This window comes from Algoriphagus lutimaris, assembly GCF_017051705.1.
GTDB classification, from domain to species: domain Bacteria; phylum Bacteroidota; class Bacteroidia; order Cytophagales; family Cyclobacteriaceae; genus Algoriphagus; species Algoriphagus lutimaris.
The window spans coordinates 1,553,813-1,611,483 of the sequence record NZ_JAFIDJ010000001.1; the positions used below are offsets into that span (position 1 = coordinate 1,553,813).

47 protein-coding genes (2 of these 47 running past the window's edge) are annotated in these 57,671 nt (G+C 38.6%); 31 read left to right on the plus strand and 16 right to left on the minus strand.

All coding sequences use genetic code 11. From position 1 onward, the window contains the following. A protein-coding gene (locus tag JYB62_RS06335; RefSeq protein WP_205644574.1) for a leucyl aminopeptidase family protein crosses the window boundary here: on the plus strand, nt 1–523 show its 3' portion. It extends 914 nt beyond the left edge of the window; the window shows 523 of its 1,437 coding nt (coding positions 915–1,437); its start codon lies beyond the left edge, outside the window; its stop codon occupies nt 521–523. On the opposite strand, the gene JYB62_RS06340 is transcribed toward JYB62_RS06335, so the two are convergent. The 3 genes from JYB62_RS06340 to JYB62_RS06350 form a co-directional block, all read right to left on the minus strand. Next, nucleotides 520–1,287, minus strand: coding sequence for a TIGR02757 family protein (locus JYB62_RS06340; protein ID WP_205644575.1), 768 nt, complete (start codon nt 1,285–1,287; stop codon nt 520–522). The genes JYB62_RS06335 and JYB62_RS06340 overlap by 4 nt on opposite strands. Beyond that, a complete protein-coding gene (locus tag JYB62_RS06345; RefSeq protein WP_205644576.1) occupies nt 1,287–1,841 on the minus strand; it encodes a hypothetical protein in 555 nt (184 codons plus the stop codon). The genes JYB62_RS06340 and JYB62_RS06345 overlap by 1 nt, the downstream gene beginning before the upstream one ends. 117 nt (nt 1,842–1,958) lie before the next feature. Next, a complete protein-coding gene (locus JYB62_RS06350) occupies nt 1,959–3,134 on the minus strand; it encodes a LysM peptidoglycan-binding domain-containing protein (protein WP_205644577.1) in 1,176 nt (391 codons plus the stop codon). Between the two features lie 206 nt (nt 3,135–3,340). Here JYB62_RS06350 and JYB62_RS06355 point away from each other — a divergent pair, with 206 nt between their 5' ends. The 11 genes from JYB62_RS06355 (at nt 3,341) to JYB62_RS06405 (ending at nt 14,401) form a co-directional block, all read left to right on the plus strand. Further along, complete coding sequence (locus JYB62_RS06355; protein WP_205644578.1) at nt 3,341–4,690, plus strand: NfeD family protein; 1,350 nt, start codon at nt 3,341–3,343, stop codon at nt 4,688–4,690. A 28-nt stretch (nt 4,691–4,718) separates the two neighbouring features. Next, a complete protein-coding gene (locus JYB62_RS06360; protein ID WP_205644579.1) occupies nt 4,719–5,096 on the plus strand; it encodes a globin domain-containing protein in 378 nt (125 codons plus the stop codon). Further along, the gene (locus JYB62_RS06365; RefSeq protein WP_205644580.1) at nt 5,089–5,820 is read left to right on the plus strand and encodes a lysophospholipid acyltransferase family protein; all 732 of its coding nucleotides are present in this window, start codon (nt 5,089–5,091) and stop codon (nt 5,818–5,820) included. The genes JYB62_RS06360 and JYB62_RS06365 overlap by 8 nt, the downstream gene beginning before the upstream one ends. Continuing rightward, the gene (gatC, locus tag JYB62_RS06370) at nt 5,817–6,104 is read left to right on the plus strand and encodes an Asp-tRNA(Asn)/Glu-tRNA(Gln) amidotransferase subunit GatC (protein WP_074223690.1); all 288 of its coding nucleotides are present in this window, start codon (nt 5,817–5,819) and stop codon (nt 6,102–6,104) included. The genes JYB62_RS06365 and gatC overlap by 4 nt, the downstream gene beginning before the upstream one ends. Then, nucleotides 6,104–8,884, plus strand: a complete 2,781-nt coding sequence (locus JYB62_RS06375) for a tetratricopeptide repeat protein (protein WP_205644581.1) — start codon at nt 6,104–6,106, stop codon at nt 8,882–8,884. The genes gatC and JYB62_RS06375 overlap by 1 nt, the downstream gene beginning before the upstream one ends. An 86-nt stretch (nt 8,885–8,970) precedes the next feature. Continuing rightward, nucleotides 8,971–9,687 carry an ABC transporter ATP-binding protein gene (locus JYB62_RS06380; RefSeq protein ID WP_205644582.1) on the plus strand — a complete coding sequence of 239 codons (717 nt, stop codon included), beginning with the start codon at nt 8,971–8,973 and terminating at the stop codon, nt 9,685–9,687. Nucleotides 9,688–9,744: 57 nt separating this feature from the next. Then, nucleotides 9,745–10,293 carry a cob(I)yrinic acid a,c-diamide adenosyltransferase gene (locus JYB62_RS06385; protein ID WP_205644583.1) on the plus strand — a complete coding sequence of 183 codons (549 nt, stop codon included), beginning with the start codon at nt 9,745–9,747 and terminating at the stop codon, nt 10,291–10,293. 43 nt (nt 10,294–10,336) lie between these two features. Beyond that, complete coding sequence (locus JYB62_RS06390) at nt 10,337–11,404, plus strand: branched-chain amino acid aminotransferase (RefSeq protein ID WP_205644584.1); 1,068 nt, start codon at nt 10,337–10,339, stop codon at nt 11,402–11,404. A 91-nt stretch (nt 11,405–11,495) separates the two neighbouring features. Beyond that, nucleotides 11,496–12,002: a hypothetical protein gene (locus tag JYB62_RS06395; protein WP_205644585.1), complete on the plus strand. Its 507-nt coding sequence runs from the start codon at nt 11,496–11,498 to the stop codon at nt 12,000–12,002. Between the two features lie 67 nt (nt 12,003–12,069). After that, a protein-coding gene (gene prfB, locus JYB62_RS06400) for a peptide chain release factor 2 (RefSeq protein WP_205644586.1) occupies nt 12,070–13,171 on the plus strand; the annotation gives its coding sequence in 2 pieces (ribosomal slippage) (nt 12,070–12,129 and nt 12,131–13,171; 1,101 coding nt in all). 48 nt (nt 13,172–13,219) lie between these two features. Further along, complete coding sequence (locus JYB62_RS06405) at nt 13,220–14,401, plus strand: MFS transporter (RefSeq protein WP_205644587.1); 1,182 nt, start codon at nt 13,220–13,222, stop codon at nt 14,399–14,401. Between the two features lie 17 nt (nt 14,402–14,418). Here JYB62_RS06405 and JYB62_RS06410 read toward each other — a convergent pair whose 3' ends face one another. The 5 genes from JYB62_RS06410 to JYB62_RS06430 all read right to left on the minus strand — a co-directional run bounded on the left by JYB62_RS06410 (nt 14,419) and on the right by JYB62_RS06430 (nt 19,693). Next, complete coding sequence (locus JYB62_RS06410) at nt 14,419–15,771, minus strand: M24 family metallopeptidase (RefSeq protein ID WP_205644588.1); 1,353 nt, start codon at nt 15,769–15,771, stop codon at nt 14,419–14,421. Nucleotides 15,772–15,839: 68 nt separating this feature from the next. Then, the gene (locus JYB62_RS06415; RefSeq protein WP_205644589.1) at nt 15,840–17,198 is read right to left on the minus strand and encodes an MATE family efflux transporter; all 1,359 of its coding nucleotides are present in this window, start codon (nt 17,196–17,198) and stop codon (nt 15,840–15,842) included. Between the two features lie 3 nt (nt 17,199–17,201). Next, on the minus strand, nt 17,202–17,744 hold the full coding sequence (locus JYB62_RS06420; RefSeq protein WP_205644590.1) for an NUDIX domain-containing protein: 543 nt from the start codon (nt 17,742–17,744) through the stop codon (nt 17,202–17,204). A gap of 57 nt (nt 17,745–17,801) precedes the next feature. After that, nucleotides 17,802–18,284 (minus strand): Lrp/AsnC family transcriptional regulator, encoded by a 483-nt coding sequence (locus JYB62_RS06425; protein ID WP_074223680.1) that lies wholly within the window; start codon nt 18,282–18,284, stop codon nt 17,802–17,804. Nucleotides 18,285–18,493: 209 nt separating this feature from the next. Then, the gene (locus JYB62_RS06430; RefSeq protein ID WP_205644591.1) at nt 18,494–19,693 is read right to left on the minus strand and encodes a tetratricopeptide repeat protein; all 1,200 of its coding nucleotides are present in this window, start codon (nt 19,691–19,693) and stop codon (nt 18,494–18,496) included. A gap of 75 nt (nt 19,694–19,768) precedes the next feature. Here JYB62_RS06430 and JYB62_RS06435 point away from each other — a divergent pair, with 75 nt between their 5' ends. Continuing rightward, a complete protein-coding gene (locus JYB62_RS06435) occupies nt 19,769–20,419 on the plus strand; it encodes a sulfate ABC transporter permease (RefSeq protein WP_205644592.1) in 651 nt (216 codons plus the stop codon). 189 nt (nt 20,420–20,608) lie between these two features. Here JYB62_RS06435 and JYB62_RS06440 read toward each other — a convergent pair whose 3' ends face one another. Together JYB62_RS06440 and JYB62_RS06445 are read right to left on the minus strand one after the other, a co-directional pair. After that, entirely contained in the window at nt 20,609–20,944 is a 336-nt protein-coding gene (locus tag JYB62_RS06440; RefSeq protein WP_205644593.1) for a rhodanese-like domain-containing protein, read from the minus strand. Nucleotides 20,945–21,015: 71 nt separating this feature from the next. Beyond that, complete coding sequence (locus JYB62_RS06445) at nt 21,016–21,822, minus strand: sulfite exporter TauE/SafE family protein (protein ID WP_205644594.1); 807 nt, start codon at nt 21,820–21,822, stop codon at nt 21,016–21,018. A 210-nt stretch (nt 21,823–22,032) separates the two neighbouring features. Between JYB62_RS06445 and JYB62_RS06450 the strand changes: the two genes are divergently transcribed. Continuing rightward, nucleotides 22,033–22,836 carry a universal stress protein gene (locus JYB62_RS06450; protein ID WP_205644595.1) on the plus strand — a complete coding sequence of 268 codons (804 nt, stop codon included), beginning with the start codon at nt 22,033–22,035 and terminating at the stop codon, nt 22,834–22,836. On the opposite strand, the gene JYB62_RS06455 is transcribed toward JYB62_RS06450, so the two are convergent. The 3 genes from JYB62_RS06455 to JYB62_RS06465 all read right to left on the minus strand — a co-directional run bounded on the left by JYB62_RS06455 (nt 22,837) and on the right by JYB62_RS06465 (nt 33,077). Then, complete coding sequence (locus JYB62_RS06455; protein ID WP_205644596.1) at nt 22,837–23,493, minus strand: Crp/Fnr family transcriptional regulator; 657 nt, start codon at nt 23,491–23,493, stop codon at nt 22,837–22,839. It abuts the gene before it with no gap. Between the two features lie 136 nt (nt 23,494–23,629). Further along, nucleotides 23,630–27,751, minus strand: a complete 4,122-nt coding sequence (locus JYB62_RS06460; protein ID WP_205644597.1) for a hypothetical protein — start codon at nt 27,749–27,751, stop codon at nt 23,630–23,632. Nucleotides 27,752–27,773: 22 nt separating this feature from the next. Next, nucleotides 27,774–33,077: a hypothetical protein gene (locus JYB62_RS06465; protein WP_205644598.1), complete on the minus strand. Its 5,304-nt coding sequence runs from the start codon at nt 33,075–33,077 to the stop codon at nt 27,774–27,776. A gap of 261 nt (nt 33,078–33,338) precedes the next feature. Between JYB62_RS06465 and JYB62_RS06470 the strand changes: the two genes are divergently transcribed. The 10 genes from JYB62_RS06470 to JYB62_RS06520 all read left to right on the plus strand — a co-directional run bounded on the left by JYB62_RS06470 (nt 33,339) and on the right by JYB62_RS06520 (nt 44,848). Then, nucleotides 33,339–34,601 (plus strand): NAD(P)/FAD-dependent oxidoreductase, encoded by a 1,263-nt coding sequence (locus JYB62_RS06470; protein WP_205644599.1) that lies wholly within the window; start codon nt 33,339–33,341, stop codon nt 34,599–34,601. A 134-nt stretch (nt 34,602–34,735) separates the two neighbouring features. After that, nucleotides 34,736–37,150: a TonB-dependent receptor gene (locus JYB62_RS06475; protein WP_205644600.1), complete on the plus strand. Its 2,415-nt coding sequence runs from the start codon at nt 34,736–34,738 to the stop codon at nt 37,148–37,150. A 64-nt stretch (nt 37,151–37,214) separates the two neighbouring features. Next, entirely contained in the window at nt 37,215–37,844 is a 630-nt protein-coding gene (locus JYB62_RS06480) for a hypothetical protein (protein ID WP_205644601.1), read from the plus strand. Between the two features lie 100 nt (nt 37,845–37,944). Continuing rightward, nucleotides 37,945–38,172: a FeoA family protein gene (locus tag JYB62_RS06485; protein ID WP_205644602.1), complete on the plus strand. Its 228-nt coding sequence runs from the start codon at nt 37,945–37,947 to the stop codon at nt 38,170–38,172. A 5-nt stretch (nt 38,173–38,177) separates the two neighbouring features. Then, a complete protein-coding gene (gene feoB, locus JYB62_RS06490) occupies nt 38,178–40,304 on the plus strand; it encodes a ferrous iron transport protein B (RefSeq protein ID WP_205644603.1) in 2,127 nt (708 codons plus the stop codon). Between the two features lie 169 nt (nt 40,305–40,473). Next, nucleotides 40,474–41,955 (plus strand): lipopolysaccharide biosynthesis protein, encoded by a 1,482-nt coding sequence (locus JYB62_RS06500; protein WP_205644604.1) that lies wholly within the window; start codon nt 40,474–40,476, stop codon nt 41,953–41,955. Between the two features lie 448 nt (nt 41,956–42,403). Then, on the plus strand, nt 42,404–43,330 hold the full coding sequence (locus JYB62_RS06505) for a universal stress protein (RefSeq protein ID WP_205644605.1): 927 nt from the start codon (nt 42,404–42,406) through the stop codon (nt 43,328–43,330). A 142-nt stretch (nt 43,331–43,472) separates the two neighbouring features. Then, on the plus strand, nt 43,473–44,021 hold the full coding sequence (locus JYB62_RS06510) for an RNA polymerase sigma factor (RefSeq protein ID WP_205644606.1): 549 nt from the start codon (nt 43,473–43,475) through the stop codon (nt 44,019–44,021). Between the two features lie 33 nt (nt 44,022–44,054). Next, on the plus strand, nt 44,055–44,411 hold the full coding sequence (locus JYB62_RS06515; RefSeq protein WP_205644607.1) for a hypothetical protein: 357 nt from the start codon (nt 44,055–44,057) through the stop codon (nt 44,409–44,411). A gap of 2 nt (nt 44,412–44,413) precedes the next feature. After that, the gene (locus JYB62_RS06520) at nt 44,414–44,848 is read left to right on the plus strand and encodes a Spy/CpxP family protein refolding chaperone (RefSeq protein ID WP_205644608.1); all 435 of its coding nucleotides are present in this window, start codon (nt 44,414–44,416) and stop codon (nt 44,846–44,848) included. Nucleotides 44,849–44,905: 57 nt separating this feature from the next. Here JYB62_RS06520 and mscL read toward each other — a convergent pair whose 3' ends face one another. Then, nucleotides 44,906–45,334 carry a large-conductance mechanosensitive channel protein MscL gene (gene mscL, locus JYB62_RS06525; RefSeq protein WP_205644609.1) on the minus strand — a complete coding sequence of 143 codons (429 nt, stop codon included), beginning with the start codon at nt 45,332–45,334 and terminating at the stop codon, nt 44,906–44,908. A 184-nt stretch (nt 45,335–45,518) separates the two neighbouring features. Between mscL and JYB62_RS06530 the strand changes: the two genes are divergently transcribed. The 3 genes from JYB62_RS06530 to pfkA all read left to right on the plus strand — a co-directional run bounded on the left by JYB62_RS06530 (nt 45,519) and on the right by pfkA (nt 49,051). Beyond that, complete coding sequence (locus JYB62_RS06530; RefSeq protein WP_205644610.1) at nt 45,519–47,564, plus strand: S9 family peptidase; 2,046 nt, start codon at nt 45,519–45,521, stop codon at nt 47,562–47,564. A gap of 125 nt (nt 47,565–47,689) precedes the next feature. Continuing rightward, the gene (locus JYB62_RS06535) at nt 47,690–48,052 is read left to right on the plus strand and encodes a methylglyoxal synthase (RefSeq protein WP_205644611.1); all 363 of its coding nucleotides are present in this window, start codon (nt 47,690–47,692) and stop codon (nt 48,050–48,052) included. A 12-nt stretch (nt 48,053–48,064) separates the two neighbouring features. Further along, nucleotides 48,065–49,051 carry a 6-phosphofructokinase gene (pfkA, locus tag JYB62_RS06540; protein ID WP_205644612.1) on the plus strand — a complete coding sequence of 329 codons (987 nt, stop codon included), beginning with the start codon at nt 48,065–48,067 and terminating at the stop codon, nt 49,049–49,051. A 29-nt stretch (nt 49,052–49,080) separates the two neighbouring features. Here pfkA and JYB62_RS06545 read toward each other — a convergent pair whose 3' ends face one another. Further along, a complete protein-coding gene (locus JYB62_RS06545; protein ID WP_243431450.1) occupies nt 49,081–50,601 on the minus strand; it encodes an alpha-amylase family glycosyl hydrolase in 1,521 nt (506 codons plus the stop codon). Nucleotides 50,602–50,689: 88 nt separating this feature from the next. Further along, the gene (gene fbaA, locus JYB62_RS06550) at nt 50,690–51,751 is read right to left on the minus strand and encodes a class II fructose-bisphosphate aldolase (RefSeq protein ID WP_205644614.1); all 1,062 of its coding nucleotides are present in this window, start codon (nt 51,749–51,751) and stop codon (nt 50,690–50,692) included. A gap of 346 nt (nt 51,752–52,097) precedes the next feature. On the opposite strand from fbaA, the gene JYB62_RS06555 reads away from it, so the two are divergent. The 4 genes from JYB62_RS06555 to JYB62_RS06570 all read left to right on the plus strand — a co-directional run. After that, the gene (locus JYB62_RS06555; protein ID WP_205644615.1) at nt 52,098–53,132 is read left to right on the plus strand and encodes a LacI family DNA-binding transcriptional regulator; all 1,035 of its coding nucleotides are present in this window, start codon (nt 52,098–52,100) and stop codon (nt 53,130–53,132) included. Nucleotides 53,133–53,320: 188 nt separating this feature from the next. Next, the gene (locus tag JYB62_RS06560; RefSeq protein ID WP_205644616.1) at nt 53,321–55,747 is read left to right on the plus strand and encodes a glycoside hydrolase family 31 protein; all 2,427 of its coding nucleotides are present in this window, start codon (nt 53,321–53,323) and stop codon (nt 55,745–55,747) included. Between the two features lie 32 nt (nt 55,748–55,779). Next, nucleotides 55,780–57,099 carry an MFS transporter gene (locus JYB62_RS06565; protein WP_243431451.1) on the plus strand — a complete coding sequence of 440 codons (1,320 nt, stop codon included), beginning with the start codon at nt 55,780–55,782 and terminating at the stop codon, nt 57,097–57,099. 76 nt (nt 57,100–57,175) lie between these two features. After that, on the plus strand, nt 57,176–57,671 hold the 5' portion of the coding sequence (locus JYB62_RS06570) for a type 2 periplasmic-binding domain-containing protein (RefSeq protein WP_205644617.1). The gene runs 377 nt beyond the window's last position; 496 of the gene's 873 nt are visible here — the first part of the coding sequence; its start codon is at nt 57,176–57,178; its stop codon lies off the right edge, out of view.

Below are 57,671 nucleotides of genomic sequence, written 5' to 3' on the forward strand. Positions count from 1 at the left end.
AATCATTGGTTCTCACTCAGGTTTAAGTATTGAAGTTATAGATACAGACGCAGAAGGAAGACTGATCCTAGCTGATGGTTTGTCCTACCTGGTATCAACTTATCAACCGGACCACTTATTGGATTTAGCAACCTTGACAGGAAGCGCTTTAGGAACCTTTGGTTATGAATGTGGAGCTCTTTTTTCAAATAATGAAGGATTTTCATCCCTCCTTCAAGAATCTGGAATGAGAAGCGGAGAAAAAGTTTGGCCACTTCCTATCTGGGACTCATACCGATCTGAGATGGATAGTGAGATGGCGGACATTAAAAATTACCATGGCAAACCTTATGCAGGAGCTATTACGGCTGCAAAATTTCTGGAAGCCTTTATTCATGAACATCCTTCTTGGGCACATATAGATATCCCTGGCGTTTCATTTAAAGATTCAGAATTTGCAAAAACCAAAACAGGCACTGCGTTTGGGATGGGGTTGATTGTCGATTTTGTAGAAAAAAAGATCAAGGATTACTCAAAGCCTTAAAACTTCTCTTCTATTCCTAAACCAAATAGTGCAAAATCATATTTGACAGGATCATTTGCATCAAATTCCCTCAATCGTTCGGTAAGTTCTAAAGCAGTCAACCAATCGGTTTGTTTTCTGGTAATCAACCCTAACTTCCTTCCTACTCTATCGACATGGAGGTCACAGGGGCATATCAGTTGGGAAGGCTGAATCTGGTTCCAAATTCCGAAATCTACTCCTAAGCTATCCTTACGAACCATCCAGCGCAAAAACATATTGATCCTTTTACATGCAGCTTTCCTAGCTGGGGTAGCAATATGCTTTCTTGTTCTTTGTGGAGCATCGGGCAGATGAAAGAAAAATTCATGGAAGGATCTCAGGACAGATTCCATAGCATGATCTCCGTTATGCCAACCTAATAAAAACGCCTCCTCCAAGGAGCGATGATTCTTATAAAACCAACTTAAAAAATGAATGAAATACAAGGTATCAATATCATTGAAAGTACGGTGTTTAAAGCTTAAAAATGGCTTCAGATCCTGTTCTTCATGATTGATTAAAAAATCATGAGGAGCATGGTCCATCATTTGAAATAACTCTCTGCACTTATTAATAATTGTTTTCCGCTGGCCCCAAGCCAAAATAGCAGCAAAAAAAGCGGTAATCTCTATGTCTTCTTTCTTGGAGTAGTGATGAGGAATCGACACTGGATCATTTACAATAAAACCTGGCTGGTTATATTGAGCTACTTTTTCATCTAAGAATTCCTTCAGGTTTTGCATCAAAGTGCCACTTTCACTTCTCCTCCCTGCGTTCCATCAAACCATTTGAAGGAAAGTTCATTGTCTACCTTTTCGGAAACATGCCAATCAAAACACTTAATATTAGTCAATGGCTTTAAACTATCTTCATCAGGGTTATAAAGGCAGATATCAAAATCCGGTAAATCTTTAGATTCCGTACTATTCCACTTTTCAAGAAGAAAGCCCTCTTCCAGAATTCTTACTTTATTACCAAAAACATAATCACTCAAAACTGTAGGAACTCCATCTTTCCTTCTCAATTTAAAACCTGAGGGTCCAAACATAATTTGTTTGCAGAGTTTAGCCTCCAATAAATCATTAGAAAATGGTAGGGTTTCCCATTCCACCTCTTTCAATACCACTTTGGATCCTTCAGGCTTCAAGCGGGTAAGGAATCTTGAGAGTAAAGAAAATAAATATGTTAAGCCAATAAAAAGCAGACCAAAGCTTGCCAAAATCGGGTACGAAATGACAAAAATGACATTCCAGATAAAGCGAAAGATATGGTGGAAAATGAGTTGAGCCTTATTCATTAGCCACAAAATTAGCCCTCTATATAGTATTATCAAAAAATATACATCAAATGAGGAAAATTAAAAACCCCGGCAAGGCCAGGGTTCATTGATAAATTCTTTTCCTAAAAGAATTTTTTAGTACATGACCTCTACCGGGAATCTCGGATTCACGGCTTTAAGTTGATCATAAGCTGCTTGAGATAGTTTGATTACAAGTTTGCTATTATCTCCAGTCTCAGGAAGCGTTCCTACCACTCTTGCAAAAATAGTGACGTCATTTTCTTCATTTTTGATTCTCATGATCGTCCCAACTGGAGCCGTTCTATGAAGAACCAAATATTTTTTATGACCTCCAGTACCTTCGATCAATTCAGCTTGTCCTGTTTCCTTAATATTTTTAAACCCTCCAGAAGCATTATCTGGATTGGCAGGAATGTTCATTTCATCTGCATCGGTGACCACCCTTGGTGTTCCGACAATTGGCACTGTAGAAGGGCCTACTTCCCCTCTTCCCACTTTCAAAGTTTGCCCCACCCTTACATTATTGGAGGTTAAGGCATTCCAAGTAATCAAATCTTCTACTCTTGCTTGGTATTGATTGGCAATTGAAAATAAAGTTTCACCAGATTTAACTTCGTGGGAAACCCATTCTCCTGGTGCGATTGGAACAGCATTATCTGCAGCTTTATTTTCTACCACTTCTTTTTCTTCATTTTTTTCAGGAGCAGGTGCCGGCTTTTCCGTTTTCTTTTCGACCACTTCTGGCTTTTCAACCTCTTCTTTTTTGACCGGAACAGAAGTAGTCACTACTGCAACTTCTGTTTTCGGGCTTTCCTGAACAACTGGTTCGGCTTTGGGTTGAGCTGCTGCAATTGGCTTCTTAATGATGAGCCCCTGGCCCACACTTAAGTCATTTCCTTTCAACTCATTCCATTGCATCACCTCACTTACGGTCACTCCATACTTTTTTGAAATAGAGAAAAGTGTCTCACCAGGTACTACTTTGTGAATGCTTGCTCCATCAGGAATTTCGGATTTAGCAATAAAAGGAACCCGAATCGTCTGACCTATCTTCAGTCCTTGCTTAAGAACCGCATTGGACTCAATAATTTCACTTACCGGAGCTGCATATCGTCTACTAATTCCGAAAAGAGTTTCTTTAGGCTCTACAGCATGAAGGATATAGGTCTTATCACCAACTCTCTCCACTCCTACTGAATCAATACTTGTCATTTCTGAAGCAATAGAAGTACTTGATATCAATAAAAAACCTGAGAATATGGCTAAATGGAATTTAGATCCGAAAATCATAATACGTGTTGGGATTGAATAATTGAAGTATTCTAAATACAAGATTAATTTCGATTTGAAGTATGAACAAGAATTATGCTAGAAAACAATAATCCTTTGATTAATCTTGAGAATTCAAAGATGAGATTTTTTAAACCAAAGAAGGTAAAAACGGCAGTTTCCGATGCCTTTTCGTATATTTTCCTATCAATTGCGTACAAATCTATATGAAGACCATAATAAGACATCTTTTTACCTTTCTCGTGTTTTTCCCTGTGCTCTTGAAAGCTCAAGACCAAGCCATCCATACCGTATTTACATTTAAAATCGATGAAGATATTGACCCTGCCATGAATCGGAAAGTGAAGCTGGCACTAGAGCAAGCTAAAGAAGAGTCCGCAGACCTCATCATCATTGAAATGGATACCTATGGAGGGGCAGTTAATGATGCCGATGATATCAGAACTATGATTCTGGAATCCTCCATTCCTATTTATGTTTTTATAAACAAGGATGCTGCTTCGGCTGGAGCTCTGATCTCCATTGCTAGTGATAAAATATTTATGGCGCCAGGAGGAAGTATTGGAGCAGCCACCGTAGTAAATGGCATGGATGGAGCGGCTGCGCCTGACAAATACCAATCTTATATGCGGTCTATGATGAGAAGTACGGCAGAAGCCAAAGGACGTGATCCAAAAATTGCGGAAGCTATGGTAGATGAAAACATAGAAATTGAAGGGATAAGTGAGGCCGGCTCAGTGATTACTTTTTCAGTTTCTGAAGCTAAAAAATATGGGTTTTGTGATGGAGAGTATATTTCAATGGATCAACTGATCCAAGATCAAAACCTTTCAGATGCCAACCTCATTTCCTACCAAACGGACTTCACTGAAAAAATCATCGCTTTTTTTCTAAGCCCAGCCGTGAGTGGCTTCTTAATTCTAATTATCATAGGAGGAATCTATTTTGAATTACAAACACCAGGGGTAGGCTTTCCTTTAGTAGCATCCCTGATCGCTGTTGTATTATATTTTACTCCCTATTATTTAAATGGCTTAGCTGACAATTGGGAAATCATTGTGTTTGTTGCAGGAATTATTCTATTGGCTCTAGAGCTATTTGTAATTCCTGGATTTGGGATTTTTGGGATTCTCGGTATCACCTGTATACTATCAGGATTGGTATTGGGCATGCTCCCCAATGAAAACTTTGACTTTGAGTTTGTCCCAGCCTCTGAATTATTTGCGGCCTTACTTACTGTGATCCTAGCTGCCATTGCCTCTGTTGGAATCGTTTTTTGGCTGACGCCGAAAGTCAATGAATGGAAAGCCTTCAGTGCCATTTCCCTCGCTGGAACACAGCAAAAGCGGGATGGATACACTTCCAGTTTCTATTCTGATAGTTTACAAGGGCAAAAAGGAATTGTTCATTCTAGGCTGAGACCTAGTGGAAGAGTAGAAATTGGTGGCGAAATTTACGATGCTTATTCCAGGGGAGAATTTATCGATAAGGGAGAACCCATCATTGTCATTTCGACGGAAGGAACTTCTCTGAAAGTCAAAAAATCAGAGGCTTAAACTTTTTGGAATTCCTTAAGTTTGCAGCATGAACCCATTTCAGTCTGTTTATGAAGAGATAGGAGAAGAAAAAATCCGTTATCTCTCCCACTTATTTTATCTAGAAGTTAAAAAAAATGAAGCATTAAGAAGCCTGTACCCTGAAAAGGATCTGGCTCCTGCAGAAGAACGTCTATTTTTATTTTTACTTCAGGTTTTCGGAGGACCTCAGACATACTCCGAACAAAGAGGGCACCCAAGATTGAGGATGAGGCATCTTAATTGGAAAATCGATAGCAAAATGAGAAACCACTGGCTCAATGCCATGATGACAGCGATAGATCAACTGGATCTTGATCCTAATGTAAAAGAGTTGATGTTAGGATACTTTATCAAAGTGGCCAACCATATGATCAATCATGAATAAGATTTTGAAAGGAGTTTATTCAGGGTACGCAGGGCTTATTTTTATTTTAAGCTTTATTCTGATTTTCCCATTTATACTGATCTGCATTTGGATTCCTGGTTTCAAAAAATTTGGAAGAAAGATCAATCGATATTGGGCTAGAGTATATTTCACTTTGATTTTCCTACCCGTAAAAATTGAAAATCGAGCCAAACAAAAAAGTGGTCAACCATACATTTATATCGCCAACCATTTCAGCTACTTAGACATTCCCATGATGGGGTTTATTCCAGGAGATGTCCAGTTTGTAGGTAAAGCCTCTATCAGAAAAGCACCTTTGTTTGGTTATTATTTCAAAAAGCTGCACATCGCAGTGGATCGAGAAAGACTGAGAAGCAGAGCGGAAACCATGAGAAGATCCATAGCTGCTATTGAACAAGGAAGCGGATTGATTATTTTCCCAGAAGGAGGCATTTATACCAAAAACCCTCCACAAATGATCCCTTTCAAAATCGGGGCATTTAAAATTTCCATATCCAAACAAATCCCCATTATCCCGGTCACTTTATCTTATAATCATATAATTTTGCCTGATGACGGTAAGTTATTACTAAATTGGAGGCCAGCAAAAATGGTGATGCATGAAGTGATCTTGCCTACGGAGGAAGACACCGAAGAAACCTTGAAACAAAAATGTTTTGATGTCATTCAGAATCAATTGAATTTAGATGCCGAAAACTTATGAGAATCGATAAAACCACCATCAAAAAAATCTCCCATTTAGCCAGATTGGAATTTGATGAAAACAGTGCTGAAAAAATGTCTCGGGACATGAGTCAGATTTTGGACTGGGTAGAACAGTTGAATGAAATAAACACGGACAATATAGAACCTTTAACCACTATGTCTTCAGAAGTAAATGATATGAGAGAAGATGTCAGTGGTACACATTTAAATCATGAAGCTGCTTTAAAAAATGCTCCAAAAAGAGATGCAGAATACTTTAGAGTTCCGAAAGTATTAGAATAATGAGTCTAAAAAATTCAAATCAAGGCTATCAAATTCCCAGTCTACTTGCCCTCCTACTTCTGATAGCTGGAGGGCTTTTTGCACTTTATTACTTGGTATTGGACCCCATGCCTTATGAGGTGATAGAAAGTGCGACATTTTTGGACAGGATTGCCGTGCCATTTGATTGGGTTCAAATAGGGCCGCTTGCCTACCCTATCAACATTGACAACTTTTTGATTTTTCAGGAATTTCATTCCTTACCCATGGCAATTAATCCAATGGAGTCCTATTTCTTTTTTGGATTGGTCTTTCTAATAGCCTCCTCTTTTTTAACCATGCTCTCGGGATTCAATAAAATGGCAATTGTAGCTGGAGGGATCGGTTGGATCGTATTGGTTACACTTTGTAATTTCAATGGGTTAAATATCGGGGGAGCAAGCGCCAACTTTCCCTTGATTATTGTTTTAATAGGATCTTTAGGGCCTGTGATTTTTTTTCATATCTGGGGTCAAAATCTATCATTACTCCTTAAATGGTTTATAACTACAATAAGTTTTGCACTAGCAATTTTCATTTTAGTAAGACTTAGTCCCATCACCCAACCAATCCTATTTATTTCAGAGTATTCAACAGTTATGGCCTTGGGTTTATGTATTGCCTGGATATTTTGGAATGGACATAGTTTTGTTTCAGGAATCTATATTCTTTTGGCAAGAACGAATAAGGACTTAGGCATGAAAATCTCCTACCAAATGGGGATTATTTCTATAGGATATCTTGCCACACTTTTTCTATTGTTTATGGAGATGACAGGAGATTTAGTCACTCCATTTTTCGGATTTTCTCCCCTATATCTATTAATTCCGGTTGGAGCATTGGGATGGGTATCTTTCAATTCAAAAATCAACCAAATACCGAATTTGGCTGCAGATGGAAAAACCCTAAAAATACTCCATCTCTTAGGTTTTGGACTGACTTTATGGCTTTGCTGGAAACTTATTATAAGCGGAAATCAACCGGGCGAAGAACTAGTAAAGCATTTATTTCTATATAGCCAAATAGGGTTTACGCTATTCTTTATCGTTTATCTTTTCAGTAACTTTTTGTCCATCATGGATTCTGGAAAGGCCATTGATGAAATTCTTTATAAACCGTATTCGCTCCCCTATTATCATCTTCGGATTGGGGGCTTAATGGCAATCTTGGTGCTGACCATCTATGCAGAAGGGATCATCTCGGTTCAGCTGAATGCCCTGACGAATAATATAATGGGAGATTATTATTACCAATCAGGTCAACAGCTGGAAGCAAGTATTCTCTATGAAAACTCCTGGGCTAAATACAGAAAAAACAACAAGGCAAAACACTTAACGGCACAGCTCCTGTTTGAATTGAACCAACCTACCTTGGCGAAGCAACATTTGGAAGAGAGTTTTGCAGAATATCCCCAAGTAGATAATATCATCCTTTTAAGTAATCGATTACATCGGGAAGACAAACTGTTTGAATCGATCTTTTACTTGGAAAAGGGGCTGGATATGTTTCCTTCCAATCCTTATTTAGCCAATAATCTCGCGCTTTTCTATGTCAAGATAAACCAGGAAGAAAAAGCCGTACAAACACTGGAGGAACATGCTCAAAACCATCCTACCCTGCTATCTAATTTATCGGCTTTGCGGACAAAGTTGGGCTTCAAAGGTGAATTAAAAGAAACCCCAGAAGATTTAATTGGGCAAATCAATCAATTGGCATTGAACAATTCCTCCGCCAACTTATCCAGTAACGAATTAAAAAGTGCCATCAAATCCGGTTTGGAGAAAGAACAAAGCCCCATGCTCCTCCACGCAGGTTGGAGAAATTTACTTTCAGATAGAGACCGATCCGCCCCAAGCCAGGAACTGAATTTTTTGGATAGTCTCAGTAAACAGCCACAAATGGTGGATTATTTAATGGATATCCAGGAAACAGCCGTCATCAGAAGTTTAGGCGCAGGAAGAGTATCTGAAGCAGTAAAAAATCTGAATGGGTTAGCATTTAGAAACCCAGGGTCTGCGGGTTATTATTTAAATTTCTCTTCACAAGTATTAGCCCAAAACCTTGATTTTAGAAAAGCTGCTAGAGAGTTGATTGTGGCTGAAGAAAAAGGTTTCAAGGCATTTCAACCTCACCATTTGGCGATTTTACAACTCTCGGGATACAATGGGAATGCAGAAGAAATCAAAAATAAGTATCAAGTTCTTTCGCCTGATTTTTTTTCAGAATCAGCCGGGATCAGCAAACAATATTTTGACTTGATTAAGAAATTTCATGAATCATTACCTGAACGTTTATTTTTTGAATGGCAATCGTTCCCGGATTCTGAGTTAAAATTAGATTTATCTATAAGGCTACTTAGCTACAAATCCCATGGTTTGAAGATAAATCAAATTCAAGAAGTTGGAGCGTTTTTAGTCAATCAAATCGAAAACACGGAAGAATTATCAAAGTTTCTTGCCGATCCAAATTGGAAAAAGGAGGAATCTTTGAAATCATACACCAAATGGTTAGGACTTAGCGAGGAATTGACTGCTAACCCTTACTTCACTCCTTTGGTATTGTCAGCAGCAGAAAGGATAGATGACCCACTAGCTCAATACGAATTATTGAATGATGTTTCTCAGTTTAATCATGATCCTTTATTATGGATTAGAAAAATCCAGGCTGCAAGAAGGATAAACCTTGATAATTATGCTGATGATGCATTAGAAAAATTGAGAGAATGGGTGTCTGATTCTGAACTGGAAAAACTGAATTTTTAAACTTAGCCATATATTTCACGTAATTTCACTAGACTACTTTTAAATTTTTAACGCATATAAATTATCTTCAGCAAAAAATAGCATCCATGAGCAGAGTAATTGAAACCCATGAAATAAATAAAACCTATAAGATGGGAGCTGAAGTGATTCAGGCCCTTAAGTCTGTATCCATTACAGTAAATAAAGGTGAATATGTAGCATTTATGGGGCCCTCTGGATCTGGAAAGTCTACTTTGATGAATATCATCGGATGCTTGGACACCCCTACTTCTGGCACCTATATCCTAAATAATAAAGATGCCAGCGACATGACAGAAAATGAACTGGCTGAGATTAGAAACAAAGAAATCGGCTTTGTTTTTCAGACTTTTAACCTTCTTCCACGAGCTACCTGTCTGGAAAACGTTGCATTGCCTCTGGTATATGCAGGGTACAGCAAAGAAGATAGAGAAGAATTGGCTTTTCAGGCACTTTCAAATGTTGGTTTAGGGGATAGAACCAAACATAAGCCAAATGAACTTTCAGGTGGTCAAAGACAACGTGTAGCGATTGCCAGGGCTTTAGTAAATAATCCAAGTATAATTTTGGCGGATGAGCCCACGGGTAATCTAGATTCCAAAACCTCTTATGAAATTATGGAATTGTTTCATGAGTTACATGCTAAAGGAAATACCATTATCATGGTTACTCACGAGGATGACATTGCGCATTATGCCCATAGAATTGTGAGATTAAGGGATGGATTGGTAGAAACTGACACAATAAATCCAAATCCTACACGTGGAGTTGCGATGCACACCTAATTATCCATTTTTTTACAAATAGATTCTTATTTTTGTCGGAAGATCAAAAGATTGCCGATGAAAATCTATACAAAAACAGGAGACAAAGGAATTACCTCATTATTGGGTGGTATTCGTGTCCCGAAATCTGATTTAAGAATAGATGCTTATGGGACAATCGATGAGTTAAATTCTTACCTTGGATTAGTAAGAGATCAACCAGTAAATCAAAAAAGAGGGGATCTTTTAAAGGAAATTCAAGATAGGTTATTTACCATTGGCGCAGATTTAGCCACTGTTCCAGGCAAGGAAAAAGTAAAAAAACCGGATCTACATTTAGAGGATATCGCTCTTTTGGAAAAAGAGATGGATCTTATGGAAATGGAGCTACCTCCTTTAAAAGCATTTATTTTGCCAGGGGGACATCAATCTGTTTCTTTTTGTCATTTGGCAAGAACAGTTTGTAGGAGAGCGGAACGAATCACAGTTGAATTAGCATCATTCGAAGAAGTTTCAGAATTGATAATTCAATATCTTAATAGACTTTCGGATTTTCTCTTTGTGTTGGGAAGAGCCATGAGTCAAGAATTAGGTGCCGAGGAAATTACCTGGAAGCCCCGAATTTAACATTGTATTTCACACTGGATTTTACCAGTTAAAGGCATAATTTATGAAAACATCACTTGCCATCCCGGTAGAAGCTACCACCAACTCTCGTTTACCAGAAACCGATTTTTCAAATTTGGTCTTTGGTAAAACAATAAGTGACCACATGTTTGTAGCTGATTACAAAAATGGAGAATGGACAGATTTAAGAATTGAACCGTATGCTCCTTTGGTTCTTAGCCCAGCAAATGCCACACTTCATTATGGACAGTCTATTTTTGAAGGTTTAAAAGCTTACAAAAACGATAAAGGAGAGATCTTGGTTTTTAGAGCTGACGCAAACTGGACCAGAATGAATGAATCTGCCGAAAGAATGTGCATGCCTGCCATTCCAGAAGATATTTTTATGGAAGGCTTGGTTCAATTATTAGACCTTGATAAAGGTTGGGTTCCAGATGCCAAGGGTTCATCACTTTATATCAGACCCTTCATGTTTGCTACCGATGACTACATTGGAGTAAAACCTTCTGATACTTATAAATTCATCATTTTCACATGCCCTGTAGGTCATTACTACAGCAAGCCGGTGAGTGTCAAAGTGGAAACACAATTTACCAGAGCTACTGAAGGTGGTACCGGTGCTGCAAAAACCGCAGGTAACTATGCCGCTTCTTTATATCCTGCACAAAAAGCCCAGAAGTCTGGTTACGACCAATTACTTTGGACTGATGGAAAAAGTCATAGTAAAATAGAGGAAAGTGGCACTATGAACGTCATGTTCAAAATCAACGGAACCTTGATCACTGCTCCTATTAACTCAGGCACCATTTTGAAAGGAATCACTAGAGACTCCGTGCTTCAATTGGCAAAAGACTGGGGTCAACCAGTAGAAGAAAGATTCTTGACTGTATCTGAACTGGAAACTGCCTTGAAAGAAGGAAGACTAGAAGAAGCATTTGGAACAGGAACCGCCGCGACAATAGCACATATTGAAAAAATCAATGTGAATGGAACCGATTATATTTTACCTTCTAAATCCTCTGATGCCTTTTCTAATAAAGTTCTTACAGAATTAGATGGGATAAAATACGGGAATGTAGCAGATCCCCATGATTGGATCATTAAGATTTAAATGAAAGCGGGAATTATTAATTCCCGCTTTTTTTATTAAAAGACTTTAAAAAGTTCCTATTTTGACTTCGTAAATTAGTTATTTAGGCTAAATGAAAAAGCTGTTAATTTTTTCTTTCTTGATCACTTTACCCTTATTGGTACAGGCCCAATCAAGAGATTTTATTCTTTTAAAACGGGGAGCCAATCAAAAATCCCAAATCCGCTATTATCCCGGTGAAGAAATCACATATAAAAGCAAAAAAATAGGATATTATATTACAGATGTTATTGAAAAGGTCGACCAGGATTACATCTATATGACTGAAAACATCATCTCCCCAATGGATATTGAGGAGATTGATATCCGTCGAAAAGATAAAAGAAATGGGACATTAAGAGCTTTCAACTCCTTGGTTTTGGGTGCAGGAATCATTTTGATTTCGGTAGATATGATCAACAGTCTATACCATGATGGGGAGGTGACCGTGGACAAGGGAGTTGGCATCACCTCGGGCATTTTACTTGCTACTGGACTGGCGATGTTGCCATTGCGGTACAAAACCTTCAAGCATCAAGGGAGAAACCATATTCAAATTATCATGATGAGAATGGAATAATTGAAATCCATTAGTTTTAACAGACTTTTTTTCGGAATTTTGCATCCTAAATTTTACACCTAGACAGATGACTTCAGAACAACTGAAAGACTTGAAAGCTCGCACCTCGGCTTTAAGGAGGTATCTTTGACTACGATCGTAAGAAAGCAGAAATAGAAGATTTTGAGGCTGTATCAGCCCAACCTGACTTTTGGAATAATCCGGAAGAAGCAGAGAAAACCATGAAGCAGATCCAAGCAAGAAAGACTTGGACTACCGCATTTGACAACCTCAATAAAATTATTGAAGACCTAGATGTGCTATACGAGTTTTATAGCGCGGATGAGGTTTCCGAAGAGGAAATCAAAACAGAATATGAAAAAGCCAAAAACGTGGTTGAAGAACTCGAATTGAAGAAAATGCTTTCTTCAGAAGAGGATCAACTTAACGCTGTTTTGGAAATCAATCCTGGAGCCGGTGGTACCGAAAGTAATGATTGGGCATCTATCCTTATGAGAATGTACATCATGTGGGGAGAAAAAAATGGTTACAAAGTCCGTGAAGTAGACGTTCAGCAAGGCGACGTAGCAGGTATTAAATCCTGTACTTTGGAATTTGAAGGACCATTAGCATATGGTTTTCTAAAATCAGAAACTGGAGTACACCGCTTGGTACGTATCTCTCCTTTTGATTCAGGAGGACGTAGACATACTTCTTTTGCTTCAGTGTATGCCTATCCTGAAGTGGATGATTCCATTGAAATTGACATCAATCCTGCGGACATTGAATTGCATACTTCTAGATCAGGGGGAGCGGGAGGTCAGAACGTGAACAAAGTGGAAACTAAAGTTCAGCTGACTCACAAGCCAACTGGTATCGTAGTAGTTTGTCAAATTGAACGTTCTCAATTAGCCAATAGAGAAAAGGCAATGCAGATGTTGAAATCAAGGTTGTTCCAATTGGAAGTGGAGAAAAGAAATGCGGAAATAGCAAAAATTGAATCTTCCAAACTGCGTGTAGACTTCGGTTCTCAAATTAGAAACTATGTACTTCATCCCTACAAACTTGTGAAGGATGCCAGAACAGGGTATGAAACCTCAGATACGCAACACGTATTGGACGGTGGCTTAAACGAATTCATGAAAGCCTACCTGTTGGCTCAAAGCGAGGAAGAAGCAAATAAAAACTAATGGAAAGGCCAGATTAATTTCTGGCCTTTTTTGATCTTCAATATCTAGATGAAATTAATCCCTTCTTTTTTTACACTCAATTTTTTCCTGCTTTGCTTGAGTTCGTTCCTGTTTTTCTCCTCGTTCAATATGATCATTCCAGAGCTTCCAAACTACTTGAGCTCCTTGGGAGGAGAAGAATACAAAGGATTGATTATTTCCTTATTTACTCTTTCTGCAGGCCTATCTAGACCTTTTAGTGGAAAACTTGCCGATAAAATCGGAAGGATTCCAGTCATGATTTTCGGGACTTCCATTTGCTTTATTGTCGGGTTATTATATCCCATTCTCAATTTTGTTGGAGGGTTTCTATTCCTACGTTTTATCCATGGTTTTTCTACAGGTTTCAAACCAACTGGCACCTCCGCTTACGTGGCAGATATTGTTCCATTTCAAAAAAGAGGAGAAGCGATGGGAATCCAGTCCCTATTTGGATCCCTGGGAATGGCTGCTGGTCCAGCTATAGGCGGTTGGATAGCTACCCACTGGGAGCTAAACACGCTATTCTATACTTCCGCTTTCACTTCTATATTTTCTATTTTAATCTTAATCAGACTGAAAGAAACACTGCCTGAAAAGGAAAAATTCTCCTTAAAACTTTTCCGTTTGAAAAAAGATGAACTCATAGAAAAACGAGTATTGGTCCCCTCAACTATTCTTTTTTTATCGGTCTTTTCCTTTGGAGTAGTATTAACCATTATTCCAGATTTATCCAGTCATCTTCAGATTGAAAATAAGGGTTTATTCTTTGCTGTCTTTACTCTTTCCTCTTTGGGAATTCGTCTTTTGGCAGGAAGAGCATCGGATAAATACGGGAGAATTCCTGTGATGCGAGTTGCCAGCTTTTTGTTAATCGTTGCCATGCTTTCCATCGCATTCGTACAGTCAAAAGCTGTTCTTCTGCTGACGGGGATTTTATATGGTGCAGCTGTAGGAATGTACAGCCCTACTACAGCAGCTTGGGTTGTTGACCTTTCCCTGAATCACTATAGAGGTCGGGCTTTGGCTACCATGTATATCTTTCTGGAGGCCGGAATCGGGGTTGGAGCTTTGGTCTCAGGTTGGATCTATGGAAACAACCCTGCAAACTTTCAATGGGTATTTATATTTAGTGCCGGGATGGCCTCTTTGGCATTCTTCTATCTCATTTTGATTAAAAAGGATGAATATCAACCAACAGAGCCCGAATAAATTCGGGCTCTGTTGCTTTAATTTCCAAGATATCCAGTAGGTCTTGGAATGGCTAAAATCTTTTTCTGCCGCCCATTGTAATAGGTCACTTTTTCACCATCAAAAAATGCTCCTTCTTCCAGCATGATTCGTACTTCTTTATTCCATTCTTTCACAAAAACTACTGCATTGAGTTCTATCGCATAGCCTGTATTGGCATGGAGCGGAAAATCTCCTGCACCAGGTGTATCCCCTTGATTATCCCACATACCGATGGTGGGTCCTGCCGAGTGTCCATAATATCCAAGAGGGTGTGTATAAATGCTCCCATTGATCCCTTCAGCCTCCATTTGCTTTCTTGTCTCCCTCAAAATTTCATTCCCAGTTCTTCCGGAAACATAATTCTGAGTCAATAAATCCTGAACTCTGTTTCCTTGTTCAAACGCTTTTTGCAAATAATCAGGAACTTCTGTTTCTCCTAACTTCAGAACATAGGCCATTTCCTGAGTATCCGTATTCAATCGTAGGTAGGTAATTCCAAAATCTATATGAAGCAGGTCCCCCGGCATAATGACCTGTGAAGCTGGTGTCGAAGCAAAAGATCGATTTGCTTCCTGAGAAGCAGGGTCAGGCCGTTGAATATCTACAGATGGGTGAAACCAAGTATCAAGCTTCATGGATTTAATTTTTTCCCTATACCACCAAACTACGTCATCAGTAGTGGTCACCCCCGGAGTAATCACTTGCTCAGATAACCCCTGTTGGACGATTTGATGTGCTATTTCTTGAATATGGCGATAAGTAGCCATTTCTGCTGGAGTTCTAGTTTCTAACCATCTTACAGCGAGTGTTTGTGCAGAAACGATTTTGGATTTCAGGTTCTCTGGCAAATACTCATGAAAAATCTGGTATTCATTCATGGTCAATCCATCTGCATGACCATAATCCTTGGCATAGTTCAGTCCAATTGACTTCGGTTTTTTCTCTTTGATTAAATCCACCAAGGCTTCCCATTGGTCTGGCTGAGATTCCGGATCCCAAGCTCTTTTAAAAGCTTTTCCCACATCATATCTGGCAACAGCATAGGTCTCTACAGCCGCATTCGGCGCAGGTTGATACATCACCAAAATGGTTCTTCTACGCGCGGCCATCCAGGTAGCAGGAAGTAATTTTCGAATGACAGGATCTTCATTGTATTCACGGGATATCACTACCCACATGTCTATTCCGGTTTCTGTCATCAACTCGGGCAATAAATTAGCGATTCTATCATCCAACCAGCTATCAATCACCTGCGCTTGTTCCCTTTGGGTTAAAACAGCAAAATCTTGGGCATAGATACTTTGAGTACCAACCACTATGAGTAAAAGAGAGAGTATTTTTTTGAACATATTCAGATTTATTAATTCTTGAATATAATTCATTATTCAATTTAACCCCTCTTTCATTTGGTAAATGGTCAAACAACTGGAAGAGTTGGCCGGGAGAGAAGAATTCTCTCTTTACTCAACTTTCTAAACCGAAAATAAAGTAAAAATGCGGTAACGCTTAAGCCTATCAAAAGCCCATACCAAATACCTTTTGCTCCAAAGCCAAATTCAAAAGCTAATAAATACCCTAATGGAAGTCCCAACACCCAATAAGCAATCAATGTTACGTAAGTGGGAACTTTAACATCTTCCATTCCTCTCAATACGCCTAGACCAATCACTTGGGCTCCATCCGATAATTGAAAAAGACCTGCTATGACCAATAAGGAAGAAGACAGGGAAATCACTGCTGGATCATCAATATAGAGGGTCGGTAAAAAATTTCGAAAAGTGATAAAGATCAATGCGGTAGAAGCCATAAAGACCATGGACATGGCATATACCACCATTCCTGCTTCTTTCATAGCTTTGAAATTTGCCCTTCCGATTTGGTTGCTCACACGAATCATTCCCGCAGTGGACAGACCTGCCACCATCATATAACTGATGGAGGCCAAATTGATTGCAATCTGATGGCCTGCAAGAGCATTCACCCCTATCCACCCCATCATGATGGCGGCAGTACTAAAGGCACTTACCTCAAATATATATTGAAAGCCTGTGGGAATACCTACATTTAGAATCCGACTAAACATGGGTAAACTCCATTTCTTCAAATTCATGGAAAGTTGAAAAACCTGATATCTCTTTGCCTTAAGTACATACCAACCCATCATAATTGGCATTAAAATCCTAGAAATCAAAGTAGCCCAGCCAGCCCCCATTAAGCCCATCTCTGGAGCACCAAGCTTTCCAAATATTAAAACCCAGTTTAGGAAGACATTGACAAGATTACAAAAGATGGTGATATACATCGCTTGTTTAGTCTGTGACAACCCTTCTGCAAACTGTTTGAAAGTTTGAAATATCATAAAAGGTAAAAGAGATGCTGTGATCACAAACAAGTAGGGAATTGTCAATGAAACGACTTCTTCCGGTTGGTCTAAAAAATGTAACCCTTGAGCAAGAATTAAGACGATTGAAGTCAGTAAGAAACTTGTAATAATGTTTATCCAAAGCCCATGTTGAAATAAACGAGAAATCCGGTTGAACTTCCCCTTTCCTTCAGCCACAGATACTAAAGGGGTAATCCCCATAGAAACCCCCATACCAAACATCAATATGACAAAAAAGATACTGTTTCCGAGCGACGCGGCTGCTAAAGGTAACGCCCCTAACCTTCCCACCATCATGGAGTCTGCAACCCCTACTAAAACTTGACCCAACTGGCTCAACATTACTGGAAAAGCCAGGTTGAATGTAATTCTAAAATGATCCTTGATTGTCATGGCCTATAAACCCAGAATTCGGGCAACTTTAAGAATTCCTGCAATACTGATCCCATCGGTAATTTCACCATTCATTACCATGCCTAACAAATCCTTAAATGGTAATTTTTTAATCTTTAAGACTTCTGTTTCTTCAAATGCTGTCAAACCTTCTGTCAGATCTTCTGCTAAAAAAACAAAACCTTCCTCATCAGTCACAGAATTAGAAGTATGGATTCGCATCACTTCTGTCCATTTTTTCGCAGTAAGCCCTGTTTCCTCCTTTAACTCCCGTTTGGCACTTTCCAAAATATCAACCCCAATCGGCCCCCCTCCCATAGGGATTTCCCAAGAATATTCATCTAAAGGATATCGATATTGACCCACAATCCAGGTATAACCATCCGTATCCAAAGGAATAATCCCAAGGGCTTTGTTTTTAAACTGCACTTTTCCGTAGATCCCCAAATTTCCTGCGGGGTTGATTACATCATGCTCTTCAACCTTAATCCAGGGATTCTGATAAATCTCCTTGATTTCTTTAGTTTTCCAAGGGTTTCCTTCCATGGTATTCAAAAAAAAAGGGTGACTAAAGCCACCCCAAAATTTTCCATTTTAATTTAATTAAGCCGGGATTGGCAATACTTTAGAATCTTTGAAGGTAGATAAAATCACCATAGACTGCATGGAATCTACTTCCTTGATCTCAGAAACTTTCTCAAGCATCAATTTTTGATATGCAGTGATGTCTTTAGAAATAATTTTTAAAATAAAGTCTCCAGTACCGGTAATATGATGACACTCAATCACTTCAGGAATACCATTAATCTCTCTCATGAAAGCATCAATATTTCCTTTGTTGTGCCCAATCAAACTAACAAGAACGAACGTACTAACTCCTAAGCCAATTTTTTCTGGATCAAGTTTAGCGTGATAGCTTTTGATTATCCCAGACTGCTCTAACTTTTTCACTCGCTCCAAAGTTGGCGCAGGCGAAAGACCTATATCTTTTGATAGTTGAGCATTTGTAATTTTAGCATTACCCTGAAGTATTTCTAAAATTCTTCTATCAATTTTATCAAATTTTATTCTTACGCTATTATCCATGATCTCTGGTTTTACAAAATTTTCTGTTGTGCAAAATTATAATATTTGCTTAAAATTTTAAAGTGATTTATGATAATTTAATTCCACTATTCGAAATTTTATTAAGAAATCAGTGGGTTTAAGCAAAGAATCCTTTCAAAATCCCTCAGTCTCTCAAAAAAATTCAAATTATCTCCTGTATCACACACAACATTACGAGAGAATTTAATTTAAAGTTTATTCTTTTTTATAAAATCCCTAGCTTCCTGATGAGCGGGGTGTTTTCGCTTTGCATAACGCTTAACTTCTTTAAAGTATTTTTTAGCTAAAGATTTGTTTCCTGCCGCTGTCTCCATTTTCCCTAGTTGAACTAAGGCATGCAAATAATACCCACTTTCTTGTGACTCAGATTCCTCTCCATAGGAGATGGTTTGTAAGTAATATTTCTTTGCTTCAGCCATGTCTCCAATCCTTTTGTAGTATTCTGCTGCATAAAAAGATGCATACCTCCCTGAGTTTGCCTCATACCCCACTTGCTTGGCAGCAATTCTGTCTAGGATTTCTAGGGATTGGTCTAGGGATTCAATCCAACGCCCAACTGTATATAAATGCCTGGCATAGGAACGATGGAAATAAGGGTTATTTGGAAATTTAGAATGTAAGTATTCTGAAATACGTAATGCCTCATAAGGTTTCTTCTCCTCGGAAGCATACAGTCTAAATAAAAAATATTGTGCCTCCACTCTGGTATAAAATGCATTAGTAGCAACCTGCTCTAATTGTTGAAGCCCCAATTCTTTACTTCCTTTTGGAAATAAGGCCATTACAGGTCTAAGCAATGGATAATTCTCTGGAATCCATACTGAGAAATAATTAAAAAGTGCGTCTCCCAACAGCAACTCTGGGTTGAACTCCTCCTCTCCTCTGCTCAATTCCATGTATTTCAAGGCATTCTTTCCTCCCCAAGCCGCTTTGGTCCACTTCTTTCTTTCAGAATAGAGTCTACTCTGGAAGCCGTAGCCTGCTGCTAAAAAAAAAGCAGCTTCTTTATTTGTTTCATCTTCATCATAAATAGCTTCAGCCTTCTCAATTGCGCGATCTAAATACTGTATGAAGATATCGTCGTATTTCTCATTGGTAACATCTACTTCTATTCTCCACCAATAGCCAAGTGCCATCAAAAAATCAGGCAGAGGATGATCCGGATATTGATAAGCCAAAACAGCAAAATCACGTTCAGCTACAGGAAAATTGAAATCATACATGCTATTGATTGATTTGGTTATTCTAAACTGCAAACCTTTATCAAGCAACAAATACCGAGACTGTTCTACCTTGAATGTATCCACTAAGGTAGACTGGCTAAAGGCATTTACTTTGCTAAATAGCAATACTGAAAACAAAATAAGGGCTATGATTTTTTTAAACATGTTTCAACGAATGACATTGCAAAATTAGATGGAATCCCAAACAATCTTTTAGATTTGAATGAGAATCATCAAAAAATGGCAAAACCACTTTCCATAGAAGCACAACGTCTTAAAGAGATAATAGATTTCGACAAAAGAATATATTTTTTCATTTTGGTTATTTTATTCTTATCCATTAGATATTTAACCAATACCTTAATCCTGGAATCAATCCCAGATTACGATGCGTTGGAAGGCCGTGGAGATTTTATGATTTTCCATATTTTCAACGCTCTTAATTACATTTGGACACCGTTTGCTCTTCTTTGGAAGTTCACAGCAATTTCTTTTTTATTCTGGCTTGGAGCTTTTTTCTTAGGATACAAAGTACCCTATAAAGAATTATGGAAATTTGCTTTAGTCGCTGAAGTAATTTTTCTTTTTCCAGAACTGATTAGGCTTCTTGTTTTCCTTAACCCCTCCTCTTCTGTTACTTTTCAAGAAATTGATGAGTACCGTCCATTTTCACTTTTATCCTTATTTGGGCCTGAAAATGTAGCTGCTCAATACCACTATGCTTTGGGAACAGTCAATATTTTTGAAATCTTTTATGGGATTCTTTGGCTTTATGGATTTCATATGATCAGTAATAGAGGGCTTGGAGAAAGCTCAATTGTAGTGCTTATTTCCTATTACTTTCCCCTAATAATCTGGCTCACATTTTATATTTTAGTTTACAAAGGATAAGAAATTCGAAGTATAAAAAGTCCGCAATAGTTAGACTATAAATTTCTACCTATCAATGAATTAGCCTCCTTCCCTTTTAGAAGTTAAGTCCCATCACATTTTTAAACATTCATTTACTCCAAATTTTATTAAGCCAAAAACAAAAAAAGAGCCTTTTAGACTCTTTTTACAACACTTAACTTTGATAAGTTAGACCAATTCAAATGGCCATAATAATAATCCCTGTTTAAGATTAATCACCTCCTTAAAACCCATTTCATTCATGATTGCACAAGCCATTCCACTTCTATTTCCACTTCTACAGTAAATCAAATAAGTTTTATCCTTTGATAGATTTTGAATTAGATTCATAAAATTACTTGAGGATACATCAAGATTAAAAGCCCCTCTAATTTTTCCTCCTTCAAATTCACCAGCTGATCTTACGTCCATTACCATTGTATGAGACATTATTGCCAAATCTTGAAATTCACCGGAAGCAATTTCTCTATATTTCTTGGACAAAGGACTGGGAGAATTATACATAAGATTTAATTTGGGACTAATGTCTTTCAAAACAACTTAACTTTCAGCATCAAAAATCAAATAAAACTAGACTATACGAAAATCAGTTCTTTCGAAATAATATAAATACCCATACCAAGCACAAACCATCCAAATCCCTTTTTCAGTACTTTTTCATTTATCTTTTTGGACAAGGAACTTCCAATAAAAATCCCTACGATTGATAAACCTGTAAAAATGATCAACATCTTCCAATCAATTGTTTGGTTTGCCAAGTCTCCAAGAAATCCTATGAGAGATTTAGCAGATATAATCAATAAAGAAGTACCTACAGCCATTTTCATTGGTAGTTTTGCTAGTATCACCAAGGCAGGAATGATCAAGAATCCTCCACCAGCTCCAACTATACCTGTCACAAGTCCAACTACAGACCCTTCTAATGCGATCATGGGGAAGTTAAACTTCACCTCTCCATTTCCTTCTTCTTTATTTGCCTTTTTATCCTTGATCATTGAATAGGAGGCTGCCAACATGATAATCGAGAAAAATACCATAATCCCAACGCTTTTTGCCAATTCAAACCCTCCAATAGTAAATAAGGGGTCTGGCAAAGCAGGAACCAGGAATTTTCTTGTTAAAAAGACTGCGATAAATGAAGGGATCGCAAAAACCAAAGCGGTCTTATAATCCACCAAATTCTTCTTCATATAAGTAAAGGATCCTACTAAAGAAGTACTACCTACCACAAATAGCGAATAGGCAGTTGCCAACACTGGCTCGACGCCTAAGATGTATACAAGTACAGGAACTGTCAATATAGACCCTCCTCCACCAATTAGTCCTAGTGAGACTCCGATGACTACTGCAGATGCAAATCCTATAATATTTACTAAATCCATAATTTTTTATTCAGAATTAACACCACAAAAGTACGTTCACTTGAAGCGGGAAGTAGTGACAAATGTTACACTTGATTGTAAAATAAAAATAAGTTCAAAGAACCATGCCTGATGGTAGAATTAGAATCTACAAAGAATTTAAAAAAGAAAACAAATCGAATGATATCCCGAAGAACCATTTTTTGTAAATTATAAAAAAAACAGGTTACTATGAGAATTTTACTGCCTTTAGATTTTTCCGAAAATTCAAAAAAAACCTTTGACTTCGCGATTGTTCTTGCAAAAAAGAAGAATGCTACGATTACCATTCTTCATGTCATCGAGGCAATTTATGATTTTGCGGCTCAAGCAGCTATTGTAATAGATGGAATGCATAGAGATGCTGAAAAATACATAAAAGGGCTTATTGAAAAAAATAAAAATGAAGGAGTTAAAATGGATTACCTCATCCAAGAGGGTACGGTTTCGATCATGACAGCAAGAACGGCCGAAGAAATTAAAGCCGATTTAATAGTTTTAGGAACGCACGGAGCAAGTGGAATTGAACAGAAATTATTTGGAAGCACCTCGGTAGAGGTAGTAAAGAATTCAGTTTGTCCGGTACTTTTAGTACCAAGCGAAACTAAAATCGATCACATTGAAAAAGTAACTCTTGCATTGGAATTTGCCGAACATGAAGAGCCTTTTATAGAAAGGGTAATCTCGTTAAGTAAGAACTGGAATTTACAATTAGAATTTCTTCACATTCAATTAAAGAAGAATTTTAAAGAAGAGCTTTGCGCGCTGGGCTTAGAGGCTTTTGTACAGAAAAAACATTCAGAGATTCCTGTAAAACTTCATACTTTTTATTCGGAAGATTTGATTAATGGTCTGGAACAATACCTGGCTAAAAATGATGACACCATTCTTGTCATGTGCCATCATCATAAAAACCTTTGGGAGCAAATCCTTACAAAGAGTAAATCTTTACAAATGGCCTATCATACACACGTTCCCCTCCTAATCATGACTTGATTATTTACTAATCAACTCTTCAAAATCATCACGGATATAGATCACATTCCTACCCAGTTCAATCCACTTTTTCTTCTCCAATTGCTTTAATAATCTCGAAATTACTTCACGGGAGGTTCCCAATTCATTGGCGATTTCTTGATGCGTGGTATGAAGTTCATTGGCTTTATGTTGTTTCATTTTAGTTACAATATATCGCATCAAGCGTTCATCCATTCGTTTGAAGGCAACGGCGTCTAAAGCAACCAGCATTTCCTGAAATCTACTTTGGTAGGTATTGGAGACAAAGTCTTTCCATTGCCTGAATTCATCCGTCCATTGTTCATGTACTGCAATCGGAATTCCAACCAACGTGGTATCCTCTTCTACTATTGCTCTTATCTCACTTGGTTTGGAAGCAAGGCAACAGGTCAAAGACAAGGCACAGGTTTCACCGGCATCCAAATAATACAAAAACAGCTCTTTCCCTTCTTCATCCATTCTAAGAATTTTAATGGAACCTTCTAAAACGATAGGCACCATTTTTACGAACTGGCCAGGCTCCATTAGCACTTTGCCAGCTGCCAAATGAATAATTTGACCTTTATCCAAAATTGCCTGAAGCAGTTTGGGGTCGGTAAAATTGGGTAAGTACGATTTAAGCTCTTCTAGATTCATAATGCATAAAAATCAAATTTAAGAAGTAGTGGAAAGCAAATAGGTGATAAAAATCACTTTTTATTGATTAAGTACCTTTTTCAATAAAAAAAGCTCCTGAAAACGTTTCAGGAGCTTCTGGTCTACCGGCCTACCATTAACAGGTTGGACAGCAAACATAAGGAACTTTGGTGAGAGGTGAAGTCCTCAATATCCTAAAATGTCCCAAACCCCTACTCAAAGGTCTAATGGTCGAAACTAAATTAGTTGCAGCTTTTTTAGCTTTCAATCCCTCAGCAAACCTTCCTGACACCTCTCCTGACCTTTGACTTCTAGATTGATTCAAGTGATCATGGATATTGGTAATATTCCCAAAGACCTCTACTACCAACACACTCAAGGGACTATCTTCTGGCAAGCCTAATTGCTTGAGTTTATCAGCAATATCCTGGGAGGTAACGACTGCTGTACCCACAGGATGCTCATCTTTTATTGAAGCAATTAAATTTCCTGTTTTAATCAAATCAGGATTGATGCTGACACTTCCTTTGGTATAATCTCCAATGGTCGGTTTGAAATAAACCTGCTGTGTCAAGTCATTTATTTTTTTCAATTCTTTCGGATCCGTATTCACTCTAACACCGATTTTCATCTCGATCTCACCTAATAAAATGTTTCTAAAATCCCTCCCATCAGCTTGGAAAACTTGCGCATATACCAATGTCCAGAGACTGGTCCTTGGAGGTTTTGAAGTTACATTCTTACCATTATGCACTGCTTTCGCATAAGGTGCACTGACATATAAATGATTTTTGCTTCGGTTCAAAGAGCAAAGTAGCGTCGGTGCAGGATGTTGTACACCTGTTACCCTCAATGGTCTTCCAAACCTACCTTGGGCTGTAGACCAAAGATTATCTTCTCTATCTGGCCAATGACCATGCCCCACCCGGAATTCATAGGTGAAAAACCCAAACATTTCAGGACTTTCTGCATGCATCCCGGACGGAATAGGAAGTATATAATGTCGGTCACTGTCATTTGCAGCTGTCATGGGTTGCATCGCAGCAATCCCAGCCTTATCATCACTTTGTCCAGGAATAATCTGTCTGGTTAATTCCGGATCCAAACTAATGGCTGCTTCTTCCGGAGGAACAAACTGATCCCCTTCATTACTGGCCAACAGTTGATCCGGAGCATTGCCCAATACACGACAATAATAGGTGTCATCAGGATTCTCCACAGGTTGATCAAATTCAACCCATAAATACCTTTTCCTCGCCTCAGAAGAACTATAATCATCCGATCTTTCATAAGGTGAAAAGGCAATCCCTACACTGACTAATTTTGGGACTTGAGCTGGAGGTAAAACAGTTGGAAGCGTCAACTGATCCGTTTCAATGATAGAGGGTTCCGGATGACCTGATTTTACATTGGGCTTGATTTTATATTCTGCCCATATTTCATCTGGAAATCTTAGTTCACCATTGGGTTGTTTGAGCTCATTTTTGGGGTCTAAGGCATCAATGTAAATGATTCTCGTATAATTTCGATTGACCCGATCAAAGCTATCTGCCTGCAGTGCTTCAAAGGAAACCGTATGCTTGATTTCAATATCTCCTAAATAGGTATTTACTCTTGTCTCGGATTCAGCATCCTTTCGGTATTTATATGCCCTTTCGATCACAAAACCCACATCTTCCAAGGAATCCCAGGCCCAGTCTCTATTGATTTTATAACTTAAAGTCGCTAGCCAATGGTTATAAAGGTCTGCCTTGGTAGCAAATGTAATAGAACTCCCATCGGGAGCAAGGGTATGTCTGATCCTTGAATTACATCCAAATGCAATTCGTTCCCCTTTAGGGGCCACCAAGGTTAAGCCTTTGGCCTTCACCCCTAAGGCATCTGCCAATCTTTCTACCACTCCTGATTGTTCCTCTTCTGAATTTCTCCTTAATAATGATTTATAAATATTACCCTTTACTGTTGAAACTGAGTCGGGTTTTAAAAACAAAGCCTGCACTGGAGCAATCGCCTCAAATGGCTGCAATAAATCTTCCTCCGTGCTAGGTTCTTTATACAACATAAACTGTTGATTTTTACCATAGCGACTATCTTTATCCTCATCTTCATCAATAAAGCCAAAATAACTTTCAGGAGCTTCATCGCTGACTGCCACAGCTCTCATTGAAATCCTAATATGTCTTCCTGTTGGCAAAACCAATCCTTCCATCGCGTTGAGATCGTCTATCAACAAATCATCTCTTAAGAAAGGATTGGCGGGCTCTCCTAAATTCAACACAGGAACATCAATGAATTCCATAGGAATAGTGAGCGTACCATCAAAATCCCCTGGGAAAAATCTGTTTGTTTCATACAAGGTGATAAAGCTATCATCACCTTTTTGACTTAACTGAGTATCCATCCTAAGAGACTTTACCTCTACCCTGATCTTCACATGAGTCACATCAGGATCAGACAAGGCAGGTTTTAATCCATCTTCCTGGAAAGGCAAAGCTTTCAAAAGTGCCACTGGATCCTGACCTATTCCTTGGTATTTATTGGTAAAGACTACAGCCGGATATTCTAACAAAGGTCGCTGAATCGAAAAACTTGGATTCGGGTCAAATTGCGTTTCATCATCATCCAAAGCATTGAAATAAGTCCTTAGATTACTTCTGATCTCTACCGGCTTCTCAATCCTCAACATTGCCGGATTTACAAACCTCTTGAAAGAGACGCTGGTTTCAGGACTCGGTGCGGCATTTAAAGGTTCATCTTCCAAATTTGGTCCTCCACCTGAAATATCAGTCATTCTAATCCTGAATTCGTAGGTATTACCATATCGAAGCTGAGTTGTCAATGGAGTAGGAATCAAGGTCTTATTCTGAACTACTTTTTTATCTTGCACCACATCCTGAATGCCTCCATTGTCTTCATGGTTTCTATAGATTTCCAAAGCATCCTGATCCTCGGTTACAAGATTTTTTCCAATCCATTGGGCATAATACATGGGCAACCAATAATGGTCGCTGTTTGGGCCACTGATTTTATTCGGGTAAACTTGGTAAGGAAGCTCCGTTGAACTTGAGTCAAGTTGACCTGAAAACATATTTTCAGATTCATTGATTTCAATGCTATTCAAACTTTCCCAATCATTACCGGGGCTTGCATGCCTCACATCTATATGGTATCCCATGACTCCTAAAGGAGCATCAATCCGCTCATTAGAACCCGGATCTGAAGGATTTTCTATCATTTGACGCAGGTACCAAACAAGAATCTGTTCATCATCCCACCCTAAGCGAATACCAGAATCGGATTGAGGAGGTAATTCGTCTTGTGTTTCCTCTAATAAATTACCACTGACCGGTTGGTTGGCATGTACGATTTTGGCAAACCCATCATTATAAGTTTGAGCCTCCATGAACAACTCATCCCAAGGACCTAATGGCACAGGTTCACTTGCGTCAGATACCTTTTTATATAAAACAGGAAACAAAACTGGGGCAAATACAGGGCGGCTTTCTCCCATCATTAATGTTGGGATTTTTGCAGCATATCGCTTGATCAAAGGTCCATCAGCATGTTCAAGCAATCCGGCCTGGGCCACTGCATAAGGGTCATTTATTATATCCGCATAGATATATCCCCCATCTTCAAACCAATCTGCCTGGACTTGAAGCTGTACTTCATAAATCATCCCGCAGGCTTTCGCTAATAAAGGTTGTCTCAAAATGTTGGCAAATACTTTACCCCAACTCAACTCCGTCCTGGGTTGGTAATTGATAGTTGGAATTTTATCCCGAACGGCGCAATGGTATCCATCATCCGTCACGGCATTGGGGTGTCTAGGCTGGGTGAAATTGAAACGATCTCGATAGGAAAACGGCAAGTATTTTTTAATACTGTTTTCGACTGGTACTGGGGCAGGTAATTTATCCGTGTTATCTGTGATAGGCAAAGGCATTGCATCAGCCACTTTCTGTATTATATCGGCTTTATTTGTTGCCGGTATCACATTCACAGCTTGTACAATTGGAATTCTACTAGGAGCTGTAGCATTGCTCAAAGGGAAATCTTCTGATCCTCTGACAATAGACAAACTAAACTCAGGTTGAAAGTTTGCAAACCCTGGCACATTGGCTGGATTGGGTAAGCCGGTAGACCAAGTTGAAAACGGATTTGTATTCCTTGGCACTACGACAATATTTAAAGTCAGCGTATTCCCATCAAATCGCTGAGGAAAAGTCATTAAGGATATCAATCTTTTAGGTTCCATAATTCAAGTTTTTAATAAAAAATTAGGCTATCTGTCGACTTTCTTGCCAAGTCTCTTCAAAGCTGATATTGATGATGAAGCAAATACTTATGTCCAAACCAAAAGTCACCGAAGCAGTACAATCCGTTCTTTCAGGACTGGAAATTCTTTTGACGGTTCCACTTGCTTCTATATAAATAGTTACACTTACCACTCCGCCCAACAGATTCGCATGCCCTTTGAAAAGCATGAAGGCAGTAACTTCAATGACATTGGCATCTGCATACATTTCGCAACCTACCATATAGGTGACGCTTACATTCCCCACAACTGGAAGTCCTACAGAAATATTGGCTCCAAAACCAAATTTCATCATGAGACTTGGGCCTATTTTGGTATCACAAGCGATTTTGACCTCAACAGAACCAACAGCATAAATCGTAGCGGCTCCGACAGTTACACACATCACTTCCAATCCACCATTGAACTGGATAAATCCACCTGCTGTAGGAAGTAGTTGCTTTGGATCTGTGGTTACTTTTAAGGCCGCATTGAAATAAACTCCAAGCGCCAAACCTGCCTCCAACCTCAATGGACATTGAGGTGAGTTATAAACGGAATCCTCTGGAGGGAAGCGTATCAAAGGGATTTCTTTGGAAGCCTCAAACTTATATTCCCAGATTTCACCAGCATTACTCATGGCTATTTGCAGTCCTTTGCGCATCACTGCTCCATAGTCACCCGTACTCAAGGCTGCCAACATCTGTAACAATTCAATTACAGGCTCTAAAGCTGGGCTAAATTCCACTTCAGGTAATGGGATCCCATCCAAAGGACCAGGATTATCCTTGTCTCCAGCATACCCTGTCTCTTTTCCTTTGCCAGCATCAAAATTCCCTTTGATGGTAATTAATCGTTCAAATGAGCCCAAGTCAACCACCATTCCCACGTTATTTACCTTACTCTTCCAGGTATCGGCTAAGTCATTTGCAAAAGAATCTACATCGAAATTCAACTTGGAATCCACATACTGCTTATTTCCTGGAGCTCCCTGTGTCGCTTTGTATTCAATATAGATTTTCAAAGAATCCATATTCACCAAATACAGTGGGTCAAAATTAGGGACATCAAATGCCAAAGCTTTATTCAGTGCCTGATTCGCTTCTCCTGATAAGAGTTTAAATCCTTTATCAACAATTTTTCCTGCTTCCTCTTTAGCCGTAATCTCCATCAACTCCAGCACTTTCCTCCCTCCATCAGTGGCCGCATTTTCAATAAATGCCTTGACTTTATTACCCTGGTCATCTACCCCTTCCAATAAAGCCATGGCCTTGCCATAATTAGAATAGGCATCTCCCACATTTGGGAAAATACTGCTTCCATTCATCAATTTGTAAGCATCTGAAAAGATGGGAGGGGTTTTACTCAACAACTTGGAAACCCCTTTCTTATAACTAGGGGTCAGAAAGAGCGCTTTTTGTGTGGAAGTACTTTGTAAAAATCCATAATTGAACGTGGCTTCAACCGGATCTCTTAAAATCTCCATAGGATGCGCCAATCGAACCAGATTATTATTGACATCCGAATTGCTCACGACTTTTTCTGCTACCCATTTTCCTATTCTAATCAAAGGAATAGGAACATGAGGAGGTAAAGGAGTCACTTCTCCGGTACCTGTCTCATGCTGCACCATACTCCAACTACCGTCTTTGGGAAGAATGACTGAACCTCTCGTAGAGGCGACAAAAATTGGATTTCCAAACTCATTGCCCGGTTTTTCCGAAGGGGAAATATCAAATCGGTTGATTTGCATTAACTGACCTGTGCCCCCCACATCCATCACACAATCCACATCCCCTCCAATCAATCCTCCTTGTAATCCCAACAAGGTATTAAGTTGTTTTGGAGTCAATGGAATACCTGGAGGTGACAATTGAACATATCCTAAAATCTTTTTGGCGGGAGTTCTTCCATTTTTATGCCCTTGAACTAAATTCTCAATCTCCACATCTGCATCGAAATAAACTGCAACGCATTTGACTTGTTGATCCAGGTAGCTTAAGCCATCTGAAGTTTCACTATTGACAATGACATCTCCACTTTCATTGATGTATTTTTTCCCGATTTGGATTTGATTAGAAGTCACAAAATCGGCTACCGACCCATCTTCTTGAATATTGGAAATGTTAAAAAGCCCCCTAAGTGTACCGGGGTGCAATTCATATCGCTCTTTTTCCTCCAATTTTCCGGGGAATGATTCGTCAATGTATTTCGCTCTAAAATCAAAAATCCCATCTGATTCTGGTTGCCAACCGCTATCAGTTCTAAATACAAAGCCAGAACTTGTCCGGAAAATAGTGATCGTTCTTACCACACGAATCCCCCAAGGGTACACGATACTTTTAACTTGAATTACTTCGTGCCCTGTCCTCCCAAGCATCACATCAAATCTTGCTTGGCTTGTTTGAGCAATGGCAGCGGAGGGGCTCAGCCAATTACTGAACATACTGGCTCCGTATCCTGAAAAATCAATTTTGCTTACCGGAACACCTCTGGAAAGTAATTGAGTGGGATTACCTTGGTTGACAAAAAATTCACCATTAAAAATTTCTGTAACACTTTGACCTAAGGTAGAAGCCCCACTAGCCACACCATTCATTCCCAAGACATTATTTAACTGAACAGTAAATCCTGCAAACATGGGGGAGTCATTCATTTTAGGTTCAGCAGGATCCTTTTTACCATAATTTCCAGCTGTCGCTCGGATTTGAATCCCTCCTTCCATTTGATTAGGGAAATTCGGCCGAACATTATCCAATTCGGGCTTGATGGTCTCTTTGGCATTGGTGTGACTTAATTCTGCCAAAGCTTTCATTCCGAATGAAAGTGTAAACTGCGCATTCACCGAAGCTTCCTTTTTCTGGTATTTATCCAAGATAAATTCAACCAAAGGTTTTGGTGAGATGGCAATCCTTTCCGAATGATTATTTAAAATTCTGGTGGGACCACCATCGTTGGGATAGTAGTTAAATAAAACCGGAGGATCTCCCGGCTTGGATTTGCCAGGAGGAGTTAAATTGAAAATTGGTTCCCATGCCACCTGAGGCATCATGAATAAGCGAGTCATTGCTCCAGGAGCAATCACTTCCATTCCCTCCACAGAAATCAATTGACCCGATTGGGAAATCGTTGCTTCAGATTCAGAAACTAAATGTGCTATACCTGTGGTTATTCGATCTCTTCTAGGCAGTCCCATACTTACCCCCAACTGGTTGGCATTTGAACTCACATCCAGTAAGGCAAAATACTCCGTTTCATAAGGCCTCATGAAGGGATCCAATTGATCTTCATAGGGAGGCAATCCATTATCACTTGCAGCAGTATTCACGGCTTTTAAAGTACCTACTACAGTCTCTGATTTCACGTGATTCATGGAGACCGAGCTTGCAGCCATGGCAATATCTCCTTGACCGGAAGTAGAGGTATTGGCAGGACCAAAATGAAACTTGACTTCTACAGAATCTGATTTTTCATCTAGAGGTTCTTGACTGATTTGGCAAACCAGCCAACTCTTAATCCCATCAATTCCCTTCCTTTTATCACCGAATTGTCTTGCAAATAATCCCAGGTTGGCAACATAAGGATCAGGTAAAGTAGGCATGTAACTCAACATACCAAACACTAAGAATGTCTGGCTCTTAAGAATTTTTTTCCAGTCCTCGGAACACTCTCCGAATACCAATGCACCATTTACAGGAGATATCGTGAAAAGTGCATTTTCTAATGCAATAGCTATACTTTTAAAATCAGGAACTTTACTAAAGGGCAACTTATTGTCCCAAAGTATATTGTCATCAAATAGGTATATCAATTTCTTTGCATCGCTTCCCGCCAATATCAAAGCTGAATTTTTTGTCTTAACAGAAACTGGTAAACCATTCACTTGTAATGGTCTATCCACTTTAATTTCAGAATTGACCAAGCCTGCAATCATTTCAGTTCCTTCGGCCAGGGAATTATATAAAAACAGGGCTCCCTTCTTTAAGCTCAAAGAGACTGATGTTCCATGTTCATTCAAATCATCTTTCCAATGATTGATTTCCTGAAAAGCTCCTTCCCCATTGGAAAACTTATCCGTGATCCCGATTCTTCCAACATCAACTAATAGAAACGGATTCTCTAAAAAGAGCTTCCTAGCCTGTAGCCCTTGCCATTTTAATTTTATACCTGACTTCAGAAGTTGAAGAATCCCTCCTGAACCTGCTACTTCTAAAGGTGCTGAGATATCTAACTCAGGTGCTGGAATAGCCCACCAAGATTCCTCAATACTTGCACTTCCTGAGAATTCTGCCATGGGGCTCTTTTGCTTTTTAGGAGCAAATTCTGACTCAGAACAATCAAAGGGGATGAGTAATCTTGAAAGTTGAGAATTGTACTTAGGTACTTTCTTTGACCTTCTAAAGGAAGCCTTCTCTCCATATACTATGCATTGAGCATCACTTATTTCTTTTAATTGAATTTTGGAAGCTCCTGAAAATGAAAAATTAAGTTTATTAGGGGTATTGATCTTCGCTTCAAATGCATCTCTTCCATGTTTGTTTTTTGAATTGGTAGCATTCGGAGCCTGATCTAAATCCAGACTTACCTGAACCGAGGTTGTGGCGGCCAAAATAAGTTTCTCTCCTTGTAAAACTGGATCTGCACTTAATTGAATCCTCCCGTCTTTCACCAAAAAACCTACATAGCGTGAATTTGGCGCATTGCTAGCAAGCATATCCGCTCGGACATAAAAACTACCAGCTGCGACATCGTAAGTTTTTGTTACTTCAATGGGTGCAGCATTGATCTTTTTAACTTTTGATTCTTTAAAAGTTGCTTTAAATAGAAGTACGGGAAGATTACTGTTTTGCTGGTAAATCCCCACCAACTTGGTTACCCTAAAAAAATCAATTATTACTACCCTTCCATCTACCCTTTTCAAGGGTCCAATCGATTTGACCACCTTTGCACCCGCTGCCCATTTGGGTGTACTCGCCCTAATCTGAGTGCTTTTGACAGGAACCTCCCTTACAAATGCTTTCAACCTCGGCTCACTTTCTTTCATGGTAGCCTTATCAGCCACCTTCTTTATGAGCTCGATCTTTTTCTTGGGAATTCTTTCTTGAAAAAAAAGTTCAGAATTCTCAAAACTGAATGGCTCTTCTTGAATTTCTTGGCTATCCTGAATCAGTAAGGATTTTGCCAAAAGTGGGATTCCTTCATCCCATTGTTTTTTCTCTGAAGATTTTCCTGCATTCAAATGACCAAAAACATTGGACAATAGTGATTCCAGCTGGTCTTTTTCCATGATAAAAAGGATTAAAAGTAAGACTTAATGCATTTTTCAAGGGATAAAAAGAAAGGCTTAAAAAAATAAACACTCAGGAGTTAACCTCTTGAAAAACAGATGTTTAATTTAAAAATTATATCACAAAAATACTAGTTAAAACTCTTGAATCTCTACCTAAGTTTTAAGGTTTGTGATAGAAAACAATTTTTGAAATGTGATAAAAATCACCTTTTACTTAGTTTGTCTCAGTTAAATTTATAATTATCAATTCGCTAACACATGAACCATTACCAGATTTTAATTATAGGAGGTGGAACTGCAGGTATCACCGTGGCTGCACAACTTAAAATAAAGGATAAATCCTTATCGATGGCTATCATCGAGCCCTCTGAAAAACACTACTATCAGCCCGCTTGGACTTTGGTAGGAGCAGGAACTTATAATTTCAAAGATACCGAGAGAAGCGAAGCTGATTATATTCCTAAAGGAGTTGATTGGATTAAAGATTATGCTACTGGAATAGACCCCGATAGCAATTCTGTCACCACTAAAGACTCAGGAAAGATCACCTATGAATATTTAGTGGTTGCCCCAGGTTTAGTAATGATGCCTGAGTTGCTTCCCGGACTTCCTGAAGCTATGGAAAAGGGAATTGTTTGTAGTAATTATACCGACCCTGAGTACACCTGGGAAGAGTTACAAAAATTTAAAGGAGGAAATGCTGTATTTACTCAACCCACCACACCTATCAAATGCGGTGGAGCTCCTCAAAAGATTATGTATTTAGCTGAGGAATATTTCCGTCGTTCTGGAGTAAGGGACAAAACCAATGTCATATTTGCGACTCCGGGAACAGTCATTTTTGGAGTTCCTGATTTTGCCAATACACTTAATCAAATAATTCATGACCGGAACATCATTTTCAAACCGTTTTATGCGCCTGTAAGGATTGATCCAGACAAAAAAGAAATCACTTTTAAGTATATCAAACCCAAAGGAGATGCTTCCAAAGAAGTGGAAGGTAATACTATACGAGGGGAATTGGTAGGAGAAGATGAAATCAAAATACCATTTGATTTTCTTCATTTGGCACCACCTCAAGGGGCACCAAAATTTATCAGAGAATCTATTGTATCTATACAAGAAGGTCCAAATAAAGGTTGGGTAGATGTGGATAAGAACACCCTGCAACATCTTAGGTTTCCGAATATCTTCTCACTTGGCGATGTAGCAGCATTACCAACCGCCAAAACAGGTGCTGCTATTCGAAAACAAGCTCCTGTCTTAGTTGAAAATTTGATAAAATTGATCCATACCAATCATGTGGGATCAGCTGCCTACAATGGCTATTCATCCTGCCCTTTAGTAACTGGATATTCCAAAATGGTACTTGCAGAATTTAAATATGACAATGTTCGGGACAGTGACCCTTTAATTTCAAAATTTGTTGACACCACCAAAGAGCAGTATTCGATGTGGCTCTTGAAGAAATACGGCCTGCCTTTTATGTATTGGAATCTGATGCTTAAAGGAAAAGCTTAGGTTAAACCGGTCTTTAAAAGACCGGTTTTTTTACTTTGATACCTTCCAAAACAACTTATTGCCATTTTACCTAAAGCAATATTTAATCTAAATCCTATCTTTTACTTTCATCTTCCGGGACCTATTCACAATTTATGAGGAAGATCTACTTACTTTTATTTTCATTCACCCTTCTTTCTTTTACTCATTCATTTGGGCAAGTGGTTACTGTTTACGAAAAAAGCACCAAACAAGTCATTCCAGGAGTTTTGGTGTTTGGAAATGAACCTTATTTAAGTGCCATCACCAATTCAAAAGGACAGATTGAGCTCTCTACTTTTTCTGAACAAGCAGAAATACATTTTCAGCTTTTGGGATTTGAATCTGTATCCTATTCAGTTGAAGAATTAAAAGACTCGGACTACAAGGTCTTTTTAAGTCCTGGATTGATACAGATGGAACAAGCGATTGTGACAAGTAGCCGATGGCGTCAAAGTAACCAAGATATTCCAGGCAAAATCACAGTCCTTAATAAGGATAACTTCCAATTACGTTCCCCTTCCAATACCGCAGACTGGTTAGGCAGCAATGGCGACGTTTTCATCCAAAAAAGCCAACAAGGGGGAGGTAGTCCCATGATCAGAGGTTTTTCTGCCAATCGTCTTCTTTATGCTGTGGATGGAGTCAGGGTAAATACAGCCATTTTTCGTGGTGGAAATCTCCACAATGTTATTTCCATGGACCCCTTGGCTATACAAAATACCGAAGTTCTATTTGGACCTGGCTCAGTCATGTTTGGAAGTGATGCTCTAGGTGGTGTCATGGCATTTGAAACATTGAAACCTAGCTTTTCTGATTCTGGTCTCGCTGTCAATGGCAATCTTTATGGACGTTTTGCCTCCTCAAATAAAGAAAAGACGTTTCATGGGGACATTTCTTTTGCGACAGAGAAATGGGCATTTCTAACCAGTATATCCCATTTTGATTATGGGGATTTAAAAATGGGTAAAAATGGTCCGGATGAATATTTAAGATCATGGTATGTAATTCCTTCAGCCGATGGGGATATTGCTATAGTAAATCCTGATCCACAAATCCAGGAAACCAGCGGGTATACCCAGCTTAACTTAATGCAAAAAATCAGCTTTAAACCCTCCAATAAAACGGATTGGGAATATGGCTTTCATTATTCCCGTTCTTCAAATATTCCTAGGCATGACCGATTAATCCAAGGCTCATTGGAAAAACCCAGGCATGCAATATGGAAGTATGGACCTCAAGTTTGGATGATGAATCAATTGACTTTGAACCAAATTGGTAATGGGAAGCTATATGATCAAATGAGCGTAAAAATAGCCCAGCAATACTTCGAGGAAAGTCGCATCAACAGAAGGTTTAATAACTTCAGTTTATTTGATCGGATTGAAAAAGTAAACGCATGGTCTCTGAATGCCGACTGGGTGAAAAACATCAACCAAGAAAGCTTTTTAAGCTATGGAATAGAGACGGTTTATAATGGTGTAGCATCCACAGGAGTTGAAACAAACATTCAATCTGGAGAAACTGTGCCTGCCTCTGCTAGGTACCCTAAATCAGAATGGACATCTTTGGCAGCATATGGAACCTACCATGCACACCTTTCGGAAAAACTAAAACTGCAAACAGGACTTCGCTACAATCAGGTTTTTCTTTCTGCAGACTTTACATCAAATACAGCCTTCTTTCCTCTCCCTTATCAAAAAACCACCAATAACAATGGTGCTTTAACCGGTTCTTTGGGTTTAATCTTAACCCCTTCTTCTACTTGGACTATTTCTCCTCAAGTTTCCACCGGATTCAGAGCACCCAATGTAGATGATTTGGGTAAATTTTTTGATTCAGAGCCAGGCACAATCATAGTTCCAAACCCAAACTTAAAACCAGAGTACGTTTATAATGCCGAAATCAACATCAATAAACATTGGGGAAATTTCCTGAAAATTGATGCCTCTGCCTTTTATACTTACTTAGATCGTGCAATGGTAAGAAGACCCTTTCTATTAAATGGTCAAGATAGTATACCATATGAAGGAGTTCAAAGTAAGGTTTTAGCAATCCAAAACGCCGCATCAGCTACAATCTATGGTATTCAAGCAGGTGTAGAATGGTCTCCTTCTCAAAACTGGCTTATTTATTCAAAAATCAATTGGCAAAAAGGTGAAGAGGAATTGGATGATGAAAGTACAAGTCCCTCAAGACACGCTGCTCCATTATTTGGCTTAACAAGATTGACCTATTCAAAAAACAAATTGAAAATTGAGTTAAGTACGGTGTACAGTGGAGAAGTAGCATATGAAGATATGCCAATGGATGAAATAGGGAAACCACATTTATATGCATCAGATGAAAATGGCAACCCCTACTCACCTTCCTGGACTACCTTCAATATTCATAGCACTTATACGCTCATGAAATACTTAGACCTAATGGCAGGAATAGAAAATATCGGAGATAAAAGATATAGGCCTTATAGTTCAGGTTTAGCTGCATCTGGAAGGAATTTTACCTTTTCTTTAAAAGCTTCGTTTTAAAACTTATCCCTTTGAATATTTCCATTGAATTAAAGATCTTTGAGTATTATTCAACAAAAAGGAAATGGGAGCCTCTTTTAAAAATTCCATCACCACCCTACTTATATTTTTGGTCTTGGCTCTTTTGCCAATTTCCTGTGATGTGGTTTGTAATAATCCCTGTGGCTGTGGCCCCGCACCTCAAGTCAGGAATTTTAACATAATTTCTTTTTCATCCGCTAGCTACAATTTAAATGGAATTAAAGTATCTAATGAGCTTTTTCTTCCTTACAATGAAGTTTATAAATCAATAAAAGTCGAAGATTTTGAATTTGTTTCCCAGGCCGAACCAGACTCCAAAGGGAATTTTCCGGGCTTGGCATTTGCCTGTTCTCCCGTACCTCCTAAATCAACTAATTCATTGCTGTATTTAGAAATTTACAATTCCAATGAGGTGACTCTTGGAGATGGAACAGTCCTCAAGGTAGGCGAAGTCCTCAATGATTATTTTGAAATCAGTTCTGATTTCACCACTAGTCCAAAAAGCATAGCAGACTTTTTCACAGAAAAACAAGAAATATACAGTTTTGAACCTTTCAAACTTTACTTTATTAAAAATCCTGAAAAAGAGATAGTTATCACTTTTAGTGTTCGGTTTTTTTTAGAAAACCAAGTAGAAAAAGTGTTAAATGAAGTTATTTTGAGTATTAAGTAGCCTACCCTTTGAAAAACTGACAAAAATCTTATTTATTTTTCTTTAGATTCATTCCAAATAATTCTATTTTTGCGACATGGGTTATCACCCACCAAAACCTATGCATATTACCGCTGATACCATGACCGCATCTAGATCTGCCATCATCAGACAGATCACCGCATCCCCGCTCAAAATTAATTTGATGGAACTTGGCTTCCTGCCCGGTAAAACCATAACCTTAAATCACGCTGCCCCAATGGGAGGACCAATGGCTTTCCAAATGGACGAAACCCTTTTGGCGCTCAGAAAATCTGAAGCGGCCTTGATTGAGGTTCAACTGCTATAAAATTCATGTCTGAGTCAACTATTCGATCTACCACTCGAACTCCAAAAATAGCCTTGATAGGCAATCCTAATGTTGGAAAATCTACGATTTTCAATCAATTAACTGGTTTAAACCAAAAAATAGGCAACTACCCTGGAGTTACAGTTGACAAGAAAACCGGATGGATGAACTATGAAGGTGCTACTTATGAGATTTTAGATCTTCCAGGTACCTACAGCCTTTATCCTAATTCGGAAGACGAAATTATTGCTCATAGAGTATTAAACCATATTGACAAAGAAAAAAGGCCAGACTATGTATTGATGGTCATAGACTCTTGTCAACTTTCAAGAGGGCTTTTTTTAGCTACTCAACTCATTGATTTAGGAGTTCAACTCGCGATCATTTTGAACATGGCTGATTTAGCAGCCAAAAAAAACCTGGAAATCCGTAGTTATGAGATTTACAAATCTCTGGGAGTTCCAATTCTTAGCACCGATGCGAGGGCAATTAAAGGCCTTGAACAAATCAAGACTTTAATTCATGAGAAGAATTTCAGTGTTGACTCATCTTACCTAGATATTTCAGAAATAATCCCTCAGTCTTTAATTCAGCCAATTAAAGAGAAGTTTGATCTTAAAAATGACTATCGAGCCTATCAAATGCTTCGATTTGGTCCAAAAGATCGTTCGATCAATCCAGAAGATCGACTTTGGATTCAATCATTGATCGCAGATCAAAAATTTGATCTAGAGACTGCGCAACTAGAAGAGACCACCTTACGATATAGAAAAATCACCAGTCTTGTAGAATCCTGCGTAGTTAAAAAAGAAGCAAAAAAACCTGCTTCCAAGCTGGATAAAATTTTTCTACATCCTGTATTTGGGTACGCCATCTTTATTGGTATTCTACTTCTGATTTTTCAAACCATTTTCACTTGGGCCTCTGTGCCTATGGACTTGATCGATGGTTTATTTGCTGAAATTAGTGGATGGGTAAACAGTATCCTACCTCCTGGTCCATTGACCAGTTTAATCTCGGAGGGGATTGTGCCAGGGATTGGAGGAGTAGTCATCTTTATCCCTCAGATTGCCCTATTATTTGGCTTCCTTGCGATTCTTGAAGATACAGGATATATGTCCCGAGTGGTGTTCTTGATGGACAGATGGATGCGTCCCTTTGGCCTACATGGTAAAAGTATTGTTCCACTAGTATCAGGGGTTGCATGCGCCATTCCAGGAGTAATGGCGGCTAGAAACATTGGAAATTGGAAAGAGAAAATCATCACCATTTTGGTAACTCCACTTATGAGTTGCTCTGCCCGATTGCCAGTATACATTATCCTAATCGGATTAGTAGTACCTAATGAAAATTTTGGTTTCATAAATCTTCAAGCGCTTACCCTTTTGGGACTTTATCTTTTGGGAATTTTGGGTGTTTTGGTTACTGCATTTTCTCTGAAATTGATTCTTAAATCCGAAGAGAAAAGCTTTTTGATGGTGGAATTACCAACGTATAGAACCCCTCGATGGAAAGATGTACTACTTACCATGTACAACAAATCCAGAACATTTGTCACAGAAGCTGGTAAAGTAATCTTGGCAATTTCTGTGGTATTATGGGTATTGGCAACCTATGGTCCACCATCCAAAATGGAAGAAATAAGGAAAGCAGGGGAAGAACGATTAGCCCAAGCTCCAGAGGATCAACATGAGCTGATTGAATCAGAAGTTTCTTCTCAACTTCTAGAAAGCTCATTCATTGGAATCATGGGAAGAGGAATTGAGCCAGTTATCAAACCTTTGGGCTATGACTGGAAAATTGGGATTGCCTTAATCACTTCTTTTGCCGCAAGAGAAGTCTTCGTATCCACGATTGCCACCATTTATAGTATTGGAGCGGATGTGGAAGATGAATTAACCATCCGGCAAAAGTTAAACCAGCAAATTAACCCTGTCACTGGAGACAAAGTCTTTAACAAGGCAACTGCTTTTTCTTTAATGGTATTCTACGTATTTGCAATGCAATGTATGAGTACTGTTGCCGTGGTATATAGAGAAACCAAAGGATGGAAATGGCCGTTAATTCAAACAGTGTATATGACTGTTTTGGCTTACGTAGCCGCATTGGTCACATTTAATATCTTTTCTTAATATGGTACAGGAACTATTGGTTGGATTATTAGTGGTAGGAGCCCTATTCTTTTTGGGAAGAAAGTTCTTTGGAAAAACCAAAAAAGAGCCGGGTTGTGAAAAGTGCGCCAAAAACTAAACCCCAACTTTCTTCGCCCAATTTTTAAGTTTTTTTGATACTTTTAAGCTCATGGGCAAAATAGCCAAGCAGAGTCTTCAAACAGCACTTTTCTCATACATTGGAGTAGTCATTGGCTATTTCAACGTGCTATGGTTATTTCCGTATGCACTGGAAGCATCCCAATTAGGAACATTCCGAACCATTCAGGATTTAGGCTTATTGTTTGTTCCTTTTGCTCAGTTGGGTTTAGGACATGGAATTACCCGGTATTTCCCAAAACTCAAATCAAATCATTCCGCTTTTCTAAGCTTTAGTATTTTACTTGCCTTAGGTGGCTTCTTTTTAGTTTGTTCCCTATTCTTACTTTTCAAAACTCAACTCATTGCTTTATTTGCAACCAATTCACCGCAGGTAATCGACTTTCTGCAAGTAGTTTTATTGATCACACTTTTCTCCCTTTTGAGCAGCATATTTGACTCCTATGCCAGATCCTATTTAAAAGTTGCAGTACCCACATTTTTTAGGGAAGTGTTTTTAAGATTACTAACCGGAATTTTGGTAGGAACCTATTTTTTAGGTTGGATAGGGTTTGACTTTGTGATGTATGGACTGGTCGTGGTGTATGGAATTTCCACCTCAGGAGTATTGATTTATTTGCTCTGGCTAGGTGTATTGAAATTTGATTTCCGTTGGAGCAATTTTCCAAAAGGGTTTAGAAGTTCATTTCTAAGATTTAGTCTAATCACTTTTTTGGCTACCGCAGCATCCACTCTCATTATGAAAATTGATAGCATCATGGTAAGCTCCATGGTGAGTTTGGAAGCAAATGCTATTTACACCATTGCATTTAGTATGGCTTTGGTGATAGAACTACCTAGAAGGGCCATTTCACAAGTCGTAATGCCCGTTATAGCAGCCCATTTTACCAAAGGCAATTTTCAAGAGATTAATCTTCTGTACAAGCAAGTTTCCAATCGGCAATTATACATCTGTCTCCTATTGTTTATTGGGATCTGGGCCAACATTGACAGTTTATATTATTTGATCCCAAATAGGGAAATTTATGAGACTGGAAAATATGTAGTGTTCCTTATTGGCCTAGGAAAACTATTTGATGTAGTATTTTCAGTCAATAGTGAAGTGTTGGTTTTTTCAAAATATTACAGATTCAATTTAGTGGCCACCATCCTCATGAGTTTGACTATTATTGGACTTAATTATTGGTTGATACCCATATATGGCATTGAGGGAGCTGCAATTGCCTCCGCCTTGGTCATGCTCCTGTTTAATCTGGTGAAATATATCTTTTTGAAAATCAAACTTCAATTTGATCCTTTCTCTCTGCAAACACTTAAAATATTGGCGGTAGGAATAGCGGCATATCTTCCGATGTATTTTCTGAAATTTGGACAAGGTCCGATTTTAGAGATGATCTTCACTTCAGTTTGTGTATTGATGGGGTATGTGATTTTTTCCTACATATTTGGAGCAGGAAAAGAAGAATGGAGATGGATCCTGGATAAATTAAAAAATAAAAAGTCCGGATCTTAGAGTGTTACAAACCTCCTAGTAGACAAGATTTGAGCTGCCTTGAAACCGCAAACTTCCACTGTTATCCTGACTCCGAAGAGACGAGGCCCCGTCCTGAGATTCAGAACAGAGGTGAGGCCTGTTTTTGGAAAGGGCTTCACTCGGTGATTTTGTTAATTGTGAAGTTTGAACATGTCGACGACCCGGACCGGTACAAATATACGGGATAAAAATGGGGAGGTTTAAATGAATCAGCTTTTATTCGAGAAACAAATGACAAGCGGTAGTTTAAATTTTCTTTATTTTTTCAAAATTAGTTTTGTTCATACCTAACAATCATATACTTGTATAAGCCCTCAAGCATTTTTAAAATTGAAAAAATGAAAATTTCAAAATTTTATTCTATAATTTCAGTACACATTCTTTCGAAACCAACTAAATTTGTACTCTCAAAACCTTTTGGAGAATTATGTATCTGATAAAAAAGCTAATCGTATGCCTAGACCAAAGTCCAATGGATCAAACTTTGGTTCAATACGCAGAATTTATCTCGAAAGTCAATCAGACCAAAAAAATTTATTTTGTAAATGTCATAAAGAACCTTACTATCCCAAAAGAAGTCCTTGAAGAGTTCCCAAATCTTGTTGAAAACATGATCAATGAGAGAAAAGAAGCAATGGAAGCAGTCGTCAAAGAGAATTACAAGGACACCAAGGGGGTATCATTTAGTTATGTAGTAAAAGAAGGTTCTCTCTCCAAAAAAATCCTAAAACTAGCAGAAGAAAAATCTGCTGACATGATTATTATTGGTAGAAAAATTAATCTACCAGGTACGGGGGTTGCGTCACTTAGATTAGCAAGAAGGGCAAGTTGCTCTCTTCTTATTATTCCTGAAGGATCTCTCCCCAAATTAACCAAGCTATTGGTTCCTAGTGATTTCTCGGAATATTCAAAAGATGCACTAGAAGAAGCCATTATGGTTGCGGATAAATACGGAAAAGATAATCTGGAAATCATTTGCCAAAACGTTTATTCGGTCCCCTCAGGCTATCATTATACTGGAAAAACGTATGAAGAATTCTCTCAAATCATGCAGTTGCATGCTGAAATAAACTACAAGAAATTTGTCAGAAAAATAGATACTAAAGGAATAAAGATCACCCCAATTTATACAAAGGATGACAATGATGATCCTGTAGAAAAGATTGTATCCAAGGCCTTGGAGATCAAAGCTGATGGTATCATCATCGGAGCGAAAGGAAGAACAGCAGCCACTGCTCTTTTCATTGGAAGTATGGCGGAAAGATTAATCCAGTATAATGATAGTATGCCTCTTTTGGTGACAAGACCAAAAGGGAAAAATGCTGGAATTCTTGACTACATATTAGAAATCTGATATTCAAACCAACTTCTTTTTTAAACCTTCAGTAAGAAAAACAAACATAGATCTTGCTGAAGGTTTTTTTGTGAAAAACAGTAAAAAAACTAATTTTTAATATTGTATTAAACCTCGCTGGGCTTTTAGGGTCAAAGTCTTAATGATGAATACTAAAGATCAGGAAATCCTACAATTGATTCAAAGCCCAGTAAGCAGGGATATGGGTTTCCGGCAATTGATCCAGACGTATCAGAAAAAGGTATATCATGTCATCCGAAGAATGGTTTTGATTCATGAAGATGCAGATGATTTAACCCAAAACACCTTTATCAAGGCCTTTCATCATATTGATAAATTTCAAGGACAATCGAGCCTATTCACCTGGCTATATAGAATTGCAACCAATGAAACCCTCACATTTTTAGAGAAGAAAAAAAAGCGTTTTTTCTTCTCTATGGATGATTATCAGGAAAAAATAGAATCCTTTTTGAGCCACCCGGATCATTTTGATGGGGATCAAATACAGATGAAATTACAACGGGCAATGCAATCCCTCCCTGAAAAGCAACGACTAGTCTTCCAACTAAAAAATCAGGAAGATTTGACCTATGATCAAATCGCTGAAATAACCGGGACCAGCATAGGAGCTTTAAAAGCAAGCTACCACCATGCGGTAAAAAAAATTGAACAAAGCGTATTAGAAGAATAAACCATTGACTCAATTTTAAGTCTAATAATTAGTATGCAAACACTGCCAAAAATAAAAGATTTAAAGTCACCTGATGGATACTTTGAAAAGCTTCCAGATCAGATCTTATTGAAAGCCAACAAAAAGGAAAGCTATCCTTGGATGAAATGGGCTGCTTCAGTGATCTTGATCGCAGGGTTAGGAGTCTGGCAATACTCTAAAATGGATACTACTTCTGAACAATTGATCATGGAGCAGGAAATCGATCTTTATATCGATAGTCAGTATTGGTCGGCAGAAGATATACTTAGTATGTCAGACAACCCAGAGGAGATATTAAATGAAATAATTCAAGATGAAAATCCATTCATAGAGGATGCTTCATCCGAGCAGGAAGAAATCTGGTATTGAACATGAAAAAATATACACTCGTCCTATTATTCACCTTATTTATTGGAGCTGTTTATGCCCAGAGAGGTGGAGAAAGATATGATCCCGAAAAATTAAAAGCTGCCAAGGTGGCCTTTATTACTACGCGCTTGGATTTAAATTCAGATCAAGCTGAAAAGTTTTGGCCCATCTACAATGAATTCAGCGATAAAAGAGAAAGCATGATTCGTCAAATGGCTGAACTTAATGATCGGAGAGACCAGCCGATCTCAGAAGAGGAGGCAAAAAACAGAGTAGAGAAACGATTTGAGCTACAACAACAATTACTCAACGAAGAGAAAAAATTCGTGAGTAAGGCTTCCTCGGTCATCAGTTACAATCAACTATTTCTATTGAATGGTCTTTCAAGGGATTTTGCCCGGCATATATACCAAAGACAAAGACGGGAAGACCGATAAATAAAATTGCCCCAAACTAGCGAGATGCAAATTTGGGGCTATTTTTTTTTGGAAGGATTACTTTTCCTTATTTTTCAAAAGGTCTCTAATTTCCTCTAGCAATACTTCAGATTTTGGAGGTGCTGGTGGCGGAGGTGGCGGTGCAGCAGCTTCTTTCTTTTTCATGTTGGTTATGGCTTTCACTGCCAGAAAAATCACAAAAGCAATGATGGTGAAATCCACTACATTTTGAATAAAAGCACCGTAATTTAAAGTGACAGCTGCGGTAACTACTTCCCCTGCATCATCTATGACCGCTTCTTTCAAAACAACAGCCAAATTCTTAAAATTGACCCCTCCTATCATCAAGCCTATCGGAGGCATGACAATATCATTTACAAAAGAGGTAACGATCTTTCCAAAGGCACCACCTATGATGACTGCAACGGCCAGATCGACCACATTGCCTTTGACGGCAAAGTCTTTGAATTCTTTAAGCATTCCCATATATAAAAGGTTAATGGTTGATAATTAGACTGAATATTTTAATTATTCTCTTTGTAAACAAGTACTTGAATAAAATACTAACCACTTTTTTTGTTAGGCGATCTTCTTTTACATGCCATACTTATTCAAAATGGAACCTCCTACCCCATTTTTTCATTAACATTGCAGCTTAGTAAATCAAGATATGAAGTCACCCATTGCCGCTAAAAAGCCAGAGATTTTAGAAACTCACGGTCATCAACGAATAGACAATTACTTTTGGATGAGAGACCGAGAAAATCCATCAGTAATCGAATACCTGAATGAAGAAAATGCCTTTCTAAAAGAAAACCTAAAGCATACAGAAGAATTTCAAAAAGCGCTTTTTGAAGAAATCAAAGGCAGGATCAAGGAGGATGATCAAAGTGTACCCTATTTTAAATCCGGATATTATTGGTATGCCCGATATGAAAAAGGGGCCGAATATCCAATTTATTGCAGAAAGGCCAGCTCTTTAGAACATCCTGAAGAAATTCTATTGAATGTGAATCAACTTGCCGAAGGTAAAAGTTATTACCAAGTGGGAGGCACATCGAGTTCTCCAAACCAAAACCTGTTGGCATTTGCTGCGGATGAGGTGGGAAGAAGAATTTATACCATATATTTTAAGGACTTAACTACCGGTGAACTCCTAGAAGATAGTATTCCCAATGTGACAGGAAACTTAACTTGGGCTGCAGATAATCAAACCATCTTCTACTCCAAACAAGATCCAGAAACCTTACGGGCTCATAGAATTTACCAACATGTTCTTGGTACTTCTCTAGAACAGGATCGACTTGTATTTGAAGAAACAGATGAAGAGTTTTCTTGCCATGTAGTCAGCACCAAATCCGAAGAATATATATTTATTCATTCAGAAAGTACTATTTCCTCTGAAATTCGATTTATCAAATCAGATCAACCCAATAAGGAATTCCAATTACTCCAAAAAAGGATCCCTCATCTGGAATATGCTGCAGATCATTATGATGATTATTTTTGGATAAGAACCAATAATCACGCACAAAACTTCAAAGTAGTAAAAGCACCGATCTCCTCTCCTTCCATAGAACATTGGGAAGATGTAATCCCCCACCGCGAAAATGTCCTATTGGAGGATTTTGAATTGTTTTCTCATTATCTGGTCACCCAAGAAAGAAGCAATGGCCTGGTACAAGTATTGGTAAAACCATGGGATGGAAGTCCTGGGCACCAGCTTGAATTTGATGACGAAACCTATACTGCCTGGATCAGTACCAACCCCGAATTCAACACGGAAACGCTCAGATTCGGATATAACTCCTTGGTATCACCGTCCAGTATTTATGATTATCACATGGCCTTGCAGACCAAAACGCTTTTGAAACAACAAGAAGTAGTCGGAGGCTATGATCAAAGTCAATATCATTCCGCCAGAATCTGGGCCAAAGCTCCTGATGGTGTAATGGTCCCTATTTCTCTTGTTTACAAAAAAGAGCTTTTTCAACCTGACGGATCAAGTCCACTCTTATTGTATGCTTATGGCTCGTATGGCTTTAGTACGGAAGCCTATTTTTCATCTAGCAGATTAAGTCTATTGGACAGAGGGTTTGTTTTCGCCATAGCTCACATTAGAGGCGGAGAAGATATGGGAAGGCATTGGTACGAGGATGGCAAGATGCTAAAAAAGAAAAATACATTTACTGATTTCATAGCCTGTGCGGAACACCTGATTGAAGAAAAGTATACTTCTACTCCACATTTATATGCCATGGGAGGAAGTGCTGGAGGTTTATTGATGGGAGCAGTAATGAACATGAGACCAGATCTTTTCCATGGACTCATAGCAAGCGTACCATTTGTGGATGTGGTTTCTACCATGTTAGATGAAAGTATCCCATTAACTACTGGAGAGTTTCAGGAATGGGGTAATCCGAAAGAAAAGGAATATTACGATTATATGCTGTCCTATTCTCCTTATGACAATGTCACCGCAAAAGATTATCCCAATTTATTGGTCACATCAGGACTTCATGATAGCCAAGTACAATATTGGGAACCTACCAAATGGGTGGCAAAACTTCGTGAATTAAAGACCGATAATAACCTGTTGTTATTGCATACCAATATGGATGCTGGACATGGAGGAGCTTCAGGAAGATTTAATTCTCTCAAAGAATTGGCAATGGAATATACGTTCCTGTTTCACTTGGAGAAAATTGTGCCTTAACCCTAGGATACAGAATTTCAAAAGAAGAAGCTAAAAGTTTAATATTTCACGTTTATTTAATTTCGCCAAAGTTGGAAAAAAAGATTTTTTTCTAACTTTGGCTTCAAACCTGTTAATACCTGTTCATGAAAATTGCCCTAATCGCCCATGACGGAAAGAAAGCCGACATGGTACATTTTTTAAGTAGGTTTCGAGAAAAACTCGAAATGGTTGACGTACAACTTGTTGCTACGGGCACAACAGGATCCCATATCGAAAAATCAGGCTTTAAAGTAGAGAAATTGTTATCTGGTCCAATTGGAGGTGATGCTCAAATAGCAGCTATGGCCGCCCAAAAGGAGTTAGATATGGTTATCTTTTTTAGAGACCCATTGGATAAGCATCCTCATGAACCTGACGTACAAATGCTGATGAGAATATGTGATGTGCACAATATTCCCTTGGCTACCAATCCTGCATCTGCAGAATTAATGTTTAAAAGCCTTTAACCCAAACCTTTAATGGAACCTAAGACTATAAAAAAAATAGGAGTATTGACCTCCGGGGGCGACTCACCTGGAATGAACGCTGCAATCAGAGCTGCTGTAAGGGCAGGTTTTTATTATAACTTGGAGATGTATGGAATCTATCGTGGCTACGAAGGTCTCATTCAAAATGACATAAAAAAACTTGATTCCAAATACATCACCCACGTTTTGGAAAGAGGAGGCACTTTCTTGAAATCTGCCCGAAGTGCAGAATTCAGAACTCCAGAAGGACGAAAAAAAGCCTATGAGAACATCAAGTCTCATGGTATAGATGCTTTAGTAGTGATTGGTGGAGATGGATCTCTAACTGGTGCACATTTATTTTTCCAAGAATATGGTATCCCTTCTATTGGATTACCGGGAACTATTGATAATGACCTTTCAGGAACAGACTCTACGATAGGTTTCGATACTGCCTGCAATACAGCTATTGAAGCTATTGACAAGATCAGAGACACTGCCACCTCACACGACCGATTATTCTTTGTAGAGGTAATGGGGCGCGATGCTGGATTTATAGCCATTAATGCGGGTATTGGTAGTGCAGCTGCTGCCATTTTGATCCCGGAAAAGAAAATGCCAATTGATCATTTGGTAGATAAATTAAAGATTAGATCCAAAGCCAAAAAATCCTCTAACATCGTGATTGTAGCAGAAGGTGGTAAAAGTGGTGGAGCAGGTGAAATCGCCGAAAAAGTAAAGAAATTCCTTCCATACTACGATATCAAAGTGACCATCCTAGGTCACCTACAAAGAGGAGGAGCACCTTCTTCCTTTGACCGTTTGCTTGCATCCAAATTAGGAGTAGCAGCTGTAGAAGGTCTATTGCAAGGCAAATACGATGTGATGGCTGGCTTGATCAATAACAAGGTGGTTTACACGCCAATTAAAAAAGCAATTGTAGACGATAAATCGGTGGATGAGGAAGATTTTAGAATCGCAAAAATTCTTTCTACTTAAATATGATAGGGACTCCAAAAGAGTCCCTTTTATTTTGATAGTACCACTGAGGCGTTTTTGCCAAGGCTAAGTTCCTTCCCGTTCCACTTTACGCTTCCCAATTCATAAATAGGAGTTTGAAAATCCTTTGGAATAGGCAATTGAACAGGCTTATTCCCCACATTGTGAATCACCATTAAATTTTGGTCTCCCAACACCCTATTGAATGCCATGATTGATTTAGGGTAATTTTCAGTGGACTTTTCTAAACTTCCAATAGCTAAAGCTGGAGTGGAATTCCTTAAATGGATAAGTTTCTTATAGTGATGGAAATAACTGGATTCATCTTTTATTTGAATGGCAAGAGGAGTAACTGTTGAATCTGTAGAATAGATGGGTTTGATCCATGTAGTTCTCCCAGTATCGTTTTCAATCCTATCCCAAATAAACGGCTCTCGTATGTGTTCGTCAGGCTTCAAACCCAACATTCCTATTTCCTCTCCATAATACAAGTAAGGAGCTCCTGGCATGCTCATTAGAATAGCGATTGCTTGTTTGTACTTTGCCTGATCGGATTTCAGCTCATTTAGAAGTCTGGGCTGATCATGATTAGAGGATATGGTTGCATCAATGAAATCTGAAGTAATACTTTCATAGTAATCCAACACACTCTTTTCTTTATCTACCAATAATTTCCCATCTTCTTTATTCAGGGATTCAATTAAGGTATAATGAAAGTCAAAATTAAATAGTGCCGGTAATCCAAGAAGAAAAGGAGCAACCACCTCTTTTTGATCATACACCTCTCCTACCAAGTACAAGTCCGGATTGATTTTGACCATTTCGGACCTAAATTCTTTCCAAAACTCATGATTGTCTTTTGCTCGCTCATCCGGGTAAATGTGTTTAGCAGCATCTAAGCGAAAACCATCAACCCCTATTTCTTCCAACCAAAACTTCCCTATTTCAAAAATCTCTTTCCTTACTTGTTCATTGTCGAAATTCAAATCCGGCATTCCTCCATAAAAAAAACCATAATAAAAATCCTCCCCATCTCCTGGATCATGCCATTGCCTGATATTGTCCGAATCCAACGTGACCTTTTTCTTTTCAATAAAGTCAGCGATCGTATCTTTTTGAGCCCAAACATAATAATCCCGATACGGGTTATCCCTGCCTTTTTTTGACTCCAAAAACCAAGGATGCTCGCTACTGGTATGGTTGATAATTAAATCAATCACCACCTTCAAATCCCTTTTATGGGCTTCCTCTAATAGGTTCTTAAAATCCTCTAAAGTCCCGTAATCGGGATGAATTGCCTTATAATCTGTTACATCATACTTATGGTAACTGGGAGAGGGCATGATTGGCATCAGCCAAATCGCATTGGCTCCCAAATCTGAAACATAGTCCAATTTTTGAGTGACCCCATTTAAGTCACCTATCCCATCCCCATTGGTATCATAAAATGACTGGACAAAGATTTCATAAGTAATCCCTGCTTTTGGCCAATAGTTCTCAACCTTTGGAGGAATTGGGGTTTCACAAGATGTAAGTAGGATTACTCCCATCAAGACTAAGATTATGTTGAATATTTTCATTGGAATAAGACATAAAAAAAAGTCACTTGAATTGAAGTGACTTTTTTGATGAATTTGATTAATTTCTTCCTACTGCATTCAGCATATCGAAAGCTAACTCTAATCTTTTCACGAAGTTCTCTTCGCCTTTACGCAACCAATTTCTTGGATCATAATATTTTTTATTTGGGCTATCAGGACCTTCTGGGTTACCTAATTGAGTCTGAAGATACCCTTCATTCTTTTTGTAATAAGCAAGGATACCTTCCCAGAATGCCCATTGCATATCAGTATCGATATTCATTTTGATAGAACCATAAGAGTTTGCTTCTCTGATTTCTTCGACTGAAGATCCAGAACCACCATGGAATACAAAATTCAATGGCTTACCAGTAGTTCCATATTTTTCATTGATGAAATCCTGAGAATTCTTCAAGATAATTGGCTTTAAGCTCACATTACCTGGCTTATAGACACCGTGAACATTCCCAAATGCAGCAGCAATGGTAAATAAATCACCGATTTTCTTCAGGTTTTCGTAGGCATAAGCCACTTCTTCTGGTTGAGTATATAGCTTTGAAGAATCAATATCGGTATTATCAACACCGTCCTCTTCACCACCGGTTACACCCAATTCAATTTCAATAGCCATATCCAGCTTGGCAAACTCTTTAAAGTACTTGCAAGAAATCTCAACATTCTCTTCCAATGGCTCCTCAGAAAGGTCAAGCATATGTGAACTAAAAAGTGGTCTTTTATGAGTAGCATAGTAAGCTTTACCAGCCTCTAACATCCCGTCGATCCAAGGCAATAATTTTTTAGCAGCATGATCTGTATGCAAAATTACTGGTACCCCATACGCCTCAGCCATTTGGTGCACGTGATGAGCCCCGGATACTCCACCGGCAATACTAGCTTTCTGACCATCGTTGCTTAATCCTTTACCCGCAAAAAACTGAGCTCCTCCATTCGAAAATTGAATAATCACAGGTGAGTTCACCTTTTTTGCTGTTTCCATCACAGCATTTACTGAATTGGTGTTAATTACGTTGACAGCAGGCATTGCAAATTCATTCTCCTTTGCATATGCATAAAGATCTTTCAGTTCTTCACCGTATTTTACTCCAGGTTTAAATTTCATATCTGAATTAGGTTTGTTTATATCTTAAAAAAAGTGTGTTTCCAGCACTTATTTATATTCAATCGGCTCAAAGATATAAATACCATCAATAATATCCCTTACATCTAAATCTAAATTGTCAACTCTATCGAATATTCCAGCGTTTTCTATCTCTAAATATTCCTTCAAAACTGCAGAACTCAAGATTTCGAAATGATCAAGGTTCAGAATACAATCCTATTTTTGAGTATTCAAAAATTGTAAACTTCAATCGTTTATTTTAGTTAATTTAAAATTCAAAGGAATAAAACTCCTTCATTCAAAAAGATCATCACCAAGCAAGCCCAAAAAGGGAATTTAAATCTATATGAGGATTGAACAAGCAACTATAAAAGACATTGCCCAAGAATTAAACATTTCTATTTCCACTGTATCCAGAGCTTTAAAAGACTACCCCAGAATCAGTTCAAATACCAAAAAGAAAGTCAAAGAGGTTGCTGAAAGATTAAACTATCGCCCTAATGCAGTTGCCCTATCTCTTAGAAAGAGCAGGTCATTTACGATTGGGGTCATCATACCAGATGTGGTTCACTTCTTTTTCTCTACGGTGATCAGCGGAATTGAAGAAGTTGCATCATCTAGAGGATATAATGTGATTTTAACCCAAACCAATGAAAGGTTTGAGCGGGAAAAATCTAACATCAACACCATGCTTGGTAATCAGATTGATGGATTTATGATCAGCTTCTCGAAAGAAACGAAAGACTTCGAGCATTTCACCAAGTTGTTAGATCGAAATTATCCCATCGTATTCTTTGACCGGGTCCCTGATATTGAAAATGCAGTCAATGTGGTAGTAGATGATTACCAAGGTGCTTACGACGCAACAACCCACCTGATCTCTCAGGGTTATAAAAAGATAATCCATCTCGCAGGCCCAAAAAACTTGAAGATTTGTTTTGAAAGAGAAAGAGGGTATAGAGATGCTTTATCTGCCCATGGAATCACAATAGACGAAAGTCTAATTCTTGAATGTCCATTAGGCGTTCCAGAAGAAAGCAAGAAAATTGTTTACGACCTATTTCAGGAACTTGAGATAAAGCCTGATGCAGTTTTTGCAAATAATGACATGGTGGCTGTGGGTGCAATGATGGCCTGTCGGGAACTTGGCTTTCAAATCCCCAAGGACATTGGGATCGTTGGTTTCAGCAACTGGCAAATTTGCTCCATATTGGAACCTAGTTTAACCTCAGTCTATCAACCTGGTTTTGATATAGGAGTCAAAGCAACTGAAATCCTTTTGGATCTGATTGAAAACAAAACCTCCATAGATCAAATCGCTTCACCTATTGTCCTTAAAACTGAGTTGATGATTAGAAACTCCTCTAAAAGGCTTTTTTAATCAAAAAAAAATTATTTTTTTTCATCAAAATAATGCAAACGTTTGAATAGCCCTAAATTTTTATTAGAAGGCTTTATTTGATTCTTTTTTCTCAAAAAACTGGTATTCTGTTGATCCTGAAGGGTTTTTAAGTATTCATTTTCGTAGCTACTTTAGCATTGCTCCAACTAGTTAATGGAGGTGAATACATGAAGAAAGCCCAATTTAACGCAACTAACTCTGCCCGATATCAATCTATGGGGCCAGTAAAAACCTGGAATAAGACTTCCCAAGGAATTTCTGGAATGACTGAAAATGGAACTTTCCAGATTACAGTTTACCAATCTGGGGTAATTCGTATTCAAGCTAGTAGGTCAGATCAATTCGACACGAATCTCTATTCTGTAGTTGCAAGTCCTGAAGAAGTAAGCTTCTCCATTAATGAGTTTTCTGATTCCATCCTCTTGGAAACAAACAAACTCAAAACCCAGCTCCAACTTGATGATTTTACTTTTTCATTTTTAGACTTGGATGGCCATGTTCTCAATGAGGATGATACCCTTGGAACTGCCTGGATAGGAACCGAGATCACCTGTTATAAGAAAATCCAACCCGAAGAAAAATTCATAGGACTGGGAGAAAAAACCGGGAATTTAAATCGCTTTGGACAAGCCTATGTGAATTGGAATACGGACTATTTTGCTTATGGAATAGGCGACGATCCACTCTATATGAGTATTCCCTTTTATCTAGGTGTTCATACCCATGGAGCTTACGGAATATACTTTGACAACACTCATAAATCAGTTTTCAATTTTGGAGCTTCCAATAATCGCTTTGCCTATTTCAATGCAGAAGACGGTGACTTGGACTATTATTTTATCTATGAACCTTCGGTTTCGGAAATTATCTCTACTTATACTTCCCTAACGGGAAAAATGAAATTACCTCCTAAATGGGCTTTAGGATACCAACAATGTAGGTATTCCTATTATCCTTCCGAAGAAGTGGAGACGCTTGCCAAAACTTTTAGGGATAAAAAAATACCTGCTGATATCATCTATTTAGATATTCATCACATGGAAAAATACAAGGTTTTCACCTTTGATGGGGTTCATTTTCCAGACCCTAAATCCATGATTTATGAACTTAAGAAAAGAGGATTTAAAGTAGTCGTGATTTTAGATCCCGGTATCAAAAAAGAAGAAGGATATCTTCCCTATGAAGAAGGAAAAAGTCAAGGATTATTCGTGAAATATCCTGATGGAGAGGATTATATCGCTCAGGTATGGCCAGGCTGGTGTGGTTTCCCTGATTTCACCAAGGAAGAAACGAGATCCTGGTGGGCAGAAAAAATGGCCTTCTACACAGAAGCAGGGGTAGATGGATTTTGGACAGACATGAATGAACCAGCCTCTTGGGGGCAATTCACCCCAAATCTGATAGAGTTTGATATGGATGGAAACCCTGCTTCTCACAGAAAATCCAGAAATGTCTACGGAATGGAGATGGCTAGGGCTACTCAGGAGGGATCAACACTTCAAAACCCGACAAAAAGACCCTTTGTCTTAACTAGGTCAGGATTTGCGGGAGTGCAACGATTCGCTGCTGCCTGGACTGGAGATAATCAAGCTACTGAAGAGCATATGCTGGCAGGGATTCGATTGGTAAACAGCCTCGGATTAAGCGGTGTTCCTTTTGCTGGATATGATGTAGGAGGATTTGCAGGGGAAGCAAGTAGTAGTCTTTTTGCTCGTTGGATGAGTATTGGAGCCTTTGCCCCATTGTATAGAGCTCATTCTATGATCAATAGCAGAGATGCAGAACCTTGGGCATTTGGAGAGGAAGTAGAGGAAATTTCAAGAAATTATATTCAATTACGGTATCAATTGCTGCCTACACTGTATAGTAAATTTTACAAGTCCAGTTTGGATGGATTGCCAATAGCCTCAAGCCTTGCTGTCACCTACCCTCATGAACCTAAAGTTTACCTTCAGGATTTTCAAAATGAATACCTCTTTTGCGATTTCTTACTCGTAGCTCCTGTAGAAAGCACGAAGGAAATCACCAAAGTCTTTTTACCCAAGGGAAAATGGTATTATCTCTATACCGATCTCCAACATTCAGGTAATCAAGTTGTTTATCAAGATTGCCCAATCAACTATCTACCTGTTTATGCCAAAGCAGGGAGTATTATTTTCATGCAATCAAGGGTAGCACATACCGCTGAACCACATGATGGAATTTTGAACATTCATTTATATCAAGGGGATGATGGAAGTGCAGTCTTATATGAGGATGAAGGAGATGGTTTCGAATACCAATCTGGAAAATTCTATCAGAGAAAAATGGAATACGATTTCCATAAAGGTGAATTTAAACTAGAGCAAGTTTTGGGATCTTATCCTAGTTCCTATACAAAAATCAAAGTCTACTTCCACGGATTCAAATCCAAAGAGATTTTAATAAACGGCAAGCAAGAGCATTTAAAATCAGAAAACTACTCATTTTTGGATAAGATTACTGCCTTTGACCCACTACCAGACAATGAACTTCCATTCTTCCAAATCGAGGAGTTATTCTATGTAGAAATTGAACATACCAATGATCAAATAATTCTTACAGAATTGAATTAAAAACCTAATAATTTTCTCCTAAAGACCCCACAATGAGCCCAATTAAAAAGGAATTAAATTTTTGGCAAATCTGGAATATGAGTTTTGGATTCCTTGGTATTCAATTTGGATTTGCATTACAGGGAGGTTTTATGTCGAGAATTTTTCAAACCCTAGGTGCGGATAAAGATGCCATCCCTTTTCTATGGATTGCAGCACCTTTGACAGGTCTTTTGGTTCAGCCAATTGTCGGCTATTTGAGTGATCATACTTGGAGTCCAAAATTTGGACGGAGAAAACCCTATTTCTTTATTGGGGCAGTTTTTAGTACCTGTGCCCTATTCTTGGCTCCCTATTCCTCCACCTTATGGATGGCAGCAGGAGCTCTTTGGATATTGGACGCCTCTATCAATATTAGCATGGAACCTTTTAGGGCTTTGGTTGCGGATAAACTTCCGCACTCTCAACGTTCCTATGGTTTTGTAGTACAAACATTAATCATTGGGATAGGCACCTGGATCGCCTCCAACCTGCCTTGGCTGATGACCCAAATAGGAGTACCAAATACTGCACCTTCTGGGGTTGTCCCGGATTCTGTAAAATATGCTTTCGCCATCGGTGCTTTCGTTCTATTTTCTAGCATCTTGGTAACCATTTTAACTACAGATGAACTTCCTCCCGAAGATGAAGAGGAATTTAATTCAAACAAAAACAGGGGACTTATACAGGGATTCAAGGATATTTTTCAAAACATATCTTCCATGCCCCCTGTCATGAAGAAGTTAGGACTCGTTCAATTTTTCTCTTGGTTTGCTTTCTTTACCATGTGGAGTTTTGCAACTCCTGCCATAACAGAACATGTCTTTGGAGTTACAGACACCAGCAGTGCAGCTTATAATGATGCAGCGGATAGCGTGGGGAATTATTTAGGAACATATGGTTTGGTTTCCATGATCTATGCCTTAATCCTTTCCTTTTTTACCAGTAAATACAAGATCAATCGAAAAATTCTTCACCTGCTCAGTCTAATTTCGGGAGGCTTAGGTTTTATTTCCATTTACTTTATCCAGGCGCCTTGGATGCTTCACCTAAGTTTCATGCTCGTTGGGATTGCTTGGGCGAGTATTCTTTCCATGCCCTATGCGATGCTTTCGAGCTCTGTAGACCCTAAAAAGATGGGCGTATTCATGGGAATCTTTAATATGTTTATTGTGATTCCACAAATAGTGGCCGCTTTGGGAGGAGTCAACTTCCTCTACAAACTGATTTTTGGTGAAGCCGTTATCAACACCATGCTGTTAGCTGGATTATTATTAATCCTAGCTGGACTTAGTAACCTTCTTATCCAAGACCGACAAGCCACCCATGATTAAATTCTCCATTTTTTGATGAGTCGAATCAAATTTATGGTTGGCTTTTATACTTTTACCGGATCAAATTCTGATCCCCATGAAAACCTTAAGAATCACAGGAGTCCCTGAACACTTCAATTTACCTTGGAAAAATGTAATCGCCAGACAACCTTTTGCATCAAAAGGAATTGAAGTAACATGGACGGATGAATCCAGGGGATCTGGTCAGATGAACAAAGCCATTCGAAATGACGAAACTGAAATCGCTTTGATTCTGACAGAAAGCTTTTTTCAAGATTTTGAAAATGGAAGCCCCGCAAAAATGATCGGATTCCATGTGAAGTCTCCTTTGATTTGGGGTGTCCACATTCATGGTAAATGTCCAATCAATCATTTATCTGAAATCCAGGATCCTTCTTTTTTAATTAGTAGAATGGGCTCTGGCTCCCAATTAATGTCCTATGTCTTGGCAAAAAGAGAAAATTGGAAGAAGGAAAGCCTATCCTTTTCCATCATTGGAAATTTACCTGGAGCTCTTGAAGCTATGGTGCCCGAGAAGCCTGAAATGTTTTTATGGGAAAAATATACGACCA

Excerpts from the sequence above, each read along its gene's own strand:
- JYB62_RS06340 (WP_205644575.1), bottom strand. The coding sequence starts at position 1,287 with ATGCAAAACCTGAAGGAATTCTTAGATGAAAAAGTAGCTCAATATAAC.
- JYB62_RS06345 (WP_205644576.1), bottom strand. The coding sequence starts at position 1,841 with ATGAATAAGGCTCAACTCATTTTCCACCATATCTTTCGCTTTATCTGG.
- JYB62_RS06350 (WP_205644577.1), bottom strand. The coding sequence starts at position 3,134 with ATGATTTTCGGATCTAAATTCCATTTAGCCATATTCTCAGGTTTTTTA.
- JYB62_RS06355 (WP_205644578.1), top strand. The coding sequence starts at position 3,341 with ATGAAGACCATAATAAGACATCTTTTTACCTTTCTCGTGTTTTTCCCT.
- JYB62_RS06360 (WP_205644579.1), top strand. The coding sequence starts at position 4,719 with ATGAACCCATTTCAGTCTGTTTATGAAGAGATAGGAGAAGAAAAAATC.
- JYB62_RS06365 (WP_205644580.1), top strand. The coding sequence starts at position 5,089 with ATGAATAAGATTTTGAAAGGAGTTTATTCAGGGTACGCAGGGCTTATT.
- gatC (WP_074223690.1), top strand. The coding sequence starts at position 5,817 with ATGAGAATCGATAAAACCACCATCAAAAAAATCTCCCATTTAGCCAGA.
- JYB62_RS06375 (WP_205644581.1), top strand. The coding sequence starts at position 6,104 with ATGAGTCTAAAAAATTCAAATCAAGGCTATCAAATTCCCAGTCTACTT.
- JYB62_RS06380 (WP_205644582.1), top strand. The coding sequence starts at position 8,971 with ATGAGCAGAGTAATTGAAACCCATGAAATAAATAAAACCTATAAGATG.
- JYB62_RS06385 (WP_205644583.1), top strand. The coding sequence starts at position 9,745 with ATGAAAATCTATACAAAAACAGGAGACAAAGGAATTACCTCATTATTG.
- JYB62_RS06390 (WP_205644584.1), top strand. The coding sequence starts at position 10,337 with ATGAAAACATCACTTGCCATCCCGGTAGAAGCTACCACCAACTCTCGT.
- JYB62_RS06395 (WP_205644585.1), top strand. The coding sequence starts at position 11,496 with ATGAAAAAGCTGTTAATTTTTTCTTTCTTGATCACTTTACCCTTATTG.
- JYB62_RS06405 (WP_205644587.1), top strand. The coding sequence starts at position 13,220 with ATGAAATTAATCCCTTCTTTTTTTACACTCAATTTTTTCCTGCTTTGC.
- JYB62_RS06410 (WP_205644588.1), bottom strand. The coding sequence starts at position 15,771 with ATGTTCAAAAAAATACTCTCTCTTTTACTCATAGTGGTTGGTACTCAA.
- JYB62_RS06415 (WP_205644589.1), bottom strand. The coding sequence starts at position 17,198 with ATGACAATCAAGGATCATTTTAGAATTACATTCAACCTGGCTTTTCCA.
- JYB62_RS06420 (WP_205644590.1), bottom strand. The coding sequence starts at position 17,744 with ATGGAAGGAAACCCTTGGAAAACTAAAGAAATCAAGGAGATTTATCAG.
- JYB62_RS06425 (WP_074223680.1), bottom strand. The coding sequence starts at position 18,284 with ATGGATAATAGCGTAAGAATAAAATTTGATAAAATTGATAGAAGAATT.
- JYB62_RS06430 (WP_205644591.1), bottom strand. The coding sequence starts at position 19,693 with ATGTTTAAAAAAATCATAGCCCTTATTTTGTTTTCAGTATTGCTATTT.
- JYB62_RS06435 (WP_205644592.1), top strand. The coding sequence starts at position 19,769 with ATGGCAAAACCACTTTCCATAGAAGCACAACGTCTTAAAGAGATAATA.
- JYB62_RS06440 (WP_205644593.1), bottom strand. The coding sequence starts at position 20,944 with ATGTATAATTCTCCCAGTCCTTTGTCCAAGAAATATAGAGAAATTGCT.
- JYB62_RS06445 (WP_205644594.1), bottom strand. The coding sequence starts at position 21,822 with ATGGATTTAGTAAATATTATAGGATTTGCATCTGCAGTAGTCATCGGA.
- JYB62_RS06450 (WP_205644595.1), top strand. The coding sequence starts at position 22,033 with ATGAGAATTTTACTGCCTTTAGATTTTTCCGAAAATTCAAAAAAAACC.
- JYB62_RS06455 (WP_205644596.1), bottom strand. The coding sequence starts at position 23,493 with ATGAATCTAGAAGAGCTTAAATCGTACTTACCCAATTTTACCGACCCC.
- JYB62_RS06460 (WP_205644597.1), bottom strand. The coding sequence starts at position 27,751 with ATGGAACCTAAAAGATTGATATCCTTAATGACTTTTCCTCAGCGATTT.
- JYB62_RS06465 (WP_205644598.1), bottom strand. The coding sequence starts at position 33,077 with ATGGAAAAAGACCAGCTGGAATCACTATTGTCCAATGTTTTTGGTCAT.
- JYB62_RS06470 (WP_205644599.1), top strand. The coding sequence starts at position 33,339 with ATGAACCATTACCAGATTTTAATTATAGGAGGTGGAACTGCAGGTATC.
- JYB62_RS06475 (WP_205644600.1), top strand. The coding sequence starts at position 34,736 with ATGAGGAAGATCTACTTACTTTTATTTTCATTCACCCTTCTTTCTTTT.
- JYB62_RS06480 (WP_205644601.1), top strand. The coding sequence starts at position 37,215 with ATGGGAGCCTCTTTTAAAAATTCCATCACCACCCTACTTATATTTTTG.
- JYB62_RS06485 (WP_205644602.1), top strand. The coding sequence starts at position 37,945 with ATGCATATTACCGCTGATACCATGACCGCATCTAGATCTGCCATCATC.
- feoB (WP_205644603.1), top strand. The coding sequence starts at position 38,178 with ATGTCTGAGTCAACTATTCGATCTACCACTCGAACTCCAAAAATAGCC.
- JYB62_RS06500 (WP_205644604.1), top strand. The coding sequence starts at position 40,474 with ATGGGCAAAATAGCCAAGCAGAGTCTTCAAACAGCACTTTTCTCATAC.
- JYB62_RS06505 (WP_205644605.1), top strand. The coding sequence starts at position 42,404 with ATGTATCTGATAAAAAAGCTAATCGTATGCCTAGACCAAAGTCCAATG.
- JYB62_RS06510 (WP_205644606.1), top strand. The coding sequence starts at position 43,473 with ATGATGAATACTAAAGATCAGGAAATCCTACAATTGATTCAAAGCCCA.
- JYB62_RS06515 (WP_205644607.1), top strand. The coding sequence starts at position 44,055 with ATGCAAACACTGCCAAAAATAAAAGATTTAAAGTCACCTGATGGATAC.
- JYB62_RS06520 (WP_205644608.1), top strand. The coding sequence starts at position 44,414 with ATGAAAAAATATACACTCGTCCTATTATTCACCTTATTTATTGGAGCT.
- mscL (WP_205644609.1), bottom strand. The coding sequence starts at position 45,334 with ATGGGAATGCTTAAAGAATTCAAAGACTTTGCCGTCAAAGGCAATGTG.
- JYB62_RS06530 (WP_205644610.1), top strand. The coding sequence starts at position 45,519 with ATGAAGTCACCCATTGCCGCTAAAAAGCCAGAGATTTTAGAAACTCAC.
- JYB62_RS06535 (WP_205644611.1), top strand. The coding sequence starts at position 47,690 with ATGAAAATTGCCCTAATCGCCCATGACGGAAAGAAAGCCGACATGGTA.
- pfkA (WP_205644612.1), top strand. The coding sequence starts at position 48,065 with ATGGAACCTAAGACTATAAAAAAAATAGGAGTATTGACCTCCGGGGGC.
- JYB62_RS06545 (WP_243431450.1), bottom strand. The coding sequence starts at position 50,601 with ATGGGAGTAATCCTACTTACATCTTGTGAAACCCCAATTCCTCCAAAG.
- fbaA (WP_205644614.1), bottom strand. The coding sequence starts at position 51,751 with ATGAAATTTAAACCTGGAGTAAAATACGGTGAAGAACTGAAAGATCTT.
- JYB62_RS06555 (WP_205644615.1), top strand. The coding sequence starts at position 52,098 with ATGAGGATTGAACAAGCAACTATAAAAGACATTGCCCAAGAATTAAAC.
- JYB62_RS06560 (WP_205644616.1), top strand. The coding sequence starts at position 53,321 with ATGAAGAAAGCCCAATTTAACGCAACTAACTCTGCCCGATATCAATCT.
- JYB62_RS06565 (WP_243431451.1), top strand. The coding sequence starts at position 55,780 with ATGAGCCCAATTAAAAAGGAATTAAATTTTTGGCAAATCTGGAATATG.